Source organism: Microbacterium tenebrionis (assembly GCF_020682665.1).
Lineage (GTDB): Bacteria > Actinomycetota > Actinomycetes > Actinomycetales > Microbacteriaceae > Microbacterium > Microbacterium tenebrionis.
The window spans coordinates 562354-618922 of the sequence record NZ_JAGTTM010000001.1 but is presented as its reverse complement, the minus strand read 5'-3'; the positions used below and the strand labels follow the sequence as shown (position 1 = coordinate 618922).

Below are 56569 nucleotides of genomic sequence, written 5' to 3'. Positions count from 1 at the left end.
CGGGAACGGACGAGAGCGGGAAGTACCAGTTGCCCTCGATGGAGATGAGATCGGCGTCGTCGGCTTCGGCGATGACGGTTCCTGCGAGTACAGCCTTCATGGTCGTGTCTCCTCGGATCAGGTTTCGAGCGTAGGGGATGCCGCGGACAACCGAGGCAGATTCAGCGGGTGTTGACAGCTCAGCGTGTTCGGAGCGGAGCCGTGAACGGATGGGTCACGCGGACTCCCGACCATACGCCTCCAGCAGCCGCAGCCAGATCTCGTTCATCGTCGGGTACGCGGGGACCGCGTGCCACAGCCGGGGGATCGGCACCTCGCCGACGATCGCGATGGTGGCGGCCTGGAGCATCTCGGAGACGTCGGGGCCGACGAATGTCACTCCGAGGATGACGTCCCGGTCGGTGTCCACGACCATTCGCGCCGTACCGGTGTAGCCGTCCTCGTGCAGGCTGGCACCGGCGACGGATCCGAGCTCGTAGTCGACGATGCGGACCGTGTGCCCGGCATCCTGCGCAGCCTGCGCGGTGAGCCCGACGGAGGCGACCTCCGGAGAAGAGAAGACGACCTGCGGCACCGACGCCTCATCAGCGGTGGCGACATGGCGGCCCCAGGCGGCGTCGTCGACGTCCTCGCCCTTCGCGCGTGCGGCGATGACATCACCCGCCGCGCGGGCTTGATACTTGCCCTGATGGGTGAGCAGCACCCGGCCGTTGACATCGCCGACCGCGTACAGCCAGTCGTGGCCGGGAACCCGCAGCGTGTCATCCGTCGCGATGTACTTCCCGGGTTCGAGGCCGATCGTGTCGAGCCCGATGTCGTCGGAGCGCGGCTGCCGGCCGGTGGCGGCGAGCACCTCGGCGGCGCGGATCTCGGTGCCGTCGTCGAGCGTGATCGTCACGCCGTCATCGTCACGAGCGACGGATGCTGTGCCGGTGTCGATGCGGACATCGACGCCATCCGCGCGCAGCCCCTTCTCGACGAGTTCGCCGGCGAACGGCTCCATCTTTGCGAGCAGCGCACCGCGTGAGATCACTGTGACCTTCGCGCCCAGCGACGCGTACGCGGTCGCCATCTCGACCGCGACCACGCCGCCGCCGATGATGGCCAGGGATGCCGGGACCTCGGCCGCGCTCGTCGCCTCGCGGCTCGTCCAGGGCTCTGCCTCGGCGAGGCCGGGGATCGGGGCGATCGCGGCATCCGTTCCGGTGGCGACCGCGACCGCATGGCGTGCGTGCAGGACCCGTGTCGACCCGTCATCTGCCGTGACGGTGACCTCGCGCTCGCCACTGATGCGGCCGTGTCCGCGGGCGAGATCGATGCCCGCAGACCGGAGCCACGACACCTGCCCGTCGTCGGACCAGTCGCTCGTGAAGGAGTTGCGCCGGGCGAGGACGCCAGCGGGCTCCAGGGCACCGCCGGTCACGCCCTGCACGTGCTGGGCGGCGCGCAGCGCCTGGCCGGAGCGCAGCAGCGCCTTCGAGGGCATGCACGCCCAGTACGAGCATTCGCCGCCGACGAGCTCGCTTTCGACGACGATGGCGGTCAGCCCGCCCTGGACGGCTCGGTCGGCGACGTTCTCGCCGACCGGTCCTGCTCCGATCACGATGAGGTCGTACTCATTCTGCGTCATCACTCCGCCCTCCTGCGGCCGCGCTCGAACAGCACCGCCCAGTCTTGCTGATCTGCAACGCCGTGTCACCGGGGTCTTGTTCCCAGCCGCGTCCCGTCTACCCTGTGCACAGCTTCGGAGCCCGGGACGGACACGCCGACGGCGAGGCGGATGCGGCGGCGTGTCGCCCGCCAGGTCCGAAGTTGTGCCCAGGAGGAGGGGCGAGAGGGACAGAGAGGGGTCAGCGGGCGAGCAGGATGCTGCTGGGCGCCGGAGCCGCGGTGCGGTGACGGATGCCACGGGGCGCACCGGTGCGCTCGTCGAGGTCGAGGATGCCGATCTCGTCCGACCGCTGTCCCGCGACGAGCAGCGCCCCGTCGTGCACCAGGTGGTGGCGTGGCCAGTCGACGCCGGAGTCCGCCAGTGCGAGCGGCTCGACGACCTCGCCGGCGCCGCGCACCCGTAGCGCCGCGATCGTGTTGCTGCCACGAACGCCGGCGTAGAGCGTCTCGCCGTCTCGCGAGCGCGAGATCTCGGACGGGTAGTCGACGCCCACCTGCGCCGTCGGGCTGACCGCGGTCGCCGCGACGAGCCCCCACCGTCCATTCGCACCGGCGGCGAGTGTGAACACCTCGCACGAGTACTCGGTGACGACGTGCAGGTGGCCGCTGGGATGCACGACCATGTGCCGCGGGCCGACACCGTGCGGCAGCACGATCTGGTGGTCGACGACGAGCCCGGCGGAGGTCGCCCGCCAGATGCGCACGAGATCGAACCCGATGTCGGTCGTGGCGATGCGCCCGTCGGTCAGGAACGCGGCGGCATGCGCTCGCGAGGTGCGATCCGGCACCTCGCCTGCGGATGCCGGAGCGAGAGCCGCGGCGAACACCGCAGCGGCCGGTGAAACGTTTTCCGCAGCCCCCGGCGTCAGCCCCAGCTCCTCATCGAACAGCAGCAGCCCGGATCGCGCCGGCGCGGATGCCGCGGGCGCCAGCGATGCGAGCACGTCGTTGAGGTCGGGACCGGGCACCGCGGGCGCCCCCTGCGCCGCCGGGACGGCGTTCGTGCCGTACGGGTCGGTCGCGGCATCCGCCACCGACGCCTCGCCCAGCAGCCCCGAGGCGTCGAGCCCCACCCGCACGACCCGGCCGTCGCCGTAGCAACTGGCCACGAGGTACCCGCCGTGCGGCGCGACGGCGAGGTGACAGACGCCGTCGCCGACCTCGACGGGAGCGCCGAGGGCAGTCAGCGACCGCTCACCGCTGCGGGCGAACGCCTGCACCGTGCCCGAGCCCTCGAGCCCGGCGTAGACGACATCGAGCGTCGGGTGCGCGGCGAGCCACGACGGCGAGGCCGCGGCTGTCACGGCTCCCCGGTACGCCAGAGTCGTCGGCGCGCGGCCCTCGTCGCCCTCGAGCAGGCCGATGCCGGTGGCATCCCCGTCCATGTCGGGGCCGTAGCCGCCGACCCAGAACCGCGTCACACGTGCATCCTCACGCTCGAGCCCTCCGACAGGGGACGCAAGTGGTCGTATCCCCGTCGCTCAGGCGACAATTCACGACCCCTCGCTCGCCGCGCGGTTCGGGAGGGGGCGCATCTGGTCGCCTCTCCGTCGCTGAGGCGACGATTCGCGACCCCTCACGCCCTCGCCCATCACGTCAGACGAGGTCGTGGCGGACGATCACCTGGTCGCGCTCGGGGCCGACGCCGATGACCGAGATGCGGGTCTTGCTCATCTTCTCGAGCGCGAGCACGTAGTCCTGCGCCGTCCGCGGCAGGTCGTCGAACGTGCGCGCGGTGGAGATGTCTTCCTTCCAGCCCGGGAAGTACTCCAGGATCGGCTTCGCGTGGTGGAAGTCAGTCTGGTTCACGGGAACATCGTCGAAGCGCTCGCCGTCGACGTCGTACGCGACGCACACCGGGATCTGCTCGAGGCCGGTGAGGATGTCGAGCTTGGTGAGCACGAGGTCGGTGATGCCGTTGATGCGCGTGGCGTAGCGGGTGATCGGGGCGTCGTACCAGCCGACGCGGCGGGGGCGGCCCGTCGTCGTGCCGAACTCGAAGCCGGCCGAGCGCAGCCAGTCGCCCTGCTCATCGAACAGCTCGGTCGGGAACGGGCCCGAGCCGACGCGGGTCGTATACGCCTTGACGATGCCGACGATGCGGTCGAGACGCCCAGGTCCCACCCCGGAGCCGGATGCCGCGCCCGCCGCTGTCGCGGTGGACGAGGTGACGAACGGATAGGTGCCGTGGTCGATGTCGAGCATGGTCGCCTGGCCGCCCTCGAACACGACGACGTCGCCGCGGTCGAGCGCCTCGTCGATGAGGTGTCCGGTATCGGCGACCATCGGACGCAGCCGCTCGGCGTAAGACAGCAGGTCCTCGATGATCTCGTCGCACGTGACGGCGCGGCGGTTGAAGACCTTCACGAGCAGGTGGTTCTTCTGCTCGAGGGCGCCCTCGATCTTCTGGCGCAGGATGTTCTCGTCGAAGAGGTCCTGGACGCGGATGCCGACGCGGTTGATCTTGTCGGCGTACGCCGGTCCGATGCCGCGGCCCGTCGTGCCGATGTTGCGCTTGCCGAGGAAACGCTCGGTGACCTTGTCGAGCGTGCGGTGGTATTGCGTGATGATGTGCGCGTTCGCGCTCACCTTCAGCTTCGAGACGTCGATGCCGCGTGCCGACAGCGCGGTGAGCTCGTCGAAGAGAACCTCGAGGTCGATGACGACGCCGTTGCCGATCACCGGTGTGACGCCGGGAGAGAGGATGCCGCTGGGCAGCAGGTGCAGCGCGTACTTCTCGTTGCCGACGACGACGGTGTGACCGGCGTTGTTGCCCCCGTTGAACTTCACGACCCAGTCGGTGCGGTCGCCGAGCAGATCGGTCGCCTTGCCCTTGCCTTCGTCGCCCCACTGGACGCCGACGATAACGATTCCTGGCATGGGTTGTCCCCCTTGCTTTCGCCGGGTTTGCACCGGCCGATGAGCTGGCCCTCTTCGGGCGGATCCATCCTATCGGAGGGGGTCCGACGCACCGCGGGCGGTGACCGCTGCACTGACCGCAGGTCAGGATCCGTGACGACCTGGTGGCCCTCCTTCCGACTCGCCGCGGCCGACGGGAACTCCTACCCATCCCCAGCCCCGCCGCCACGGGCGCGCCCCGATTACGCTGGCAGGATGAGCGAGTCGAACGCCGCACGGACCGGAGTGCCCGCAGCCCCTCCCCCTCCGCCGCGCCCGCCCGCACCACGGGTCGCCGCACCCGCGACCCCCTCGACCGCCGCAGGAGCCGGGAGCGCCGCGACATCGACCGGGAGCGCCGCGACAGCGACCGGGAACGCCGCGACAGCGACCGGGAACGCCGGCACAGCGACCAGCGCCGGCCCCGCCGTCGCGACGGCCCCGACCGACACCGAGATGCGCCGGGCATCCGGCATCCTCGATGTCATCTCGAAGGCGTACTCGGCGAAGATGGTCGGCCAGGAGCGGCTGCGCACGAGCCTGCTCATCTCGCTCATCGCCGGCGGTCACATCCTCCTCGAGTCCGTCCCGGGCCTTGCGAAGACGACCGCAGCATCCACCCTCGCCGACACGGTCAAGGCGAGCTTCAAGCGCATCCAGTGCACCCCGGACCTCCTGCCCAGCGACATCACCGGCAACCAGATCTACGACGCGGCGACCGGCTCGTTCCGCACCGTCCTGGGTCCCGTGCACGCGAACTTCGTCCTGCTCGACGAGATCAACCGCTCAAGCGCCAAGACGCAGTCCGCCATGCTCGAGGCGATGCAGGAGCACCAGACCACGATCGGCGGCGAGGTGCACCCCCTCCCCAAGCCGTTCCTCGTGATCGCGACGCAGAACCCGATCGAGCAGGAGGGCACGTACGAGCTGCCCGAGGCGCAGATGGACCGGTTCCTCCTCAAGGAGATCGTCGAGTATCCGAGCCCCGCCGACGAGGTCGAGATCCTCGGCCGCATCGACTCCGGCGTGCTCGACCCCGACCGGCACGTCGCCGGCGCCGTCTCGCTCGCGGACGTCCAGGCCCTGCAGGCGACGGCGTCCAAGATCTACGTGGATGCCGCGATCCGCAACTACATCGTCGGCATCGCCTATGTCACCCGCAACCCCGCCCCGTACATCGGCGAGGAGCGCGCGCGGTTCATCAAGTACGGCGCCAGCCCCCGCGCGAGCATCGCGTTCCTGCAGGCGTCGCGCGCCCTCGCGCTGCTGAACGGACGATCGCACGTGCTGCCCGAGGACATCCGCACCCTGCGACACCTCGTCCTCCGCCACCGCGTGCTGCTGACCTTCGAGGCCGACGCCGAGGGCGTGCGCAGCGAGGAGATCATCGACGAGATCTTCTCCGTCGTCCCCACCCCGTAACCTCAGGCAGGCTCAGGGATCGTGTCAAGTCTGATCACCCAGGTGAAGAGCAAGCTCTTCATCCACTCGTCGCAGAAGTCGATGCACGCCCTCGACGGCGCGTACGCGTCGCTCCTGCACGGCCGCAGCCTCGATTTCGAGGATCTGCGCCAGTACGAGTACGGCGATCAGATCCGCGACATCGACTGGCGTGCGACGGCCCGCCAGGGCGAACCGCTCGTCAAGCGCCACCGCGCGAACCGGATGCACACGATCTTGTTCGTCGTCGACACCGGGCTGTCGATGACCGCTCTCGCGCACGACGAGAAGCCCAAGAAGGACCTCGCGATCCTCGCCACCGGCGCCCTCGGCATCCTGGCGCTGCGCCACGGGAATGATTTCAGCGTCGTGCACGGCGACGCCGAGCGCATCCGCCGTCGTGCACCCGGACGCAGCGAAGGGGCCCTCGAGCATGCGCTGCGCACGCTCGACGACGCGATCACGACGGCATCCGCCCCCAGCGATCGCGACGCCCTGCTCGCCTTCGTCGCGCGCACGATCGCGCGCCGGTGCATCGTCGTGATCGTGACCGACGACGCACCCGTGACCGACGAGACCGAGCGGATGCTGCGCCGCCTGCGCGTGCAGCACGACGTGCTCTGGATCACCCTTCACGACGCCGATCCCGTCCTGGCAGGGCGGTCTCACGCGGCCAGGGCCGACGTCGATTCGCACTGGACGATCCCCGACTTCGTGCACGGAGACGCGGCCGTCCTCGACGAGGTCGCCGCCCACGCGCAGGCGGATGCCGCGCGGCGTGACGCCCTCCTCGACCGGCTGGAGATCAGCAGGGCCGCGCTCGACACGCAGGATGCCGCCGTGGGCGCACTGCTGCGCATGCTGAATCGGAGGGCGCATGTCCGCCCCTGACGAGCTCTACCCTCCCGTCCAGTACGGCTGGGGCTGGATCCTGCTCGCCGTCGGGATCATCGCGGTGCTGATCCTCGCCGGATGGCTCGTCGTGCTCCTGACCCGCCCGAGGCGCAGCATCACCGTCGTCGGAGCACCGCCGGTCACCCCGCCGACGAGCGACATGCTGTCTATGCTCCGAACGGAATACGCCACGGCGATCGACCGGATCGAGGCGGCCTTCCAGGCCGGAGTGATCGACGCCCGCGCGGCGAATCTCGAACTCAGCCGCTCCGTGCGCTCGTTCGTCAACGAGTACAGCGGCCTGGAGGCACCTGTTCTCGCCCTCGACGACCTCGTGCGGATGGGCGTCCGACCCGAGCTCGTCGATGCAATCGGCCGGCACTACTACCCGAGCATCTTCCAACGGGGCGCCGCCATCGATCCGCACGCCGGTGCCGAGGCCGCGCGGAAGGTGGTCTCGACATGGCACTAGCGAACGGGTGGGTGATCCTCATCGCGGCCGCGCTCGTCGTCGCGGCCATCGTGATCGGGCTGCTGATCGGTATCCGCCGCAGCGCACGGCACCGCGCGCAGGCAAGCGCACCGATCGCGCGGGCCGAGCGACTGCGCACACTGCCGTCGTTCCGACGGGCGGTGAACCGGCGAACGGCCGCTCTCGCCGGGATCCTGTCGCTGAGCGTCATCGCGGCGATCGTGGCCGGCGTCGTGGCGGCGCGCCCCCTGTCGTCGCAGACCATCCAGCCCGTGAACACCAGCCGCGACATCATGCTGTGCCTGGACGTCTCCGGTTCCATGAGCGACGTCGACGTCGAAGTGCTCAGCGTCTTCGAGGAGCTGCTGGACGGCTTCGAGGGCGAGCGGATCGGACTGACGATCTTCAACAGCTCCCCCGTGCAGGTGTTCCCGCTGACCGACGATTACGAGTTCATCCGCACGCATCTGCAGAGCATCCGAGAGAGCTTCGACTTCGTCGACGAGATCCCCGAGCACTGGGTCGGCACGCTCAACGGCCCCGGCGCGTCGCTCATCGGCGATGGCCTCGCCGCATGCGCCATGCGGTTCGACCATCAGGACGACGAGCGCAGCCGGTCGATCATCCTCGCCACCGACAACGAGCTCGCCGGAGCATCCATCGTCACCCTGCAGGAGGCGGCCGACTACGCGGCATCCACCGGCATCCGCGTGTTCGCGCTCAATCCCGTGCAGGGCGTGAACACGCAGCTCAGCGACGAGCTCGTCGCCGCGGTGCAGTCGACCGGCGGCGAGGCATACGGCCTGCGCGACACCACCACCGTCGCCGACATCATCGACGACGTACAGGAGCAGGACGCCACCGAACTGCGCGGTCAGGCGCAGGTGGTGCGGACCGACACCCCGAATGCGTGGATCGCCGTGCTGCTCGCGTTCGCGCTCGGCTTCGTCGTGCTGATGTGGAGGGTCAGACTGTGATCTTCCAACCCGTGCTCAACGTGTTCCTGCTGGTGCTGCTGTTCGCGCCGGCGTGGGCGCTCGCGGTGTGGATGCTGGTGCGCGGGGCGCGCGCATCCGGCGCTGGAGCGGGCTCCACGTCGTCGGCCGCCCCCTCGACGGGCGCCGGCGCAGGCTGGTGGGCGCTGCGCCTGGTCATGCTCCTCGCCTGCTTCCTGATGCTGCTGCGGCCGGGCATCCCCGGCGGCACGTCAGAGACCCTCGCGACGGACACCGACATCGTCATCGTGCTCGACACCACGGCGAGCATCGTGGCGGAGGACTGGGACGGCGATCGGCCGCGCCTCGAGGGGGTGCGCGCCGACGTCCAGTCGATCGTCGACGAGTACCCGGGGGCGCGCTTCGCGCTGATCACGTTCGACGCGACGGCCGAGCAGCGACTGCCGCTGACCACGGATGCCACGGCCCTCATGTCGTCGCTCGAGATCCTCCGCCCCGAGGTCACCTCGCAGTCGCGGGGCAGCTCGATCGGCATCGCCGCGGCCATGGCGCAGGAGACCCTCGCCGGAGCCGCGGAGCAGTCCCCGGAGCGTTCGCGGATGGTGTTCTACCTCGGCGACGGCGAGCAGACCGTCTCGAGCGACCCCGAGTCGTTCTCCGGCAGCGCCGCCTACGTCGACGGAGGATCCGTGCTCGGATACGGCACGACGGACGGCGGCCCGATGAAGGTCACCTCGGGCTCGTTCAGCGGGGATCAGGGCTACATCGAGTACCAGGGCGAACCGGCCATGTCGGTCATCGACGAGGCGAACCTGCAGACGGTCGCCGAGGAGCTGGGCGTGCCGCTGCAGGTGCGGGATGCCGCCACAGCGATCGACCTGCCGGCGGCCCCAGCGACCACGACGAACCACGCCGAGAGCGGTTCGGTCGGCAACGTCATCGAGCTGTACTGGGTGTTCGCGGGGCTGATCGCCCTGCTGCTGTGCGTCGAGATCGCGCGCGCCGCGATGCTCGTCGTGCAGTTGCGCGGCCTCGCGATCCGCGGGGGTGACGCATGACGATCACGACCACGCAGGCGCAGCAGGATGCCGCGGCGGCACTGCTGGCGGCGAACAGGCGGCGGCGCAGCATCCGCCGCTGGATCGCGCTCGGCTCCCTCCCGATGACGCTCGCGGCGATCCTGCTCGTCGGCAAGCTGCTGAGCATGTACGGGTTCGCGCATCAGGCGATCTCGACCTACGTCGCCGGCGACTACGCCGGATCGACCGCAGCGGCCCGGGGTCAGGAGCTGCTGAACTGGTTCGAGCCGTACAAGGCCCCGTACAACGTCGGCACGGCGCTCGCCGGTGCGGACGAACTGGACGCGGCCAGGGCGAAACTCGAAGAGGCTCTGCCCCTGGCATCCGGGCTGGAGGTCTGCGCCGTCCGGGTGAACCTAGCGCTCGTGATCGAAAGACAGGGCGATGCCGCGCGCGCGGACGGTGACGGCGAGGCGGCGGCGCAGCTGTACGGCGAAGCCCTCACGGTCACGGCCGAGACGCCCGCGGAGTGCAGCAGCGACGAGGCGGATGAGCAGTCTCCCGATCCGCAGCGCGACATGAGCGACACGCTCGACGACCTGGAGGACAGGCTGCAGGAGAAGCAGCAGGACCAGAACGGGCAGCCCGCTCCGCCCGAGGACGAGGGCGAGCAGGAGCAGCCGACCGGCCCGGATCAGGACAAGCTCGACGAGCTGCAGGACAAGCTCGAGCAGGGCGCCGAGGAGCGTCAGCAGAACGAGGACGGCGAGGACGGCCCCGGCGGCGGGACGGACAGGCCATGGTAGATCCGAAGCGCGCGCGCTACCTCACGGGTGCCGAAGGTGCACCGCCGGTTCCCCCGCCCGGCGGGTATCACGGCGCCCGGCGCACGGCGGCCGCAGCCCCCGCACCGATCGTCGGCACGGTCACGGAGACGACCGAGAAGCAGTCCGCCAACGCGATCGGCTGGATCGCCCTGGTCGCCGCGATCCTCTTCGCCCTCGTGCTGCTCGGCGCGCTGCTGGCCGGCGGCACCGACCTGCTGTACGGCGTGACGATGCTGACGCTGCAGCTGGTGGTGCTCGGGGTCGTCGTCGCGGCGCTGTGCACCTCGCGCGGCCGAGTGCTCGGCGCATCCGCCCTGGTCATCGTCCTGCTGCTCAACGTCGCGACCGTGGGAGCGGCGAGCGCGCTGCAGACCTCGGCATCCGGCAGCTACGGCGGCGAGAAGACCGCCGAGCAGAAGCACGAGGAGGCCTACCCCGGCGTCAAGGACCGATCGGCGGATGAGATCCTCCTGCAGCCGTCGCTCGAGGAGGTCAGGGAGCAGAGCGACGCGATGCTCGCCGAGATCCGTCGCCGCCTGAGCGACCGGTTCGGGTACACGTGGTCCGAGATCGGCCAGGAGGATCTGCGCCCCGAGCGCAACGGCTACGGAGGCGAGTCGATGCTCGTGCAGTACACCTCGGTGCCGTGGGCGACGAACGAGCCCATCCAGGACTACGACCGCAAGCTCGAGGTGATGGGCGTGATCGAAGAGGTGGTCACGCAGTACGACATGTACGGGCTGTACTGGTTCAACGATCCCTCCTCCAGCCTCGACGACACGATCCTGCAGAAGTTCTACGGGTCGAGCGACCCGCGCACCCAGCACACCTGGGAGTGGTACTCCGACAACTACCCCGACCCGCTGCGGTTCTACGCCGTCATCCACGACCTCTCGAACGATCCGGCGGACGAGTTGCGCGCCGAGCGTGAGGCCGAGAGCGCCGGGTCCGGCGAACCGCTCGAGGGACTGCAGATCTACTTCCTCGCCCCCGAGCTGCTCAGCGACGCCGACCGGGCCGAGTTCCAGGAGCGGATGCAGGAGTACCCGGGGTTCTGACAGCGGAGCCATTCGCGTCGGGCGCGACCGGTCAGGAAGCGAGCGACAGCCCCGCGGCGAGCGCGAAGCCGAGGACTGTGGCGAGCCCGGTCGACTCCTTCGCCTTGGACTGGGCGTCGGGCACCATCGAGTCCACGAGCATGACGAGAAGCGCACCGGCGGCGAAGCCGCTGGCTCCGGCGCGGAAGTCGGGGCCGACGGCATCCGCCAGGGCCGCACCCGCGACGGTCGCGAGCGCGCAGACCACGGCGACACCCGCCCACAGCCAGAACACCCGCGCACGCTTCATCCCGCCGTCCAGGAGATCGGCGGCCGAGCCGATCGACTCGGGCAGGTTCGAGACGACGATCGCGATGACGAGGGCGACGCTGACGCCCTCTCCGGATGCCAGGCCGATGCCGAGGACGAGCTGCTCCGGGATGCCGTCGAGCAGTGCGCCCACCGCGAGCGGGCCGCCCGCGCTCTTCTGTCCGGATGCCTGGCGCTCGACGATCCGGTCGGCGACGTAGTACGTCAGCGCGCCGGCCGCGACCCCGATGACGAGGGGGATGGGGCCGCCGAGGTCCAGGCCCTCCTCCCACAGCTCGAACGCGATGGACGCCATGAGGGCCCCTGCGCCGAAGCCCAGGACGATGCCGACCAGACGCTGCGGCCACGTCCGCAGCATCGCGAGCACGGCCCCGACGAGCAGGGGCGCAGCCGCGACGGCTCCCCACAGGATCGCCTCTCCCATGCACTCACCCTAGCCCCGGCATCCGTCCGCCGGCATCGGGCCTACGGCAGCAGCCCCGCGATCGCCGGTTTGAATCCGAGCCGCGGGTTCGCGCAGCATCCGCCTCGGCAGACGTCGAACCACGGTCCGAGCTCCGTCTCGTTGAGGCGCCGTTCGACCGGGATTCCGGCGATCCGTTCGCGGACGAGGTCGACCAGGGCGCTGACGAAGGCGGGATGGGTGCCGGGCGTCGGCGTCCGCACGAACCACAGATCGTGCTCGTCGGCGGTCTCGCGCGCCTCGGTGTCGAGGTCCCACATGACCTCCATGTGGTCGCTCACAAACCCCAGCGGCACGACGATCACGGCGGTGCGCGCGTCCAGAGCCTCGATCGCGTCGTTGATGTCGGGCTCGAGCCACGGCTGCGTGGGCGGGCCGGATCGCGACTGGAACACGAGCTGCCACGAGATCCCTGGGGCCGCCTTGGCGATCACCTCGCGCGCGACGGCCAGATGCTGCGCGACGTAGCCGCCGCCGTCGACGCCCGCGAACGTCTCGCCGCCGGAGAGCGCGGCATCCTCGGTCGGGATGCTGTGCGTCGAGAACAGCACCTCGATCGCGTCGTCCGCGTGACCGGCCTCTCGCGCCCCGGCGAGCGCATCGCGCAGCCCGTCGACGAACGGGCGGATGAAGCCGGGATGCGAGAAGTACTGGCGCACCTTGTCGATCTGCAGGCTCTGCTGCAGGCCCGCGGCCTCCAGCGCATCGGCCCAGTCCTCTCGGTACTGCCGGCACGACGAGTACGACGAGTACGCGCTCGTCGGAATGGCGATCATCGTGCGGATGCCGTCGGCGGCGGCCTCGGTCAGCGCCTCGTCCAGGTACGGCGCCCAGTTGCGGTTGCCCCAGTACACGGGCAGGTCGATGCCCTCGTCTGCGAGCGCCGCGCGCAGCGCCTGCAGCAGCTCGCGGTTCTGCTGGTTGATCGGGCTCACGCCGTCGAAGTGCCGGTAGTGGTGGGCGACCTGCTCGAGCCGCTCGTCCGGGATGCCGCGGCCCCGGGTGACGTTGCGCAGGAACGGCAGCACGTCGTCCTGACCCTCAGGTCCCCCGAACCCCGACAACAGGATGGCGTCGTAGGGCATCGGGACCGCGGTGTGCTCGGGACCCGCGCTGGTGGCCCTCGTGGCGGAGGGGACGAGCGCCCCCTCCGCCCGATATGCCCCAGTGGCGGCGGCGGGTTTGGTCTCCCGCCGCTGGCTCGTGCTCTCGTCGCGCTGGTTCATCGTGCTCGCTCCTTCTCGCCCGTACCGGCATCCGCGGCGGGGCCCGCCTGGTCCGCCTTCTCCGTCTGCTCCGCCTCGCGCAGGATGCTCGCGGCCATGCCGTTGAAGATGATCCCGTGGAACGGCAGCAGCACCAGCCAGTACAGCCGGCCGCTGAGCCCCTTGGGGAAGTACACGGCCCGTTGGCGGTAGGTGCTCCCGCCCTCGGCGGGCTCCACCCCGAGCTCCAGCCAGCCGCGCCCCGGCATCCGCATCTCGGCACGCAGCCGCAGCATCCGCCCGCGCTCGATGGACTCCACGCGCCACACGTCGATGACGTCTCCGCTGTTCACCCGCGAGGGATTGCGCCGGCCGCGGCGCATCCCCACCCCGCCGACGAGCCGGTCGATCCATCCGCGAGCAGCCCACGCGAGCGGGAACGAGTGCCAGCCCTTCTCGCCGCCGATCGCCTCGATGACGTTCCACACCGCTCCCGGTGACGCGACGCTGCGGCGCTCCCGCAGATCGGTGAAGACCGTGTGCCCGGCCCAGTCGGGGTCGCTGGGCAGCGGGTCGCTCGGAGCGCCGGGAACCGTCGCGCTCTGCCAGCTCGTCTCGACCTCGCCGTCGGCTTCGCGGCGCAGCGCGAGGCGCACGGCCGTGCGATACGGCAGCAGCCCCTCCTTCGGCGGCGGGATCACCTGGTCGATGTCGTGCTCGCGCACGACGCAGTCGTTCTGCAGCGACGCGATGATGGGCACCGCGATCTGGCGCGGGATGGGGCTCACCAGGCTCACCCACTGGGAGGCGAGCCAGGGCGTGAGGACGGGGAGGGCTGCGATGTGCCGCTGCGGCAGGCCCGCCTCGACCGCGTAGCCGTTCATCATCTGCCCGTAGCGGAGCACGTCGGGCCCGCCGATGTCGAAGGTCCGGTTGAGGTCGCCATCCACGCCGACTGCGTGCACCAGGTACCGCAGCACGTCGCGGACGGCGATGGGCTGCACCCGATTGCGCACCCAGCGGGGAGCCGGCATGTACGGCAGCACCTCGGTGAGGTGGCGGATCATCTCGAAGGATGCCGAGCCGGAACCGATCACGATCCCGGCCTGGAACACGATCGCAGGCACCGGGCTGGCGAGCAGCACGCGGCCGACGTCGGCCCGCGACGCCAGGTGCTCGGACAGGTCGTCGGTGTCGGGGTGCAGCCCGCCCAGATAGACCAGGCGGCGGACACCGGCCGCTGCGGCGGCATCCGCGAAGGTCTCGGCGGTCTGCTTCTCGGCCTTCCGGAAGCCCCGCCCTGCGCTCATCGCGTGCACGAGGTAGAAGGCGACGTCGACGCCGTTCATCGCCCGCCGGGTCGCGACGGGGTCGGCCAGGTCGCCCGAGAACACCTTCACGCGGCTGCGCCATGGCACGTCCCGCAGCTTCCACGCCGACCTCACGTACACGCTGACGTCGTACCCGGCATCCAGCAGCTGCGGCACGAGGCGGCCGCCGATGTATCCGGTGGCTCCGGTGACGAGTACGCGGGTCATGCGAAGAGTCCTTCCGTCCAGCACAGGATCAGCAGCATCGTGATGCCGAATCCCACGGCGTAGTTGATGACGAGGAAGCGGCGCCAGGCACGATTGGCCGACGCCGACCGACCGTCGTCGATGTTCAGATACGGCGCGACGATCGCGATGTACGGCAGCACGGCGAGCGCCGCCAGGTTCGCCGGCCACGGCGCGAACAGCATGAGCAGGCCTGCGACGAGCCAGAGCCCGACGGCGATCCGCACCGTCGCAGCGGCGCCGAGCGCGGTCGCGATGGAACCGATCCCGGCATCTCGATCGGGGACGATGTCCTGGACTGCGCCGAACGCGTGACTGGCCATGCCCCAGCAGAAGAACGCGATCAGCGTGAGGATGAGCGCAGGCGTGAGCGTCGTGCCGGCGAGCGCTGCGGCGTAGAGCGCCGGGGAGACGAAGTGCGTGCTCGAGGTGATCGAGTCGACGACGGGGATCTCCTTGAAGCGGAGGCCGGGTACCGAGTAGGCGAGCACGGCGAACAGGCTCACGGCGAGGACGACCCACGACACCGGCCGGCCGGCTCCGAGGACGACGAGCGCGACCACGAACGCCCCGCCCAGGACGGCCGACGCCCACAGCGTCGCCCGGTGCAGGGAGGGAGGGAGCTTCGCCCCCTCGGCTCCGCCCTTGCGGGGATTGGCGAGATCGGATTCGTAGTCGAACACGTCGTTGACGCCGTACATCGCGAGGTTGTACGGCACGAGGAAGAACAGCGTGCCGACGACGAAGGCGGCGTCGATGGTGCCGGTCGTCAGCAGGTAGACGGCGGCGAAGGGGTAGGCCGTGTTGATCCAGCTCAGCGGCCGCGACGCGACGAGCAGGGTCCGGACCGCGTTCTCAGGCATCCGCCCTCCTCTGCGGTTCGCGCTCGCCGCCGAGCAACCGCCAGACACCGGCGAGCAGGAGGGAGCCGGCGATCGGGTAGAGGAAGTCCTCGACGGGCATGAGAGCGAGGCGGATGCCGGAGATGCCGTCCTCGCGATAGTCGAAGAAGCCGGCGGCGATCATGATGTTGTCGAACACCGCGGTCAGGACGACGAGCACGACCGTCGCCGCAGCCCAGGACGAGAAGTACGCCCGGACAGCACCGGTGCGATGCGCGGCGGCTGCCCCGATGAGGAACACGACGATGCCGACGGCGAGGAACGGCAGCGACAGCAGGAGGTACGTCATCGTGAACCCTCCCTGGTGCGCAGGCGCTGCCAGCCGCTCAGCAGGATCAGCGTGAGGTAGCTGAGGAAGACGAGGAACAGCAGCTCCTCCACGGGGAACTCCGGCGCCAGGAGCAGGCCGGTCGCCCAGTGCGAGTCGACGTGGCGGAAGACGCCGAGGGAGATGCCTGCGGCATCCCACGCGATGAAGAAGAGCAGTCCGATGACGAGGGCGGCAACGCCCGCGAGCGGACGCCGCCGGAAGACCAGCGCGTAGCGCAGGTCGAGCAGCACGAGACACGCCGTGCTGACCACCAGCGCGGCCCCGTAGACGAGGTTCATCGCACCTCCGCGCCCGATGTCCCAGGCTCCGCGGGCGTCGCCAGCGGGCCGGGGCCATGGTCGCCCCGCACATGCTTGAGCACGAGTTCGGCGCTGATCAGGCACATCGGCAGGCCGACCCCCGGGACCGTCGTCGCACCGGTGTAGAAGAGCCCGTCCACGCGACGCGAACGGGTCACGCCGCGGAAGAACGCGCTCTGCGCGAGCGTGTGCGCCGGCCCCAGCGCGCTGCCCCGGAAGCTGTTGAACTGCGCCGCGAAGTCGGCGGGTCCGACGGTGCGGCGCACGACGATGCGTGAGGCGAGATCGGGGATGCCCGCCCACTCGGCGATCTGCGCGATCGCGGCATCCGCGACGGCGTTCACGGCGGTATCGCCCTCCGTGCCGATCCCACCGTGCCCGATACCCACGTCCGGCGGCAGCGGGACGAGCACGAACAGGTTCTCCGCGCCGGCGGGCGCGACGTCGTCGTCGGTGGCGCTCGGCCGGCAGACGTAGATCGAGGGCGTCTGCGGCACCCGCGGGGACGCCCCGAAGATCGCGTCGAAGTTGTCGTGCCAGTCGTCGGAGAAGAACAGCGTGTGGTGCAGGAGTTCGGGCAGCGGCCCGTCGATGCCGAGCATGACGAGCACGGCGCCCGGTCCCGAGACCTGGGCGTCCCAGCGGCCTGCGGGATACGAGCGGTCGGAGGGAGCCAGCAGCACGGTCTCGGTGTGGTGCTCGTCGATCGCCGAGACGATGATGTCGGCCTCCAGCCGCTGCGTCCGGCCGCACCGCTCGACCTCGACGGCTCGTGCCCGCCCGTCCTCGCTGATGATCGCCGTGACGTCGTTGCCGGTGAGGATCTCGACGCCGTTCTCGCGGGCGAGCGCGGTGAGCGAGGCGACGAAGGCGCGGAACCCGCCGCGCGGATGCTGCACCCCGTCGACGAGGTCCATGTGGCTCATCAGGTGGTACAGCGCCGGAGCGTCGAACGGCGAGGTGCCGAGGAACACCGCGGGGTAGCCGAGGATCTTCCGCAGCATCGGGTCGCGGAACCGCCGCGCGACGAACGACCACAGCGACCGGGACAGCAGCGGGACGACGGCGGGGACGGAGGCGAGCACCGCAGGAGATGCGAAGTCGCGCCATGAGGAGAACGGGTTGTAGAGGAAGGAGCGCACCGCCGCCCGGTACGTCTTCGACGCGGAGGCGAGATAGCGGCGGGCACGGATGCCGGCGCCGCGCTCGCGGCTCTCGAACAGTGCGCCGGTGGCGTCGACCCCCGTGCTCACGTCGACGGGTGCCTGGGGGTCGTTGTGCCGGGGCTCGCCGTAGACGCGGTAGCCGGGCTGCAGCGGAACGAGGTCGAGCTGCTCGGCCGTCGTCGTGCCGAGCATCCGGTAGAAGTGCTCGAACACCTCGGGCATGAGGTACCACGACGGTCCGGTGTCGAAGGTGAAGCCGTCCTGCTCCCAGGCCCCCGCCCGCCCGCCGAGATCGGGGTTCTTCTCGAGCACGGTGACACGGTGACCGTCGCGCGCGAGCAGACAGGCGGTGGCGAGGCCGCTCACGCCGCCACCGATGACGATGACGCGGGATGCCGGTCGCGCCGCTCGCCTGCCGCGAGCGCCCCTTCCCGTCCTCACGCTCCAGCCGCCTTCATGGCCAGGGCGCGCGCCAGGATGCGGGCCTTGACGGATGTCGGAACGCTCACCCGCGTGCGCATGAGGGTCGCCGCCGGGGCCGAGTCGATGCGGTCGGCGAGTTCGCCGAACATCGTCTTCGCGGCCCAGACCGCGGGCCGGCATCCCGCCGTCAGTAGAGGGATCGCCTCGTCGGCGGCCTGCAGATCAGCACGGATGGAACGGATGATCTCTCCCTTCGCCTCGTCGGTGAGCGCTGTCGATGTGCCGGGGAAGTAGGTGCGACCGAGCTGATCGTGATCCTCGGCGAAGTCGCGCAGGAAGTTGACCTTCTGGAACGCCGCACCCAGGCGACGGGCGCCGGAGGCGAGCTGCTCGCGCGCGGCCGCCTCGCGGGTCGCGCCCGCCTCGAACACGGCCAGGCACATGAGTCCGACGACCTCGGCCGAGCCGTGGATGTACTCATCCAGTCCTGCAGCATCGAGAGCCGAGGTGTCGAGGTCCCGGCGCATGGAGGCGAAGAACGGTCGGCACAGGTCCATGCCGATGCCGTGCGCGCGGGCGGTCAGCGCGAACGCGTGCACGACGAGATTGGTGCTGAAGCCGAGAGACAGGGCGCGCTCGGTGTCGGCCTCGAGTTCGTCGAGCAGGATGCCCCGGGTCGCGGCATCCACCCCGACGCTCTCGGCCGGGCCGTCGACGAGCTCGTCCGCGAGCCGGACCAGCGCGTAGACGTGGGCGATGTCGTCGCGCATGGCCGCGGGCAGGAGCCTGCTCGACCATCCGAACGAGGTCGAGTAGCGCCGGATGACCGTCGCGGCGCTGACGTCCGCGGTCGCGTTGTAGAGGTCGATGCCCGCGGCTCTCATGCGTCCCTCGAACCGCACGCCCGGGTGATCGCGGCGAGTCGCTCGCGGAGGGCGTCGGGCAGCTCCGCCTCCGCGATCAGTCGATGGACCTCGTCGCAGCGCCCGGCGATGACGGATTCCACGATCGCGAGTGCGCCGGATTCCCTGACCACCTGCCGCAGGCGCTCCCCGCCCGCCTCGTCCAGCTGCGCGTCGCCGAACAGCGGCTCGACCTCGGACCAGCGGGGGGCGGAGCGCGCATACGCGATCAGCAGCGTCTCCTTGCCCTCGCGCAGATCGCTCACCGTCGACTTGCCCGTGCGCCCTTCGTCTCCGAAGAGGCCGAGCACGTCATCGCGCAGCTGATAGACCACGCCGATCCGCCGGGCGATCCCGGTGAGTTCGGCGATGACGGACGGCGCTGCGCCGGCGAGGATCGCCGCGAGCACGAGCGGCGCCTGGAACGAGTACGCGGCGGTCTTCTGCTCCATCATCGACAGCACCTCGTCGGGGCCGGCGGGCTCGAGGTGCATGCTCAGCCACACGTCGCGGTGCTCTCCGGCTGCGCTCTCGTGCACGGCGTCCTCGAACGCGTCCAGCAGCGCGTGCCGGCGCTCGGCATCGACATCGATGCGGGCGAGGAGCGAGTGGGCCCTCGTGAGCATGAGGTCGCCGGCGAGGATCGAGGATGCTTCGCCCCAGGCGCGCGCGTCGTCGTGGCTCGCGCCGAGCATCACGGCATCCATTGCGAACGCCCCCGTGATGTTCAGCTCGCCACGTCGGGTCAGATCACGATCGATCACGTCGTCGTGGATGACGAACGCCAGGTGGAGGAGCTCGACCGCGCACGCGGCATCCATCGCCGCCCGCTCATCGGACCCGCCCAGGGCCGCGTAGGCGTCCAGCAGGAGGCGGGGACGGAGCTTCTTCCCGCCCGCCGTCATGGCCGCGAGCGTGCTCCACAGGCGTTCGAACGCAACCGAGGACGACGGGGCACGGCGCGTCGCGGCAGTCAGCGCCTCGCGCAGTCGCTCGTTCAACGCGGTCTCGTCGGACGTGTTCTCATCGAACGCGGTGCGCTCGATCGTGCGCTCAGACATGGGCGCCCGCCGTGGTCGTCGCCGTCAGGTGCGGCGCGAGATCCGCGAGGTGCGCCACGAGCCAAGGGCTGAAGGCCCAGGGAGCGGCGCCCACCGCCGCCACGAGATCCGCCGGATCCACCCAGCGGAACTCGGCCACCTCGTCGGGATTCGGTTCCACGGCGGAGACCGCTCGGGCGACGAAGACGGGGCAGAACTCGTTCTCCTGGATGCCGGACGCATCCCGCGCCGAGTAGCCGAAGTCCGGCAGAGCGCAGACGATTCCTGCAACCCCGAGCCCCAGTTCGAAAGCGGCGCGGCGACGGACGGCGTCCTCCATGCTCTCCCCCGGCGCCGGATGACCGCACACGGAGTTCGTCCACACGCCCGGCCAGGTGCGCTTGCTCAGCGCCCTGCGCGTGACGAGCAGACGCCCTTCCGCATCGATGACGTGGCACGAGAAGGCCAGGTGGCGCGGGGTGGACTCGCCGTGCACGGTCTGCTTGTCGTGCATCCCGATCGGTGCACCGGCGTCATCGACGAGAACGACCATCTCCACCTCGACACCGCCTTCCTCGACTCCCATTTTTTTAGCCAAGCGAGAAGTATGCCAAGCGTAACAGTTATGATGGGATCGCGCACCGTCGACAGAGAGAAGTCGATGAGAGGCAGCAGCGCAGAAGGGGGCGGCGATGCAGTACTTCTCGCGCGACTCCGACCTCGGCCACCGCTCCGACCTCACGGCTCAGGATATCGAGCAGTGCTATCGCGTGCTCGAGGCGCTGCGCGAATGGCAGGTCGCATCCCGAGCGCTCGCCGAAGCGTCCAAGCGGTACATGAAGCTCAACGAGAGCGACATGCGCGCCATCCGCATGATCATCCGCGCCACCGAGAGCGGCGAGATCGTCACGCCCAAGGACGTCGCGCACGAGGTCGGCATCTCCAGCGCCTCGACGACCAAGCTCGTCGACCGGCTCGTCGCCGGCGGGCATCTCGTGCGCGTCCCGCATCCCCACGACCGCCGCACCACATGCCTCGAGGTCACCGAGAGCACCCGGCTCTCCGCCCATGAAACGATCGGCCGGCAGCACGCCAGACGCTTCTCGGCGGCGGCATCCCTCAGCGCGGACGACCGCGAGGCCGTGATCCGCTTCCTCGAGGCGCTCACCGACGCCGACACCCCTCAGGGCGAGCTCGCCTCGGGATGACGCGACCGCGTCGCGGCATCCCGACGCCGGACCCGCGCGCACGGCGCCCGACCCCGCGTCATCCCACCAAGTCGCCGTGCCGCGCGCCGATAGACTGGAGGGCATGTCCAAGGTCCTGCAGTCCCTCCCCGTCGGCGAGCGCGTCGGCATCGCATTCTCCGGAGGTCTCGACACCTCTGTGGCGGTCGCGTGGATGCGCGACAAGGGCGCTGTCCCCTATACCTACACCGGCGACCTCGGGCAGTACGACGAGGACGACATCGCCTCGATCCCGGGCCGCGCGCTCGAATACGGCGCCGAGGCCTCGCGCCTGATCGACGCGAAGACCGCGCTGGTCGAAGAGGGCTTCGTCGCACTGCAGTGCGGTGCGTTCCATATCCGTTCCGGCGGCAAGACCTACTTCAACACCACGCCGCTCGGCCGCGCCGTCACCGGCACGATGCTCGTGCGCGCCATGAAGGAGGACGGCGTCGACATCTGGGGCGACGGCTCCACGTACAAGGGCAATGACATCGAGCGGTTCTACCGCTACGGGCTGCTCGCCAACCCGCGCCTGCGCGTGTACAAGCCGTGGCTCGACGCCGACTTCGTCACCGAGCTCGGCGGTCGCCAGGAGATGAGCGAGTGGCTCGTCGCACACGGCTTCCCATACCGCGACTCGGCCGAGAAGGCGTACTCGACGGATGCCAACATCTGGGGCGCCACGCACGAGGCGAAGACCCTCGAGCACCTGAACGTCTCGCTCGAGACCGTCGACCCGATCATGGGCGTGAAGTTCTGGGACCCGTCCGTCGCCATCGAGACCGAGGACGTCACGGTCACATTCGAGGCTGGCCGCCCCGTCGCCATCAACGGCGTCGAGTACTCCGACCCTGTGGCCCTGGTCATGGAGGCCAACACGATCGGCGGACGCCACGGCCTGGGCATGAGCGACCAGATCGAGAACCGCATCATCGAGGCGAAGTCCCGCGGCATCTACGAGGCCCCGGCCATGGCGCTGCTGTTCATCGCGTACGAGCGCCTGGTCAACGGCATCCTGAACGAAGACACCCTCGCGACCTATCACGAGCAGGGCCGGCGCCTGGGCCGCCTGATGTACGAGGGACGCTGGCTCGAGCCGCAGTCGCTCATGCTGCGCGAGTCGATCCAGCGCTGGGTCGGGTCGACGATCTCGGGCTCGGTCACGATCCGCCTGCGCCGCGGCGACGACTGGACGATCCTCGACACGGTCTCCCCCAACCTGTCGTACGGCCCCGAGAAGCTCTCGATGGAGCGTGTGGGCGACGCCGCCTTCGGTCCCGTCGACCGCATCGGGCAGCTCACGATGCGCAACCTCGACATCGCGGACTCGCGCGCCCGTCTCGAGCAGTACGCGGGCCTCGGGCTCGTGGGCGGCGCGACGGGCGAACTCGTCGGACGCGTGACGGCGGGCGAGGCATCCGAGATCACGGGTGCGGTGGAGGAGAACGACGAGGCCCTCGCCGAGGCCGTGGATGCCGCATCCGAGGGTGCGGCGTTCGATTCCGGCACCGACTGACCCCCACGGTACGAGGAGGGCGGGTGCTTCGGCATCCGCCCTCTTCTGTGTGATCGTCAGCCCGCTTCGGCTTCCCCTTCCCTCGCTGAGAATTCACCGAACTATGTTGCACATCACTGTGCAACATAGTTATCCTTGAACCATGACCCGTTCGCTTCGTTCCGACGCGCTCGCGAATCGCGCCGGCATCCTCGATGCCGCGCGCAGCACCCTCGCACTCGACCCGCACGCGAGCGTGGACGTCATCGCCCGCAGCGCGGGACTGAGCCGGCGCACCCTCTACGGCCACTTCGGCGACCGCGACGCCCTGATCCGCGAGCTGATCAGCACGGGAGCGCAGCGGTTCAACGCGATCGCCGAGTCGGTCGCAGACGCCGACGCCTGCATCGCCCTCGCCCGGCTCACCGCGCGCCTGTGGCAGGAAGCCGCGCACGTGCAGTTCGCCGCCGCGCTCGCCCTCGACGAGGCCCACGTCGAGCACACCGCCGCCGCTCTCGCGCCCCTGCGCAGAGCCGTCGCGCAGCTCGTGCAGCGCGGCCAGGACGATGGCAGCTTCCGCACCGACATGGCGGCGCCCACACTCTCGCGCCTCATCGAGGAGGTCGCGCGCACTGTCGTCGCCCGCACCGACGCTTCCAGCGTGCGTGCAGCGAGCCTCGCTGTCCGCACGGTGCTGAGCATCGCCGGACTGTCGTGGCGCGAGACCGACAGTCTTCTCACCGCCCACCCCGACGTCACGGAGACACCCGCGTGAGCGACCCGACCATCGACGCCAAGCCGAATGCCTGGAGCGTCTACCGCCGCGACCTCGGCCGGCTGGCCCGCGTCAGCAAGGCCTGGATCATCATCATCGGCGTCATCGTCACCCCGTCGCTGTATGCGTGGTTCAACATCGTCGCTTTCTGGGACCCGTACTCGAACACGCAGCAGGTGAGCGTCGCCATCGTCAACCAGGATGCGGGTGCATCCTCCGACCTCACGGGTCACATCGACGTCGGCGGCGAGCTCGTCGACCAGCTGAAGCGTAACGACCAGCTCGGCTGGCAGTTCGTCGACGAGGACGATGCGATGGATGCCGTGCGCAGCGGTCGCAGCTACGCCGCGATCATCATCCCGCCCGACTTCAGCCGGGACTTCCTGAGCATCACCACCGGCGAGTTCACCCGCCCAGAGCTGAAGTACTTCGTCAACGAGAAGGCGAACGCGATCGCGCCGAAGATCACCGACGTCGGCGCCTCGACACTCGACCGCCAGATCAACAGCACGTTCGTGTCGACGGTCGCAGAGGCGATCAGCGAGCAGCTGAAGGATGCGGGTCTGAGCGCAGAAGACCGCCTCAGCGACGCTCGAGACTCGACGGTCAGCGCACTCGACGACGCGACCGGGAAGGTCTCGTCGGCGCGCGACCGGCTCGTGGAGCTGCAGGCGGGCCTCGACGATGCCGCAAACGGCATAGACCGGGCATCCGGGACGCTCGGCAAGGTCGACCGCACACTCGGCGAGGTGCAGACCGCCGTCGGCCAGGCGCAGAAGATCGCCGCCGAGGCGCAGCAGGAGCTGCTCACCGTGACCGACAGCGTGACCTCGGCCTACGTCTCGGGCTCGACGCTGATCGCCGAGGCCGCCGCGAAGATGAACGGCTCGATCGCCACCCTCGCCGCGGGCCTGCAGCAGGCGAACGTGGCCGTCGGCACGACCGTCGACGACCTGACCGCCGTGATCGAGTCCAACGCCACGGCTCTCGACGAGCTGCAGGCCGTGCTCGACGGCACAGAGCCCGGCTCGCCCGCCGCAGAGCGCCTGGGCGCTGCGATCGACGCGCTGAGAGAGCGCAACGCCGCCGACCAGCAGGTGCTGAGCCAGCTCGAGCAGCTCAACACCGACGTCTCGAACACCATCACCTCTGTCACGAAGGCGGCAGACAGCGTGAACGGCGCGGTCGGTCAGGCAGCCAGCTCGGCGACGGCCATCCGCGACGCGCTCACGCACAGCGTGCCGCAGCTGAACCGCGCGATGTCGCAGCTCTCGTCGAGCGCTGACGCCTTCTCGTCGGCGCTCGGCGCGCAGCGCACCCAGGTCGAGCAGGCGCGGAGCCTGCTCGACGGCCTCAGGACCCAGCTCGCCGGCACCTCCGACGCGCTCACCGCTCTCGACGGCGACCTCGCCGCGGCGGAGGGTGGGCTCGGCACCGTGCGCACCGACGTGCTCGCCCTCGGCTCGGCCGAGATCTGGAACAAGCTCAGCACCATCACCGGGCTCGAACCCGATGCGATCGCCCGATTCATGGCCTCGCCCGTCGAGGTGGACACGAACGTGATGTTCCCGACGGCCGCCTACGGCTCGGCGATGGCCGCGCTCTTCACCAACCTCTCGCTCTGGATCGGCGCGTTCGTGCTCATGGTGATCATGCGCGTCGAGGTCGACACCGAGGGCGTCGAGGGCATCACCGTGCGACAGGCGTACATCGGCCGCTGGCTCCTGTTCGCGACGATCGTGATCTTCCAGGCCGCGCTGGTCACCATCGGCAACCTCGTGATCGGCGTGCAGACGGCGAATGCGCTCGCATATGTCGGCACAGGCATACTCATCGGACTGGCGTACCTCAGCATCATCTACGCACTGTCGGTGTGCTTCGGGATCGTCGGCAAGGGCCTGTGCATCCTGCTGGTGATCTTCCAGATCCCCGGCGCCTCGGGTCTGTATCCGATCGAGATGATGCCCGACTTCTTCCGCGGGCTGTACCCGTTCCTTCCGTTCACGTACGGCATCGACGCGATGCGCGAGACGATCAGCGGCTTCTACGGCCTGCACTGGTGGCGCTTCATGGGCGCGCTGTCGATCTTCGTCGCCCTGGCCTGGATCCTCGGGATCTTCCTGCGTGGCCGCCTGAGCAACTTCGCCCTGCTCTTCAACCGCCGTCTCGCCGAGAGCCAGCTCATGGTCAGCGAGGAGGTGCAGGTCACAGGTCGCCGTCGCACCCCGGAGATCATCCGCGCCCTCACGGACGGCGACGGCTTCCGCGCTGACGTCGCCGGGCGGGCGCAGCGCTTCGGCGAGCACTATCCCACGCGGCTGCGCCTGACGCTGCTCATCGGCGCCGCCGGTCTCGTGGTGCTCGCGCTGTGCGGCTGGCTGATCCCGGATGCCAAGGCGGTCGTGCTGGGCCTCGCCGCCCTCTGGTGCCTGCTGCTCATCGGCTTCGTCGTCACGCTGGAGTACATCAGGCAGAGCATCGAGCAGGCCGCCGAGATCGGCGCGATGCCGGATGCGGAGCTGCGCCGTGCCCTGTCGATGGATGACTCTGCGAAGGGCAAGGTGCTCACGGATGGCGATGGGACCGCGCCCGTGGGGGCCGCGACCTCGGCGTCGGCCGCGGCAGCCGGTGTCTCCGCCACCGATCCGGTCGACGCCACCGATCCGGACGACGCCACCGATCCGGGCGACGCCGCCGATCCGGACGACGCTGCCGTCGCCTTCGACGAGCTGTTCGCGCACGAGGAGGCGACGCCGGAAACCGAGGACCCGGCTGCAGAAGACCCTGCCTCCGAGGCGGTGGACGCCGCTCCCAGGCATCCGGAACCCGAACCGGAGCCGACTACCGCCACCGACACGCCGCACGAGAAGGAGGGCGACAAGTGAGCCACGTCATCGCCGTCATGCGCCACGATATCCGCCGCGCGACCAGCAGCGTCATGGCCATCATCGTGCTGTTCGGGCTCGTCGTCATCCCATCGCTGTTCACCTGGTTCAACGTCATCGCCAGCTGGAACCCGTTCGACAACGCCCGCAACCTGACCGTGGCCGTCGCGAACACGGACGACGGATATCAGAGCGATCTCGTGCCGATCCGGCTCAACGTCGGCGAGCAGGTCGTGTCGGCGCTGCGCGCCAACGACGATCTGAACTGGGTCATCACCACCGAAGAGGACGCTGTCGACGGCACCCGCTCGGGCGAGTACTACGCCGCGATCGTGCTTCCGCCGACCTTCAGCGCCGACATGATGACCTTCTACACGAGTGGCGCCGACCGAACGCGCATCGACTACTACCTCAACGAGAAGAAGAACGCCCTCGCGCCGAAGGTCACCGACCGGGGCGCGAGCGAGGTGTCGACGAGCATCAACGAGGTGTTCACCGAGACTCTCGGCGAGGCGGGCATGAACATCCTCACCTCTCTCTCCGACTACCTCGACGACGCCGACACCCAGGCCGCGCTGTCGAAACTGCAGGCGCGTGTCGACTCGGTCGCGGCTCAGCTGCGCGCAGGGGCGTCGACCGCAGACATGTTCGGCTCGCTGATCGCATCGAGCAGGCCGCTGGTCGACAGCGCCTCGGGTCTCATCACCGGATCCGGCGACGCTCTGCGAGACGCAGGAGGGGCGCTCGGCGGCGGGAAGGACGCGGCCGCGTCACTGAAGAAGGTGCTCTCGTCGTCGACCTCTGCGCTCGGCGACGCCCTGGCCCAGACCTCCGCCGGCTACCAGGGCGTGTCAGACAGCATCGACGAGGTCTACGCCGCGATGGACTCGCAGTCGGCGAGCGCCGCCGGCACCATCGGCTCCCTCGCCGACCGGGTGCAGGTGCAGATCGACCAGCAGCAGGAATTGCGCGACGGACTCGTGAACGATGTGCGTCCGCAGCTGCCCGAGAGCCTGCTCGACGCCTTCGATGCCTCGGTGTCGCGCATCGACGCCGCCATCGCCCGTCAGCAGGCGCTGCAGGATCGCCTGGACGAGGCCGCCTCCCAGGTGATGGATTCGAGCGAGTCGAGCCAGGCGACCCGCGACGAGATCAAGAAGCTCACCGCTCAGGCGAAGGCCGCCGTCGACGATGCGCGGATCTCATACACCGACGGTCTGCAGCCTAAGCTCGACGCGCTCGCGTCGACGCTCTCGAGCATCGGCGGCGGAATCGACTCGATCTCAGGCGACCTGACATCGGCCGCGAACTCGCTCACCGGCTCGTCGTCGACCGGTTCGGCCCTGGCGGATGCCCAGAAGCTGACCACCGGCATCTCGGATTCGCTCACCGACACGGCCGACCGCTTCGCGCAGCTCAGCGCGGCGCTGACCACCGCGATCGACACGGGCGATCTCAGTGAGCTGACCGACGTGATCGGCGCAGACCCGCGAGCGCTCGCGATGCACCTCGCCGAGCCGGTCGAGCTGACCCGCATACCGGTGTACTCGGTCGTGAGCTTCGGCGCCGCCATGACGCCGCTCTACACCGTGCTCGCCCTCTGGGTCGGAGCGCTGCTCACCTCGGTCGCGATTCGCGTCGACCCGCCCCGGGACGGATCAACCGGACTTCCCGACCTCTCCCCCGCCGAGACCTATCTCGGACGGTTCGGTATCTTCGCGCTCGTCGCCTTCCTGCAGAGCACGCTCGTGTGCCTCGGCAGCGTGTTCTTCACGCAGGTGCAGCCGGAGCATCCGTTCCTGCTCATCCTCGCCGGATGGGTTGCTGGTCTGGTGTTCACCCTGATCATCTACACGCTGGTGGTGACCTTCGGCAACGCCGGGAAGGCACTCGCGGTGCTGCTGCTGGTGATGCAGATCTCCAGCTCCGGCGGCGCCTACCCGCTGCAGGTGCTGCCGCAATGGTTCCAGAACGTCAGTCCGTTCCTGCCTGCCACTCACGCTGTGAGCGCGATGCGCTCCGCCATCGCGGGCATCTACCAGAACGACTACTGGGTCTCGCTGGGCTGGTTGGCTGCATTCGCCGTGCCCGCGCTTCTGCTCGGTCTGGTGCTGCGTCTGCCGCTCATAGGCTTCAACCGGAAGCTGCTGAGCGCTCTGGAATCCACCAAGCTCATGTGAGCGCTCCGCACGACGCACACGCATTCGGATAGGCTTCCAACGCGCGTCCCCGAAGCGCGCCGGGGGTTCGGCAGGTTCGAATCCCGCGATCGATCTTGAAAGCTGTGCGATGACGACTGAATCCGCCGAGCCCGCCCCCCGTCATCTCGGTGCGAAGATCGGGAGGATCGCGTTCCTCGTCGTCGCCGCCCTCCTCGTCGCCGCGGTCGCGGCCGCGTTCTTCGTGGTCTGGACGATCCAGCGCTCCTTCCCCCAGACCGCGGGCGAGCTGCAGGTCGACGGGCTGCAGTCCGAGGTCGTCGTGCAGCGCGACGCGCTCGGCGTGCCCACCATCACGGCCGACTCCTCGCACGACCTGTTCTACGCGCAGGGCTACGTGCACGCGCAGGACCGCTTCTTCGAGATGGACTTCCGCCGCCACGTCACCAGCGGGCGCGTCGCCGAGATGTTCGGGGAGTCGCAGGCCGCCACCGACATGTTCCTGCGCACCCTCGGCTGGCGCGACGTCGCCGAGCAGGAGGTCGAGGCCCTCGACGACACGACCCGCGCCTATTACCAGGCATACGCGGACGGTGTGAACGCCTACCTCGCCGAGCACGACGGCGCCGAGGCATCCCTTGAATATGCCGTCCTCGGCATGCAGAACCCCGAGTACGAGATCGAGCCGTGGGAGCCCGCCGACTCCGTCGCATGGTTGAAGGCGATGGCCTGGGACCTCCGCACCAACATCGAGGACGAGACCGAGCGGGCGCTGCTCGTCGCCGAGACAGGAGACCCCGAGGCACCGGCCGACAGCATGGCGATGCTCGAACAGCTTTATCCGTCGTATCCGTTCGATGAGAACCCGGTCATCGTGCCGAAGATCTCGACCGTTCCGCAGGTCGTGAGCGGGACGGATGCCGATGCTGCTTCCTACGACGACGGAGGCGACGACGCGGGTGGCCAGAGCGCCATCACCACCGTCGAATGGCAGCAGGCCGACAACGTCATCGAGGCGGCCGGCATGCTCCTCGGTGATGCCGGTGAGGGGATCGGCTCGAACTCGTGGGTCGTATCGGGTGCACTGACCGCGACGGGGATGCCGCTGCTCGCCAACGACCCGCATCTCGGGGCCGCACTGCCCAGCGTCTGGTACCAGGTGCAGCTGCGGTGCTCGACCGTCAGTGACGAGTGCCCGTTCGACGTCAGCGGATTCTCGTTCTCGGGCCTGCCCGGCATCGTGATCGGCCACAACGAGCAGGTCGCCTGGGGCTTCACGAACCTGACCACCGACGTCGCCGATCTGTATGTCGAGAAGATCGACGGCGACCAGTACTGGCGCGACGGTGAGCTGGTGCCGCTCGATGTGCGCGAAGAGACCGTGAAGGTCGCAGGCGGCGACGACATCCCACTGACGATCCGCTCGACCGTGCACGGTCCGATCGTGTCGGGCCTCACCGACGACTTCACCTCGGTCGCCGACGGCCTCGTCGCGGCCGACGGGTCGGGCCTCAGCCAGGGCGAGACGGATGCCGCGAGCGGCATGAGCGGCGAGTACGCCGTGAGCCTGCGCTGGACGGCACTCGACACCGGGACGACGGCACAAGCGCTGTTCGCGCTGAACACCGCGAAGGACTTCGACGACTTCCGCCATGCGGCATCCCTGTTCGACGTCCCGGCGCAGAACCTGATCTATGCCGACGTCGAGGGCAACATCGGGTACCAGGCGCCGGGGCGTCTGCCGATCCGCGGTGCCGGCGACGGCTGGCTACCGCAGCCGGGCTGGGACAGCGCGTACGACTGGACGGGGTTCATCCCGTTCGAGGAGCTGCCCGTGTCGTACAACCCGAGCTCGGGATACATCGTCACGGCGAACAATGCGATCGTCACCGACGACTACGACCACTTCCTCTCCCGGGACTGGGACTACGGGTACCGGGCCGCGCGCATCGCCCACCTCATCGAGCGCAAGGCGGCCGCAGCTCCCCTCACGAGCGCGGACATGCGCGCGATCCAGAACGACAACGAGATGTGGATCGGCAAGAAGCTCGCCACCGTCATGGGCGACGTCGCCGTCGACGGCGAGGGCCCCCAGGAGGCGGTCGACCTGCTGCGCACCTGGGATGCGCAGAACAACGCCGATTCGGCGGCGGCCGCCTATGCGAATGTGCTCTGGTCGCACCTCGTGACGAACCTGTTCGCCGAGCGCGAGGAGCCGCTGCCCATCGGCGGTCAGGGCCGCCTGTTCACCGTCGTCGACGGCATGCTCGACGACCCGTCCGATCCGCTCTGGTCCAACGACGCGATCGGCGCGAGCGGCATGGACGAGATGCTCGCGCTGTCGGCCGAGGAGGCCTACGACGAGCTGGTCGCCCTGCAGGGCGACGTCACCTCGCGGTGGAACTGGGGGAGCCTGCACGCCATCACCCTGCGCAGCGACACCCTGGGCTCCTCGGGCATCGCGCCGATCGAGGCGCTGTTCAACCGCGGCCCCTACCCCGTCGGCGGAGGCGCGTCGGTGGTCAACGCGACGGGATGGGACATCGGCCAGTCGTACGAGACGACGACCGTGCCGTCGATGCGCATGGTCATCGATCTGTCCGACTTCGATGCCTCGTCGTGGAATCATCTGACCGGAGCATCCGGGCACGCGTTCCACGCGCACTACACGGATCAGACCGAGAACTGGTCGCGCGGCCTCCAGACGGTGTGGGCCTACACGCCGGATGCCGTCGACGAGGCGACCGTCGACACGCTGGTGCTGGCGCCGAAGGGCTGATCAGCCCTCGTCGTCGACGACCTCGATCGGGGTGATCACCGCGATCGCCTCGGTCACCGGAGTCTCGACGGTGTCGACGTCGCCGGCCTGACCGGTGTGCCGTGCGACGGCTTCGGCGAACTGGCGTTCGAGAGCCGTGAAGGCCGCGAACGCGTCACCGGCGGCGAGCGCGTCGAGCAGCTGACGATAGGTCTCCGAGACCGAGCGGCGTGCGGTGTAGCCGTCGCCGTCGCCACTGAGTCCGGCGATGCGGGTCTCGATGACGAGAGTCGACATGTACAGCCCGAGACGGTCGCTGCCCGCCACGTCGACGAGCAGCCGGTGGAATTCGAGGTCGGCGTCGCTGATGGCGAGCGCATCCGTTCCCTGACTCACCTCGACGAGCGCCGCGTAGGCGGCTTCGAGCCGGTCCAGGACGGACTCGGCGCCGGCCTTGATGATGAGCCTGGCCGCCTGAGCCTCGATGGCGAGGCGTGCGTCATAGACATCGGCGATGCGATCGGGCCCGATCTCGCTGACCCTCATGCCGCGACCGGGGGATGCCGTCAGCAGCCGCTCCTGCACCAGCCGCTGCATCGACTCGCGCAGGGGACTCCGGCTCACTCCGAGCTGGGACGCCATCTCGACCTCGCCGATCGGGCTGCCCACAGGGAGGGCACCGGAGAAGATGGCGCTGCGGAGCTCTGCGGTGATCAGGTCGACCGTCGACGGGCGCGGCACGCGGACCATCGGCGTCGCAGCACGCGGAGGCTGTACGGCCATCGGCATCCTTCCCGTTCTCGGTGCGCCGCTTATCGTGCACGACGCCAGACAACCATTGTCCACGACGACGCCGTCCGATGCCTGACCGCGCTGGATTATGCTCGAACGGTGCCAGAACGTCTGCTTGCTCCCGAAGGCACCCCTGCATCCGTCGTCGAGTTCGAGCACGGCGGCGCGACCCTGATCGCCGAGGATTTCGGCAGCGGCCCCAGACCCTACGTGCTGATCCACGGCATCGGCATGGGACGCAGCGTCTACCTCGACTTCGTCGAGCGCCTGCCGGGCCGCATCATCGCCCTCGATCTGCCCGGTTTCGGCGAAGCACCGGAGCCGGCCAGGACGCTCACCATGGCACGGCACGCCGATCTCATCGCGGCGTTCCTGCGCAGCATCGATGTCTCCGACGCCGTCGTCATCGGCCACTCGATGGGCAGCCAGATCGGCGCGGAGCTCGCGTCGCGGCATTCATCCCTCGTCGACGGACTGGTGCTCGCCGGTCCCACCGTGAACAGTGCATCGCGCAGCGTCAGGGAGCAGGCGACGTACCTCATGCGCGATCTGATCGGCGAGCGTCCGATCGTGCTGTGGCGCGGCGCGCGCGAGTATCTGCGCGGCGGACCGCACCTGATCAGGAAGATCCGCGCGACCGTGGTGCACGAGCCCGAGAAGGCGTACGCGAAGGTGAAGTGCCCCGTGCTCGTGCTGCGCGGCGAGCGCGACCCGCTCGCCCCTGTCGACTGGTGCCGCGAGATCGTCTCCCTCGTACCGGGGCGCGCCGAGCTGCGTGAGATCCCCGACCACGGGCACGGGACGCTGCTCAGCGACGCCGAGCTCGCCGCCGACCTGATCACGGAGTTCGCCGCGTCGCTGTGAGCCGCGCCGGATCTTTCCCGCGCAGCAGGCGCCGCGGGCGGGAGGCGCCGCGCAGGAGGCACCGCGGGCCTCAGCCCGCGGCGGGCGGGGTCTGTTTCGACTGAGCGAGCTCGTCGATGACGAGCGTGCGCTGCTCCTCGGTGCCGTTGCGATAGGCCTGCCGCCCGACGATGTGCGCCGACAGCGGGGCGGTCGCGAACTGCATCAGCACGATCGGCGCGACCAGCGCGAGGCCGAGCAGGATGCCTCCGACCGACCGCTGCGACAGCGCCACGGCCAGGCAGATCAGCAAGAGGCCGAGCACCTGCGGCTTGGTCGCCGCATGCAGCCGCGAGGGCACCGCGCGGAAGCGCAGCAGTCCGACCGCGGCCGACAAGCACAGCAGCGCGCCGAGCAGGATCAGCACGAGCACCGTCGTGTCGATCACGGCATCCGGGATCTCCAATCCGAGCACGTTCATGAGGTCGTGTTGTCCCTCCGTGCGACGTAGCGGGCGACCGCGATCGATCCGAAGACGCCGACCGCGGCGATGATCAGCAGCACGGGGATGCTGCGCGTATGGCCGCCTATCGCCATCTCCGCACCGATCACGCACATCACCTCGGTCAGCAGCACGTCCGACGCGACGGCGCGGTCGAGGATAGACGGCCCGCGGATGATGCGGACGACGGTCAGCACGGCGGCGATGCCGAAGATGACGATGATCGCGATCATGAGTCCGTTCATCGGGCGCCTCCCATCCGCTCGTCCTCTTTCAGCGCACGATACTGCGCCGGGCTTCCGAGCGCCCGCACGATCCGGCGCTCCCACTTCAGCACGCCCTGGCGCTGATGCTCGACGTCATCCATGTTCCGCACCCCGATGATGTGCAGGTAGAGGATGCCCCGGTCGCGATCGGCCTCGACGACGAGCGACCCGGGGATGAGCGACGAGGTCACCGACACGTGCGTCATGATGAGGTCGTCGGCATAGCGCAGCGGCACGCCGATGATCGCGGCCCCCGGCTGACGGCGGAAGTCGAACACCTGGATCGTCACGGCCACGGCACCGCGGACGATCGCCCCCAGGAACTGCACGGCGAACAGCGCCGCGTACCAGAGGTTGACCCGCCCCGACAGCTCGATGGTCGGCAGCCGGAACACTCGGGTGACGAAGATCGCGACGACGAGGCCGGTGACGAACGAGAGCACGGTGAACTGGTTCCATACGAGCATCCACAGCACGATGAGCCAGGCGAGGAACGGCAGCTGCAGCGCGACGTCGCGCAGCACGCTCCGCGAGGATTCGGGCCTCATGGGTTCACCTCCTCCTCGAGCTGGACGAGGTTGACCGGCTGCAGCAGCGATTCGCCGATGCTCGTGCACAGGGCGTAGAGAGGACCCGCGAACACGGTCAGGGCGATGGTGACGCCGACCATGCCGCCGGTCGCGATCGTCATGATCTTCGGGATGCGCCGCCGCTCCTGCTGCTCGTCGGCGGCGGGTGCACCGGCGAGGTACGCGGTGCGCGCCTCGGTCTCGGTCGAGTCCTCCTCCTCGCGCCAGAACGCGAGGTTCCACGCGCGCATGAGCGCGTAGAGGGTCAGGAGAGAGGTCAGGATGCCGCCGAAGATCAGCACGATCATGATCGGCGTGCCGACGGATGCCGCGGCCTCGAACAGCGCGAACTTGCCGATGAAGCCGGAGAACGGCGGAAGGCCGCCGAGGTTGATCGCCGGGATGAAGTACAGCACCGCCAGGAGAGGCGCGACCTTCATCAGCCCCTTGACGCGCAGGATCGACGTGCTGCCGGCCCTGCGCTCGATGAGTCCGACGGCGAGGAACAGCGTCGTCTGCACGATGATGTGGTGCACGATGTAGTACACCGTCGCGCCGATCGCCTCGGGCGTCGCGATCGCGAGGCCGAAGATCATGTAGCCGACGTGACTGACAAGCGTGAACGAGAGGATCCTCTTGAGCTCTGCCTGCGCGACGGCGCCGAGCACGCCGACGATCATGGTCGCCAGCGCGATAATCAGCAGCACGAAATTGATGTCGTTGCCGGGGAAGAGCTGCGTCTCGGTGCGGATCAGGGCGTACACGCCGACCTTGGTCAGCAGACCGGCGAAGACGGCGGTCACGGGTGCGGGAGCGGTCGGGTAGGAGTCGGGCAGCCAGAACGACACGGGGAAGATGGCGGCCTTGATGCCGAACGCCGCGAGCAGCAGCAGGTGCAGCACGAGCTGGGTGTCCTGCGGGAGCTCGCTCATCCGCTCGGCGATCTGCGCCATGTTGACGGTGCCGAGCGCGCCGTAGATCACCGCGATCGCGGCCAGGAACAGGATCGACGACACGAGTGAGACGACGATGTACACGGCGCCGGTGCGGATGCGCGACTCGGTGCTGCCCAGCGTGATGAGCACATACGAGGCGACGAGCAGGATCTCGAATCCGACGTAGAGGTTGAACAGGTCGCCGGCGATGAAGGCGTTGAAGATGCCGGCCGCGAGGATCAGGTACGAGGGGTTGAAGATCGAGATCGGGGTCTCATCCATGCCGTCGGCGGCGCCCTGTCCGATCGAGAACAGGAGGACGGCGACGAGCACGATGCTCGAGATCATCACGAGGAGGGCGGCGAGCCGGTCGACGTAGAGGACGATGCCGAACGGCACCGGCCACCCGCCTACGGAGACGGCGAGCGGGGTGCCCTGATCGACGGCGACGAGCAGGACCGCGGCGATGATCGCGACCGCTGCAAGGGTGGCCACGGTGACGAACACCTGCAGGCGCGGGCTGCGCCCGAAGACGAGCGTGATGGCGGCGCCGAGAAGCGGAAGGGCGACGAGCAGGGGGACGAGCGCGCTCATGGGCGGTCCCCCTCGTCGTTCTCATCGGCTGCCGTCGTCGACGGCGAGTCCGTCGAAGCATCCGGAGCCCACGCCCGGTCGACCGGGGCGTCGTCGTGGATCGACGGGTGGTCGCGCATGTGCAGGACGGTGATCGGCGCCGTCTGCACGCCGACGAAGTCGGTCGTGGCGTCGTCGTCGCCGGCGTCGTCCTCGTCATCCAGGACGTCTTCGTCGGCATCCGTGCGCTCACGCAGGGCGATATCGGCGTCGTCGTCCTCGACCGTGTCGGCCTGGCCGAGCTGCCACGACCGATAGATGAGCGCGAGCAGGAACGCCGTCACCGCGAACGTGATGACGATCGCGGTCAGAGTCAGCGCCTGAGGCAGCGGATCGCTGAGGTCGCTGTAACCGAAGAACGGCGCGTTGCCCGGTACCCCCATGACGATGAGCAGCAGCAGGTTCGTCGCATTGCCGAGGAGCATGAAGCCGATGAGCACGCGGGTGAGGCTGCGCTCGAGCATGGCGTAGACGCCGGCGGCGAACAGCACGGCCATGACGATGATCAGGGTGAGCGAGACATCCATCAGATCGTCACCCCCCGCGTGCGCATCGCCTGCGTCTGGCGGTCGACCTCGGCGCCGAGGCTGCGCAGCACGTCGAGCACGAGGCCGATGACGACGAGGTAGACGCCGATGTCGAAGATGGTCGAGGTGACGAACTCCATGTGTCCGATGCCGGGGATCTCCCACTCCCAGAACGTGCTGGTCAGAGGCGCGAGCCCGAAGAACAGGGGTACGACGGCGGTGCCGACCGCCAGGATGAGACCGGCGCCCAGCAGGCGCCCGGCATCCGCGGGGGCTGCGGCACCGAGCTCCCAGCGTCCCCCGGCGATGTAGCGCATCACGAGCGCCATGCCTGCGACGAGGCCACCCGCGAATCCGCCACCCGGCTGGTTGTGCCCGGCGAAGAGCAGGTAGATCGACACGACGATGATCGTGTGGAACAGGATCCGCACGATCACCTCGAGCAGGATCGAGCGGTTCTCGGGCTTCATCTGCTGCCCGCCCACGAGCCAGGCGCGCGGGCTGCTGCGGTTCTCGGCGGTCTGGAAGCGGACGCCCTCGGTGGTCTCGACCAGCGGCGCGATGCGGGCTTTCCGGCGGACGCGCTTGGGCAGGGCCGGACGCTGCGCGAGCATGTCGGCGCGGTGGGTGACGAAGACGAGGGATGCGACGCCGGTCGCGGCGAGCACGAGCACGGACAGCTCACCCATGGTGTCCCACCCGCGGAGGTCGACGAGGGCGACGTTGACGACGTTCTTGCCGTGACCGAGTTCGTACGCGAGTTCGGGGAACGTGATCGAGATCGGGTCGGCGATGCGGGACTGCGTGGCGACGATGACGACGAACGCCATCGTCAGCCCGGTACCGATCGCGAGGAGGGCACGCGGGATGCGCGAGACCGAGGCGTTGTGCTCACCCATGCGCGCCGGCAGCCGCCGCAGCACGAGCGCGAAGGTCACCATCGTCACGGTCTCGACGAGGATCTGCGTGAGGGCGAGGTCGGGAGCGCCGCTGGTGGCGAACAGCGCGACCATGCCGAGGCCGGTGACTGAAACCAGCACGACGCCGGTGTAGCGCTTGCGGGCCTGCACCGCGAACACTGCCGCGATCGCCATGATCGGCGCCACGGCGATCTGGGTCGGCGTGTGCCAGGCCGAGAGGTTCAGCCGGTCGATGTCGCTGGCGAGCAGCGCGGTGACCTCGGCGGCGACGACCACCACGAAGATCGTGCCGACGTAGACCGGCAGCGAGCCGCGCTGGGTGAGCGTGGTCGTGACCACCGAGAGCCGGTCGACGCCGCGCATCACGAACGCGTACGCGTCGGCGGCGGTGAAGGGCAGCAGCCGTCGCCTGCGGTCCCACCGGGTGCGGACGGCGAGCAGGAAGAGGCCTGTGCCGACGAGGATCGACAGGATCGAGATGCCGAGCGCCGGCTCGAACCCGTGCCACAGCGCGAGGTGGCCGGGGCCCTCGGTCGCGGCACCCTCGGCGTCGAGGCCGGGCAGGGCCGTGACGGCGTAGGGATGCAGGGCGATGTCGATGGCCGGGGCGGCGAGGCCCGCGGCAAGGGTGACACCGGCGAGGATGATCGGCGCGGACAGGAAGCCCACGGGCGGGTCGGGCCAGACGGTGTCCGGCATCCGCTCGCCCTGCTCGTCGCGCTTGCGCCAGAACGCTCCCCACAGGAAGCGGATGCCATATGCCGTTGTGAGCATGGATCCGAGGATGACGCCGATCAGGGCGATCAGACCCCAGACCGAGCCGCCCATCGCGTCGTCGAGCAGGGATGTCAGCGCGGACTCCTTGGCGACGAACCCGATGGTCGGCGGGATCCCCACCATGGATGCCACCGAGATGAATGCCGCAACGGCCATGACCGGGGCCTGGCGTCCCACGCCCGACAGCTCGGTGATGTCACGGGTGGAGAGCTGACGGTCGATGATGCCGACGATGAGGAACAGCGCCGATTTGAACAGCGCGTGTGCGATGACCAGGGCGAGACCGGCGAGCGCCGTCGCCTGCGTTCCATACCCGGTCATGATGGTGAAGAAGCCGAGTTGGCTCACCGTGCCGAAAGCCAGGACGCGCTTGAGGTCGGTCTCGCGCAGCGCCTGGATGCCGCCGAGCAGCATCGTGAACACTCCTAGGGAGATGACGATCGGACGCCACGGCTCGGAGAGCGCGAACACGGGGGCGAAGCGCGCAATGAGATAGATGCCCGCCTTCACCATGGCGGCGGCGTGCAGATAGGCGCTGACCGGGGTGGGCGCTGCCATGGCGCCGGGCAGCCAGAAGTGGAACGGGAAGATCGCCGACTTGCTGATGGCCCCGACCAGAAGCATGACGATAGCGGCATCCACCACCGGCCCCGAGGGCGCGAGCTCGAGGATCGCGGCGATGCTCGTGGTGCCGGCATCCACCGCGAGGAGCACGACGCCGACGAACATGACCAGACCGCCGAGGGTCGTGACCAGCAGAGCCTGCAGGGCCGCACGACGGCTGGCCGCGCGGCGCCGGTAGTGCCCGATGAGCAGGTACGAGAGGATGCTCGTGACCTCCCAGAACATCACGAGCATGATGATGTCGTCGGTGAGGACGAGGCCGTACATGGCGCCGGCGAAGCCGAGCAGGACGCCTGCGAACTGGCCGAGCTCGGTGGTGTCGTCGAAGAAGTACCAGCGGCAGTACAGCAGCACGAGCGCGCCGACGCCGCTGACGATCAGGGTGAGGATCCACCCGAGCACATCCATGTGCATCGAGAGGTTCAGTCCGAGCTGCGGGATCCACGTGACGGACTCGAAGGGCGCCGGGTCGGCCTCCAGCACCTGCGGCGTCAGCATGAGCGCGTGGACGAATGCCGCTGCGGGAATGAGTGCAGCGGCGGCGAATGCCTGTGCTCCCAGCCAGCGCACCAACGCGGGGAGAACGAGAGCCCCGACGAGGAACACAGCAAGGAGCACGATCATCGGCGGCTCCTCAATGGCTCGTCGGCCCCGAGGGGCGCAGGCGGGCAGGTTTTTCCCAGTTTACCCGCCGGAGCCGATGCATTCGCCCGGATCGTGAAGCTCGTGCGGGGAGATGGGAGAGTGGGAGCGTGCGCGGAGATCAGATCCGGGAGCTCGGCGGGTGGCTGGGCGCGCTGCTGCTCGCGACGGCGACGGCGGCCCAGGTCGCGTCGACCGAGCGTGCCGAGCTGCTGTTCCGAGACGGCGATTCGCTGGTCGTCGCGCTGCTGGTCAGGTCGATCACCGAGGGCCAGCCGTTCGACTGGGCGATGTCCAGCGTGCTGTTCATTCCCGAGACCCTCGCGTTCGGGATGCTGTGGATGCTCAGCCGTCCGTTCGATCCGGGCGTCGACATCGTGCTGGCCGCGGCGGGTGCGCTGAACCTCGTGGGCCTGTACGGCGGCATCCGCCTGGCGGCTGGACGCCGGCGAGACGGGGCCGCTCCGGTGGCCTGGTCCCTCGTGGCCCTGGCCGCATTCTGCCTGCTCGCGGCGACGGAGACGTCTTCCTCCCGGGATGCGCTGGAACTGGCCTCGCTGCAGCTGACGACGACCTACTACGCGGCGACGGCCGTGGCGGTCGTGGTGAGCGTGGGCATCGTCCGGCGAGCCTTCGATCGATCCGGCATCGGGCGATCGCTGCCCGTGTGGCTGGCGGCGGTCGCATCCGCATCGGTGCTGTCGAACCCGCTGTTCGTCGCATGGGCCACTGTGCCGCTCGCTGCGATTCTCGGCGTCGCAGCGGTCTATCCGACGTCACGGCGGAAAGCCGTGCTGCTGCTCGCCTGGCTGCTGGGCGGCACGGTCGTCGGACTCCTGGCGCGCATCCCCCTCTCGCCCTGGATCGCGAACAGCGGGACCGGGTATGCGCAACCCGGCCAGTGGCCCGAGTCCGCTCGCTACTACGGCGACCTGCTCGCTCAACGGCTGTCGAACCCGCTGGGCGTCACCGCCGCATTCCTCGCCGCGGCTCTGCTCGTGCTCGCGATCCGTCAAGCCCTGCGGGCCCAGGACGCCGGCGCCCGCGTGGTCGCCGCATCGGCGTTCGTGCTGCCGCTGCTCGTGACGATCGGGGCGATCGCCCTGGGCACGCATGCGACCCGTTACCTCGAGCCCGCCCTGTTCGCCCCCGTGCTTGCGCTGGTCGCATCTCCCCGGATCATGCGGGTGTCGCGACGGGCAGCGACTGTGCTGACGGCGACGGTCGCCGGCGTGCTCGTGGTCGGCGGCGCGCTCAGCGTGCCCCGCATCCTCGCCGCGGCGCAGCATCCGGATCCCGACCTCACCTGCGTCACCGACTGGGTGACGGAGTCGGGCCGGACGGGAGGAGGGCAGTTCTGGACCGCTCGCCTGCCGAAGCTGCACCTGGACGACCCGTCGCAACTCGTGCAGGTCGATCACCGGCTGAGTGCCTACGCGTGGCTGGTGAACCGCTCGGACTTCGCCGCCGGCGAGGTGACGTTCCTCATCGAGGACGCGCATAGCACGCCCTGGCAGCTGGGATCGAACGCGGTGCCGACCGACACGGTGTCGTGCGGTCGCTACACGATCCACGATTTCGCACCGGCGACCCTGCCGCTCGGACCACAGCACTTCTGACGGCGTTCGGGATCGCTGACCGACGTTCGGGACGGCGGAATCAGGGCCGCCGCGGTGCGGTCGTCGTCCCGGCCCGGAACAGGCACGTGAAGTGGAGCGATGCGGCCGGTTCTCCGCGCAGCATCCGGGCCACCTGCTCCCCTGCGGCTCTTCCCTTCTCGACGGCGGGCTGCACCATGGTCGTCAGCACGTGATCGCCGATGCCGTCGACGCGCACGCCGTCGAATCCGGCCACGCTGAGGTCCTGCGGCACGCGGAGTCCGAACTCTTCGGCAGCGCGGATGACGCCGACCGCGAGCAGGTCGCTCTGCGCGAGCACGGCGGTGGGTCGGGATGCCGGGGCGCCGAGCAGTGCGCGACCGGCGATGAGGCCCTCGTCGATCGAGCTGGTCGCGGCGGAGATCGCCGGCGCGTCGGGGTAGACGTCGCGCACGCCGCCCAGGCGATCGACGGTCACGTCCACGGTGGCCCTGGCAAGGCGATCCGGCGAGATCCCGCCGCGCTCTCGGCGGCTGTCGGTCGCAAGCGTCACGGCGACGACATCGGTGTGCCCGAGGTGCCGCACGTGCCGGGCGATCTCGGCGGCCGCCTCGCGGTTGTCGAGGGTGATGCGCGGGATCCCCTCCCCCGCATCACCCTCGATGACGACGACCGGCAGCCCGCGGCTGCGCAGCACGTCGAGCGACGAACGGGTGCGGGTGGAGCATCCGATCAGGACGGCGGCGTCGACCGGGGCCGTGGTCAGCGCCGACGCGCCGTCCTCGGTCGGGTCGTCGCGCAGCAGCAGGATGCCGGCGCCGAGCGAGGCGACCCCGTCGGCGAGGCCGTCCATCATGGGGATCGTCACGGGGTCGAGGAATGCCTCGCGCAGCTGTCCCTCCAGTACGACGGCGACGATGCCGCTGCGGCCGCGGCGGAGCGAGGCGGCCATCGGATCAGGGCCCGTGTAGCCGAGCGCGGTCGCGGCGGCGAGCACGCGATCGCGCGTGGCATCCGACACCTTGGTCTTGCCGCTGAAGACCACCGAGGCCGTCGACATCGACACCCCGGCCTCCTGGGCGACGTCCGACAGCGTCGCTCTGCGCGGTGCGATCTCAGCGGCCATGATCCGAGGATAGCCGCTCCCGGTTCCGGGCATCGAATCGATTCGATACACTCGAGGCATGGACCAGACGCTCACCGGGGCCCAGTACGTCCGCTGGCGCAATGCGATCTTCGCGATCTTCCTCGCCAGCGGCATGTCGATCGCGACGTGGGCGTCGCGCGTTCCCGACATCAAGCTCGCGCTCGACATTCACAACGCGCAGATCGGCCTGCTCCTGCTCGGCATGGGCGTCGCCTCGATCATCGGCATCTCGACGGGGCCGGCCGTCATGGCGCGCACCGGCGCGCGGCGCGGGATGCTGACCACAATGATCATGGTCGCGATCGGGCTCGCCCTCATCGGCCTCGGCACGACCGTTCTCGCATCGTTCCCGATCGTGATCGCCGGGCTCGTGCTCTTCGGCCTCGGCAACGGAGCCCTCGACGTCATGATGAACGTCGAGGCGACCGCGATCGAGCAGGAGGCCGGCAAGACGATCCTGCCCCTGTTCCACGCCTTCTTCAGCTTCGGCACCGTCATCGGCGCGGGCATCGGCTGGCTCGCGACGAACTTCCACGCCTCGGTCGTCATGCACGCGACCGCCGTCGGTGCGGCCATCGTCATCGCCGCATTCGTGTGCTTCGCGAACGTGCCATCGCGAGACGCGGTGCTCGACCCCCAGGAGCCCGGCGAGAAGCCGCACTGGCGTGAGCGCATGCACGTCGCCCTGTCGGCCTGGCGCGAGCCGCGCACCTACGCGCTCGGCGTCGTGATGCTCGGCATGTCGTTCGCCGAGGGCGGCGCCAACGACTGGCTGGCGCTCGGGACGGCCGAGGACCACGGCGGCGGGACGGCCATGGGCGCCGCCGCGCTCACCGTGTTCTCGGTCTGCATGACGGCCGTCCGGATCTTCGGCGGACCGCTCGTGGACCGCTTCGGACGCGTGCTCGTGCTCCGCGTGCTGTCGGTCGCTGCGGCCGGCGGCATCCTGCTGTTCATCCTCGCGCCGTCGCTGCCGCTCGTGTTCGTCGGCGCCGCGCTGTGGGGCATCGGTGCATCGCTCGGCTTCCCGCTCGGCATGTCCGCAGCGGCGGACGACCCGGCGAAGGCGGCGGCGCGCGTGAGCGCTGCGGCGACCATCGGCTACATCGCCTTCCTCGGCGGCCCGCCCGTGCTCGGCGTCATCAGCGAGCACATCGGACTGCTGAACACGCTGTTCATCCTCGTGGCGCTGGTCGTGCTCTCCGGCTTGTTCTCGGGTGCGGCCAAGCCCCTGAAGGAGACGGCGGCCGCCGCCGCGACGAAGTAGGCTCGTCGGGTGCGTCTCGTCATCGCCCGCTGCTCCGTGGACTACACGGGCCGCCTCAACGCTCATCTGCCCCTCGCCACCCGCCTGCTCGTGCACAAGGGGGACGGGTCGCTGCTGGTGCACTCCGACGGCGGCAGCTACAAGCCGTTGAACTGGATGAGCCCGCCGTGCACCCTCGCGACCGAGGAACCCGGTGAGGAGGAGGCGAGCGCCGGCGTCATCGACGTTTGGCGCGTGACCCACAAGAAGACCGGCGACGCGCTGCGCGTGCAGATCTACGAGGTGCTGCACGACTCGGCGCACGAGCTCGGCGTCGACCCCGGACTGCAGAAGGACGGCGTCGAGGCCGACCTGCAGCGCCTTCTCGCCGAGCAGGTCGAGCTCGTCGGCGCGGGCACCACCCTGGTGCGTCGCGAGTACCCGACCGCGATCGGGCCCGTGGATCTGATGGTCCGCGATGCCGACGGCCGGGCGATCGCCATCGAGGTCAAGCGCCGCGGCGACATCGACGGCGTCGAGCAGCTCACCCGCTACCTCGACCTGCTCGGCCGCGATCCGCACCTCTCCCCCATCACCGGCATCTTCGCCGCTCAGGAGATCAAGCCCCAGGCGCGCGTTCTCGCCGAGGACCGCGGCATCCGCTGCCTCGTGCTCGACTACGACGAGATGAAGGGCATCGAGTCGGGCATCCCCCGCCTGTTCTGAGACGTGCGGGGCGGCGGCGTCCGCGCCCATAGGCTGAATGCATGCCTCTCTCCCCCTTCTCCTGCGTGCTGTGGGACGTCGACGGCACGATCGCCGATGCGACGCCTGGAATCTTCCCGCGGCTCCGCGAGGTGTTCGCCCAGTTCGGGCTCCCCGAACCCGACCAGTCCGTCCTGCACCGGTGGGTGGGCCCGCCGATGTACGAGTCGTTCCAGGAGCTTGCGGGCCTGAGCCCCGAGAAGGCGTCCGAGGCGCTCACCGCGTACCGGGCGCTCGCCGCCCGCGACGGGTACGCGGCATCCGTCGACATCTACCCCGGTGTGCCCGACGTCATCCGCGCGGTCGCGGCCGCCGGCGTGCCGCAGTCCACGGCGAGCACGAAGCCCGAGAACCAGGTGCGCGCGATCCTCGAGCACAACGAGCTGCTCGAGCTGTTCACGGCCGTCTCGGGAGCGCGCGCCGGTGAGGTCGGCCGCAGCGACAGCAAGAAGGAGGTCATCGGCTGGGCGCTCGAGCGACTGGAGGCTGCCGGTGCCGACGTCACGCGTCCGGTGCTCATCGGCGACCGGCATCATGACGTCGAGGGCGCCGCGGAGTTCGGCATCCCCGTCATCTTCGACGAGTGGGGTTTCGGCGACCCGTCAGAGGGGGATGCCGCGGCCTTCCGCGTCGCCGACGCATCGGCGTTGCGGGCGATCCTCCTGCCGGAGCAGGCCTCCTGAAACACAGCACTCCCCGCCCAGGCACGCGGATGGCGTGCTCCCGGACGAGGAGTGCGGGTGAAGATCTGCCTCAGAGAGGGCGGATGTTCTCGGCCTGCAGGCCCTTGGGGCCCTGCGCCACATCGAACTCGACGCGCTGGTTCTCGTCGAGCGAGCGGTAGCCGGTTGCTTCGATGGCGGAGTAGTGCGCGAAGACGTCGGCGCCGCCGTCATCGGGGGAGATGAAGCCGAAGCCCTTCTCCGAGTTGAACCACTTGACCGTGCCTTGGGTGCTCATGTACTGCCGTTCTGCTGGAATGTCGCCGGGGTGCCCCGACGATGCCCAGATTATCTGCGCGTGCTCCGAGCGGAACAGCTGTGACCAGATGGTGATCCAAATGTTGCACAGCCCGAGAACGGATGCGGCCCTCACCGCGGGGGGGAGCGGTGAGGGCCAAAGACGACCGGAGGGTGCGTCAGAGACAGCCTATATCCAAACGCAAGTGTTTGTCCCCCATATGGGGGACAAACTCAGAAACCTCATAACCGAGGCGCTTCGATGTTCCTCGGCCACCAGATCCGATCGCCGAGAACGCCGAACAATGCAGGCACGATGACGGTGCGAACGACGAGCGTGTCGACCACGACGCCCACGCCGACGATGAGCCCGAGTTGGCCGAGCGTGACCAGCGGCAGCACGCCGAGCGCGGCGAACACCGCGGCCAGGACGATGCCCGCGCTCGTGATGACGGCACCCGTGTGCGACACCGTCTCGACCATGCCTCCGCGGGTGCCGCGCGCCTGCGCCTCGGAGCGCGCACGGTGCACGAGGAAGATCGTGTAATCGATCCCCAGCGCCACGAGGAACAGGAACGCCAGCAGCGGCACCTGCAGATCCAGCGCCGGCTGATCGAACAGCACGCGACTCAGCCACGCCCCGGCGCCGATCGCCGCCGCGGCGCTCGCGAGATTCACGAGCAGGAGGACGACCGGGGCGAGGAGCGAGCGCAGCAGCACGAGCAGAACGATGAAGCTCACCGCGAGCACGAGCGGGGCGATCAGCAGAAGATCCTGCTGATTGCCCGCGCGGGCGTCGAGATCGGTCGCGATCGCGCCGCCGACGAGCGCATCGGCATCCGGCACGGCGTGCGCGACCTCGCGCAGCTCGGTGACGAGGTCGAGGCTCTCCGGGGTGCCGGGGGCGAACTCGCCGGTCACCATGATCCGGGTGAGCTCGCCGTCGTCGGTCTCACCGGTCGGATGCGCGCGGACCACGCCGTCGACATCGGAGACGGCATCCACGACCTCGTCCGCCTGATCGGATGCGGCCACGATGAGGATCGGCTGCGCTTCTCCCGGCGGGAAGTGATCCGCGAGCACCTCGAGCCCCGCCGCGGACTCGGATTGGACCCGGAACTTGTCGATCTGGTCGAGACCGATCGACGTGCCCAGGAGCCCTGTGGCCATGACGGCGAGCAGCGCGAGGCCGCCGACGAGGCTGACGGCGGGTCGCTTCATGACGCGCGTCGCGATGCCGCGCCACACTCGTCCCTGCTTCACCGCGCTGCCCGGTTTCGGCACGAACGGCCAGAACACCTTCCGCCCGCACACTGCGAGCACCGGCGGCAGCGCGAACAGCACGGCGGCGAGCGCGATGAGCAGCCCCGCCGCCGACGAGATACCCAGGCCGCGCGTGCCCGGGATCACGGCGAGCGTGAGCGTCAGCAGGGCGAGGACGACCGTGACGTTGGACGCAACGATCGCCGGCACCGTCTTGCGCCATGCCGTGCTCAGGGCCACCCGGTGGTCGTCGTTCACCGCGAGCTCCTCACGGTAGCGGGAGATGAGCAGAAGGGCGTAGTTCGTGCCCGCGCCGAACACGAGCACGCTGATGATGCCGGCGTCGAACTGCAGGTCGAGCCAGGCACCGAGCGCCGCGGTCGCCTTCGATGCGAGCTGGTCGGCGAACGCGACCACGACGAGCGGCAGCAGCCACAGGATCGGGGAGCGATAGGTGACGATGAGCAGCAGCGCGACGATGAGGATCGTCACGCTGAGCAGCGTGAAGTCCGCGCCGTCGAAGGATGAGGTGATGTCGGCGCCGAAGGCCGGCCCGCCGGTGATCTGCAGGGTCAGTCCGTCGATGCCCGGGAGCGCCTCACGCAGATCCTTCACGATCTCCGCGGTCGCGGCGTTGTCCTCGCCGACCGTGATCGGCGCGACGATCACCGCGGCCTCGCCGTCGTCGCTCACGCTCGGCGGCGAGGACTCCAGTCCGGTGTGCTCTTCCAGGACGGGCACCAAGTCGGTCAGAGCATCGAGATCGGATGCCGTGAGCTCGCCGGCATCCTCGCGTGAGGCGACGACGATCACGGACTGCTCGTCCGCATCGGGAAAGTCGTCGAGCAGCGCACTCACCCGGCTCGACTCCGAATCCGCCGGGGCGGTCTCGTTCGAGGACGGCGCCTCGATCCTGCTGAACAGGCCGAACAGGGCCACGAAGACGATGAGGACGATACCGAGGGAGACCCATGCTCCCCGCCGGGACGTGAGCCGGTCGGGAAGGCGCGTGCGCGTTGCTGTCATGATCTCCAGCCCACCAGCGCACGCGCATGCGGACATCGCTCGAAAGATGGAGACCCGCGCATCGCGCGCGCGGATGCCGCCGCATAGGCTGACCGCATGTCGTTCGAAACCCTGTTGCAGCGGCTCGATCGCGTCGCCGGCGGCCGCGCCGCGGGCGTCGCGATCCCGGACGAGGCGCGCACCCACCCGAAGACGAAGCGGGCGTTCACCTGGATCATGTGGCTGCTCGCCGTCGAACTGATCCTCGGCGTCGGCGCCGTGGTGATCGCGCTCGTGCTGGCGATGGGCGGCGAGCCGGTCTCGTTCGCGGTGTGGATGCGGACGGTCGTCGTCCTCGCAATGACGGCGACACTGTTCTACTTCGCCTGGCGGGCAAAGCTCGGCTGGCGCTGGGGATATCAGCGGCTGCGGCTGTTCGCGCAGATCTTCCCGGTGATCACCCTGGTGATGGCCGCGATCCCCGGGCTCTACCCGGCGTGGATGGTCACCGAGCAGATCGTCTTCAGCCTGATCATGATCGGGATCGCGGACTTCCTCACGAGCGACCACATGCGCGACGCATACCGGAAACCCGCGCCTGAGAATCCCGCGTAACGTGCCAGGACGCCCGCGTCAACCCCTTGGCACGGCGGCTCTGCCGTGACAGCCTGGAGGGAACGGATCACCTGATCCCCGACGAAAGGAACGCATCGATGGGTATCGGAGACAAGGCCAAGCACGCCGCTGAGGACATCGCCGGGCACGCGAAGGAAGCCGCCGGCAAGGTGACCGGCAACGAGAAGCTCGAGGCCGAGGGCAAGGCCGATCAGGCCAAGGCCGAGGCGAAGAAGATCGGCGACGACATCAAGGACGCGTTCGACAAGTAGTCCGCGTCATCGAGACGGGGTCTGCCGCACGAAACAGGTGCTGGCAGGCCCCGTCTCGTGCAGCAGACCCCGTCTCGCGGATCCCTGCGGGTGGCGTGCCGCGGGTCGCGGCCGCACCGGTCAGACCGCGAAGTGCTCGATCCCCGTCACGAGCAGCGCCAGCGCGGTCGTCCAGCCGACGATCGCGACGGCCTGCCAGATGAGGATCCGGCCGCGGCCGATGCCGATCGCTGCGAGCATGGTCGCGGTGAAGTGGGTCGGCAGCAGCAGCGGGCCGAGCAGGCACACCCCGGGGACGCCGTAGCGCGTCAGCGCCCGCTGGAACTTCTGCTTGCGGGCGGCCTTCCGCTCGCTGTCGCCGGTTTCGACCTGGATGCCTGTGTCCGCGGCATCCGCGACGACACGGCCCTCGACGTCGACCAGCACCTTGGCACGCTGGCGGTTCACCACAGCGTCTCGCGCCTTGGCGCTGAGCAGCACGAGGAGGGCGACGCAGACGAAGTTGCCGACGATGGCGGCGATCGCGGCGATGACGGGCGGGATGCCGCCGAGAATGCCGATGGTCGCGGCGCCCTCGCCCTCGATGAAGGGCACGGCCCCGGCGAGCGCCACGATGAGCGGCTGGACGAGCTCTGGCACGTGGGCGACGAGGTTCTGGAAGGTGTCGATGAGGTTCATGCCTACAGTCCACCGTGCGCCGCGGCATCCGGTAAGTGCCTGCCTGTCACCTCTGTGCGGGCACTGTGCACGTCCGATGGGTGACATCTGTCACGCCCCTAAGCTGAGGGCATGACGGATGCGATCGGCGCCCGCCGCTTGAACCGCGGCATCACCGCGACGTGGTGGTACACGGTCTCGGGCGTGCTTGTGTTCCAGGTGATGATCCTGTTCATCTGGCTGAGCATCTTCGCCCGGATGCGGGTCGACCCGGTGGCGCTCACGCTGATCGGAGTGGGCGGACTCATCTGGTGCGCGGCGAGTGTTCCGCTGCTGCTGCAGTATCGGCATCGCGACGACTCGGCAGGGCCCGTCGCCGGGTGGCGCGGCATCCTCATCCCGCTCGCGATCGCCACCGCGTTCGGTGTGCTCTCGGGCCTTGCCAGCGGCCTGTGGCTCGTGGGTGCGATCCCTCTCATCCAGTCGCTGACGCTGCTGAACTGGCCGCGCGGGGTGCGGCTGCGATTCGTGATCGCGTGCGTCGCCGTCATCGCCGCGCTGTGGTTCATCGACTTGAAGATGACGTTCGACGGTGCGGATGCCGAGGTCACGAGCGCCTGGTTCCTGTTCGGCTTCTTCGCGGCGACGCTGCCGCTCATGACCGTGACGTCGCTGTGGTGGTGGGACGTGCTCGTCACGCTCGATCGTGCGCGGGCGGCGGAGGCACGGCTCGGCGCGACGCAGGAGCGTCTGCGAGTCGCGACCGACGTGCACGATCTGCAGGGGCACCATCTGCAGGTGATCGCGCTGCAGCTCGAGCTCGCCGAGAGGCTGCTCTCTCCTGGCGGTGAGAAGCAGCGCGATCCGGATGCCGCGCTCGAGCAGCTTCGGCTGGCCAGGGCGAGCGTCGCGGAAGCGCGCCAGGGAACGCGCGACCTCGCGATGCGGTTCCGCGGTGTGCCGCTGCCGGACGAGATCGCCAACGCCGTCGATCTGCTGCGCGCGGCGGGGACGACGGCGGATGCCACAGTGTCGCCCGACGCGGTGGCCGCGCCGGCATCCGTCCTGGGCCCGGTGATTCGCGAGACGACGACGAACGTTCTCCGGCACGGCGGAGGGAACCGTGCCCGGCTGACCCTCGGTCGTACGGACGGCATGTGGCGGTACGAGATCGTCAACGATGCGGCATCCGCGAACGGCGACGGCGCCTCGGGCAGTGGTTCCGGTCTTGACGGCATCGCGCGCCGCGTGGCGGAGGCCGGCGGCGAGGTGCGGGTCGAGCGCGAGCGCGGCGAGTTCCGGGTGATCGCGACGGTTCCGGATGCCGCGGGTGCAGTCCCGATGCAGGATGCCGCCTTCGGGGATGCAGCGGCCGAGCCGGGGTCCGCGCGGTGATCCGGGTGCTGCTTGCCGACGACGAGGCGATGATCCGCTCGGCGCTCGCGGCGCTGCTGCGGCTCGAGGATGACATCGACGTCGTCGCGGAGTGCGCCGACGGGCTCCAGGCCGTCGCGATGGCCGAGAAGCTGCAGCCCGACATCTGCCTGCTCGACCTCGAGATGCCGGGACTCGACGGCGTCGAGGTGGCGGAGCGGCTGAGCCGGACGATCACCGCGCGCTGCGTCGTGGTGACCCGGCATGCCCGCCCCGGCGTACTGCGGCGGGCACTGGCGTCCGGTGTGGCCGGGTTCCTGCCCAAGTCGCGGGGCGCGGGCGAGGTGGCCGAGGTCATCCGCCGCGTCGCGGCAGGCGCCCGCTACGTCGACCCCGAGGTCGCGGCCGACGCGCTGAGCGACGAACGCTGCCCGCTGACCGACCGCGAGCTCGACGTGCTGCGTGCCGGGCGCCGCGGCGAGACGACGGGGCAGATCGCGAAGAAGCTCCTGCTCGCGCCGGGGACCGTGCGCAACCACGTCTCGGCCATCCTGTCGAAGCTGCAGATCACCACGCGTCAGCAGGCCGTTCTCATGGCGGAGGAGCGCGGCTGGATCTGAGCGCCGCCTCGCCGAGACGGGGTTTGCAGCATGAGACCCGGGCCATGCGCCCCCGTCTCGTGCGGCAAACCCCGTTTCGCCGTTCCGCGCGCGGGGCGAGCGGGCGCGAACGTATCCGCTACAGCGGCGGCTCCTCGAGGTGCTCGCGCGGCCGGCGGCGGCCGCTGAGTCCGAGCAGCACGAGGGCGGCGACGATCGGTGCGTAGACGAAGGCATCCGCGCCCGTGAGGATCTCGCCGAGCAGCAGGGATGCCCCGAGCACGAGGACCGGCTCGAGATACGACAGCAGCCCGAACAGCGACAGCGGCAGCAGGCGTGAGGCGAGGATGTAGAGGATCATCGCCGCCGCGCTCAGGCTCGCCATGAGAAGGAGGGACGGCCAGGATGCCGCAGCGCCCGCCGGCGACACGAGATGCCCGCCGGCGATCACGGCGGAGGGGATGACGAGCAGGAGGATCTCGATGAGGAACACCTGCATCGAGTCGATGCCCGCCCAGCGGCGCAGGGCGAAGTAGACCGGGTAGAGGCCGGCGATGATGAGCACCGGCCAGTTGATGCCCCCGGCGATGAGGGCCTGCGCGAGCACGCCGACGGCGGCGGCCGCGACGGCCGCCCACTGCAGCACGCTGAGATGGTCGCGGAAGAACACCCGGCCGACGACGACCATGACCAGAGGCAGCAGGAAGTATCCGAACGCGATGTCCTGCGTGTGCCCGTTCGCCGGCCCCCACATGAAGACCCAGAGCTGCACCCACATGATCACCGTGTTGACCACGACGATGACGACGAGCTTCGGGCTGCGGATGATGCGCCGCGTCACCGACACGAACGCCGCGCGACGGGTCCCCGTGGCGTGCAGCACGCCAAGGGCAGCGGCGATGAACAGTACCCGCCAGGCGGTGGTCTCTTCGGACGTGAAGCCGTCGAGATGGCCGCCGAGCAGGCTGATCGCGCCGAACAGGACGGATGCGAGAACGGATGCGGCGACCCCGCGCGATGCGGTGGAGGCGAGGTGGTGGCGGCGGATGAGAGACTCCAGGAGATGACGGGGCGGGATGTCGTCCACCCTGACGAGCCGCATCCAGCCTAGCGGCGGCGGATCCGACTGCATCCGTTGTGCATCCGTTGCTGTAGTGAGTACGGCGCGGAGATGCTGGGACGGCACTCTTGCAGCACGGCAGATATTCGCTCTCTGGCCGTTGCTTCCATCGATTTCGTTTCGTGCGCCTATCTCAAGCCGTAAAGGTGATAACCATGCGTCATCTACGTTAGAAAATCGCGGGGGTCGCCATACTGCTGGCGGTCTTTCTTCCTGCTAGCGCCGCCTACTACTTCAACAGTTCGTTGACAGTGGTGCCCCATAAAGTGGTGTAGGGCGTGGTGGTCCGGCTCGTCGTTCACGACGTAAGCGCGGTCACCGTGTGATCCTTCGAGAAAGCTCTCTACTTCTCACTCGAATGGAGTCATCACTTGCGCGGGTCCAGAACGCCGCGGCGGTCTCCTTGCGCTCGTCGGCCAGCTGCTCGGAGTAGGCCAGTCGGGTGCAGTCATCGACCGCGTGGTGCAAGAACGCGTAACCCAGCCCCTGCTTCTTGCTGTTGCACTTGCCGGCCTGCAGACCGAGCATGCGCCAGCCGCCGCCGTCCGGCGAACAGCCCCTGACCTGCGGAAACGCAGGGCAGGGGCTGTTCGGTTCTGGTGGTCGCGCGATCCGCTGGCCTCACGGCTCTGCCCGACACCGACGTCGCTCTCCTCTGCGACGGACCCCTCGCCGGCTGAGCGCTCGCGGCCGGCATCCTGTCCGTGTGCCGATAGGCCTCGCACCGCTCGGCAACGCAGCGTGGCGTTGCGTCGCGACCTGGCGACGGCTCGGCGGGGCGCGATCGTCTCGTGCGTTGGCGGACTACGGGAGCTTGGACGCGAGGACGTCGGCCGCCAGGATCTCGGGTGCTGCGCCGAGGAGGTGCTGGTTGGCCGTCAGGGCTGCGACGATGGCGCCGTTGGCGTGGGCGTCGCGAGCGGCCTCGTCGGGGAATGCATCGAAGATCCAGAAGGTGTCGGCGTCGGTCCTGACCGCGAACCAGACAATCGTTCCTACTTCTTCGTTGGCGAGTGCGACAGCGCCGGCGAGCAGATCGGCGAGCGCGTCGTGCTGTCCATCGGCCGCGACGATCTTGGCGACGAAGGCATACGGAAGTGATGCGGGTGTGGACATGAGGGACTCTCCTTGAAGTCGGGTTTTTCGTGGGACGAAGTCAGCGTATGACGAGCGAGGGCCGGTAGGTAGTGGCGTATACGGCAGTTTTGCTATTATTCACGTCATGCGTATCGGACTGATCGCGATCGACGGCTGCTTCGGTTCGGCCATCGCGTCGATCATCGACATCGTGCGGGTGGCCGACGGAGCCCGCGGCGATGTCGACCCCCAGATCGAGCCGATCGAACTCGCCATCCTCGGACCGAGACGGCGAGTGACCACGACGGCGTCGATGACCCTGTCGGTGGACCACCCGCTGTCGGAGTCCGGAGACTTCGACGTTGTCGTCGTCCCTGCGCTTGGAACCCTCACGGCCGCCGCTACCAACGACGCCCTGCAGAGCCGAGATGCTCGTTCAGTCATTGCCTCGCTCGGGCGCCTCGACGAGGCGACCACCCGGATCGCCGCGGCGTGCACCGGCGTGTTCGCCGTCGCCGAGACCGGACGGATGCATCATCGGCGGGCGACGACCAGCTGGTTCCTGGGGCCGGAGTTCCTGAAGCGCTATCCGACCGTCGCCCTCGATCTCGACACCATGGTCGTGGTCGACGGGAACCTCGTCACCGCAGGCGCCGCATTCGCCCACATCGACCTCGCGCTCTCACTCGTGCGATCGATCAGCCCCGACCTGGCCCAACATGTCGCCAAGCTCCTCCTCATCGACGAGCGCCCGTCGCAGGCGGCCTTCGTCGCCTATGAACATCTCCGGTACGAGGACCCGATCGTCGTCGAGTTCGAACGCTTCGTGCGCGCCCGCCTGGACGAACCGTTCAACGTCGCCTTCGTCGCGCAGTCGCTCGGCACCAGCCGGCGCACCCTCGAACGACGAGTCCGTGCGGCGCTCAACCTCACTCCGCTCGGCTTCGTCCAACGGCTTCGCATCGAACGAGCTCGGCACCTCTCAGCAACCACGGACCTCACCTCCGCCGAGATCGCGCTACGGGTCGGCTACGCGAACGCCGAGACTCTGCGCTCCCTCCTGCGCAGGGAGCGACGCCGTTCCTGACCTATCGCATCATCAGCGACACTGGCCTTCCCGCGATGTTGCCACCCGGTGCGGAGATGCGGCGCGTGATTCAAGGATCTCCCTGAAATGTGATTGCCCGCAACGTTCTCTTCACCAGTTCGGACGGCCGTCAATGGATACGGAAAGTCGACGAACAGCGGTACGCCAATGCGTTTGCCCTGCTGCTCTGTTTCGAACGCGGGATGGAGCGAGCTCTCGTCGCCGTCGTCAGCGCGCGAAGCGCGGGAACCCGGCACCCCCCCTTCCGGTGAGTGATAGAACGCCTTGAGACGGTGCCGACACCCAGGGTGACGTCGTCGGCGACCGGATGGTTGGACGATGTCAATCGCGATATTCAGCCTTGATGGGTCGTCAAGCGGAACCGAGAAGTGGCCTCAGGGGTACTCATGTCACGACGCTACCTCCACCGCCGTGGGACGAGCGCCTCACTTCGAAGAACGCGAGCACCGCGGCACAGATGGCGCCAACACTGAAGGGCACGTACGTGTAGTCCGGAATGAAAACCGGACTCAACAGCGGGGGCATCATGGAGCCCAGCGACCCAAGCAGAAGCGGCACCGTTGCGCTACCCGCCGATAGCGCGCCATGCACGAAGTATGCAATCGCCGCCGACAGGTAGGCGAGTGCCGCGATGGCGGCCCAGATCCAGAACGGAACGGGGAACACCAGCCCTGCATGCCAGGCCCACGACCAACCCACGAGCCAGGTCGCGGATCCCGCGATCATGAACGCTCGCCCCAGAGATGAGCTGCGCGACGCGGCAAGGGTGGTTCCAGTCACGACAAGGGCGAACCCGACGAAGTCTCCGAGGTTTGTCAGGATGAATATCGGCAACGTCATGTGATCGACGGAGCGGACCATGCTTGCCAAGATGACGCCACCGATCCCCAGCAGAAGAGCACCGATTGTTCCCGCTCGGCTCTGCCTTCTCACTGCCGTGGACGTCATAACTGCACGTTGACCTTTGCTGTACACACAGGGCCACCATAGAGACAAACGAGGGTGTAGAAATCGTGCGTGGAGTACGAGATCTTGTACTCCGAGAGCTGCGGTCCCCACATGAACTGGTGCACGGGCATGAGATCGTGCTTACCGGTCAACGTCCACGCGCGTGGAGTGAGCTTCACCGTCATCTCACCGTTGATCGCCGGTGAAAACGCCTGCAGAGGATTCGTCGTGTCGACGTTGTACCGGATCGTCGTTGTACTGCCCGAGATCGTTGAAGATGCGCTCAACTCTGAGACCGGTGCAGTTGCCGTCGCATAAAGAACACATGATGTGGTCGAGCAGTGGTAGCGACGAGTCTGACCGATGTGCTTCGTGAACGTAACGCTTGAGGCACCAACTATGGCTCGGATGTCGAACTTGTTGTCGCCGGTGACACTACGCCGTCCGCTCGACGCACGAACTCCGCAAGGGTCGGCAGGTGCGCTTCCGCCATCTGCTGGTAAAACTGCGTCGGCGGCGCCACGAAGCTCCACCAGCCTCCCCTCGCGGCGATGAACTGTCCTGCCGCCCGGAGGTAGAGAGCGACGAGCGCGAGGGCGTCGACCGGTGCGGCGACCTGGCAGTTCCCGCGCTGCAACAGCCGGGTGTTGAGGAGCGACGCCCGTTCCGTGATGAGTAGATCGGCACCGACTTCCTGGGCCACGGTGATGAGCAAGGCATCACGCTCATCGCCCATGGCTTGCTCCTGCTCGAGCACCATGCGCGCGGCGAAGACTTGGTCAGCGAAGAGGGCCTCCCCAGAGACTGACTCCTCAGTAGCGGTAGTGATCTTGTACGGAACCATCAGGTCGTCGTTCATCGTGACCACGGTCCAGCCGATAGCCTCACCGCCGCCGAACGGTGAATCGTCCGGGCAACGCTCAACGTCAGGCGGTGGGCCATCGTCTCCGTAAAGAGACATGGATATCCGCTCACCCTGAAGCAGCGCCCGGAGCAAGAGGAATGCATGGCCTTCGCTCTCGCGAAGCATGTCCCAGACCGGTACATCGACGAGCACCTTCAAATCTCGCACCGCACGACCGTCTTGAAGCAGCGGGTGCTTGACGAGGTGATGTGCTCGAAGTTGAAATGGCAGGTTCACCGTGATCGCATGCCTTTCGCTCGACGTAAGCATGGCACGGCGAAACAGAAAGAGCCGGTCAGATTATGCACCTGACCGGCTCTTTCAATTTACGAATACATCGGGCTGAATTTACGAATACAGCACAGCGTGCGCGAGGGGGGACTTGAACCCCCACGTCCATAAGGACACTGGCACCTGAAGCCAGCGCGTCTACCATTCCGCCACTCGCGCGAGCGTCTCGTTCCGAAGAACTCAACTTCACGAGGATATCACGCACTTCAGCCCCTCTCGTACGCTCCCCCCGTGTCACCGAAGCGGCGTACTTTCAGGACACCTGGCTACGATGTTGCTACCACCGCCATGCCAGAGGAGCCCCGTGGGACTACTTGACAGCTTTGAGAAGGGTCTTGAGCGCGCCGTCAACGGCGCTTTCGCCAAGACCTTCCGCAGCGGCATCCAGCCGGTGGAGATCGCTTCGGCCCTGCGCCGCGAGGCCGACATCAACGCGGCCGTGGTCAGTCGCGACCGCAT

General features: G+C 69.0%; 54 protein-coding genes, 1 tRNA gene and 1 pseudogene (2 of these 56 running past the window's edge). 25 read left to right on the top strand and 31 right to left on the bottom strand.

Annotated elements, in window-relative coordinates; translation table 11 throughout:
• The 4 genes from KEC56_RS03080 to KEC56_RS03065 all read right to left on the bottom strand — a co-directional run.
• Positions 1 to 100, bottom strand: partial view of a DUF427 domain-containing protein gene (locus KEC56_RS03080; protein WP_227529759.1) — the start only. 206 nt of this gene lie to the left of the window's left edge; the window shows 100 of its 306 coding nt (coding positions 1–100); the start codon lies at positions 98 to 100; its stop codon lies beyond the left edge, outside the window.
• A 114-nt stretch (positions 101 to 214) separates the two neighbouring features.
• Positions 215 to 1630, bottom strand: a complete 1416-nt coding sequence (locus tag KEC56_RS03075; RefSeq protein WP_227529758.1) for a dihydrolipoyl dehydrogenase family protein — start codon at positions 1628 to 1630, stop codon at positions 215 to 217.
• A 220-nt stretch (positions 1631 to 1850) separates the two neighbouring features.
• The gene (locus KEC56_RS03070) at positions 1851 to 3092 is read right to left on the bottom strand and encodes a lactonase family protein (RefSeq protein WP_227529757.1); all 1242 of its coding nucleotides are present in this window, start codon (positions 3090 to 3092) and stop codon (positions 1851 to 1853) included.
• A gap of 175 nt (positions 3093 to 3267) precedes the next feature.
• Positions 3268 to 4551 carry an adenylosuccinate synthase gene (locus KEC56_RS03065; protein WP_227529756.1) on the bottom strand — a complete coding sequence of 428 codons (1284 nt, stop codon included), beginning with the start codon at positions 4549 to 4551 and terminating at the stop codon, positions 3268 to 3270.
• A gap of 474 nt (positions 4552 to 5025) precedes the next feature.
• On the opposite strand from KEC56_RS03065, the gene KEC56_RS03060 reads away from it, so the two are divergent.
• The 7 genes from KEC56_RS03060 to KEC56_RS03030 are packed head-to-tail and all read left to right on the top strand — an operon-like array spanning position 5026 to position 11235.
• Entirely contained in the window at positions 5026 to 5991 is a 966-nt protein-coding gene (locus tag KEC56_RS03060; protein ID WP_227530131.1) for an AAA family ATPase, read from the top strand.
• Positions 5992 to 6012: 21 nt separating this feature from the next.
• Positions 6013 to 6900: a DUF58 domain-containing protein gene (locus tag KEC56_RS03055; protein ID WP_227529755.1), complete on the top strand. Its 888-nt coding sequence runs from the start codon at positions 6013 to 6015 to the stop codon at positions 6898 to 6900.
• Positions 6887 to 7375 (top strand): hypothetical protein, encoded by a 489-nt coding sequence (locus KEC56_RS03050; RefSeq protein ID WP_227529754.1) that lies wholly within the window; start codon positions 6887 to 6889, stop codon positions 7373 to 7375. Before KEC56_RS03055 ends, KEC56_RS03050 begins: the two co-directional genes overlap by 14 nt.
• The gene (locus KEC56_RS03045; RefSeq protein ID WP_227529753.1) at positions 7366 to 8352 is read left to right on the top strand and encodes a VWA domain-containing protein; all 987 of its coding nucleotides are present in this window, start codon (positions 7366 to 7368) and stop codon (positions 8350 to 8352) included. Before KEC56_RS03050 ends, KEC56_RS03045 begins: the two co-directional genes overlap by 10 nt.
• Positions 8349 to 9389, top strand: coding sequence for a vWA domain-containing protein (locus KEC56_RS03040; protein ID WP_227529752.1), 1041 nt, complete (start codon positions 8349 to 8351; stop codon positions 9387 to 9389). The genes KEC56_RS03045 and KEC56_RS03040 overlap by 4 nt, the downstream gene beginning before the upstream one ends.
• The gene (locus tag KEC56_RS03035) at positions 9386 to 10156 is read left to right on the top strand and encodes a hypothetical protein (RefSeq protein WP_175988932.1); all 771 of its coding nucleotides are present in this window, start codon (positions 9386 to 9388) and stop codon (positions 10154 to 10156) included. Before KEC56_RS03040 ends, KEC56_RS03035 begins: the two co-directional genes overlap by 4 nt.
• Complete coding sequence (locus tag KEC56_RS03030) at positions 10150 to 11235, top strand: LppA family lipoprotein (protein WP_227529751.1); 1086 nt, start codon at positions 10150 to 10152, stop codon at positions 11233 to 11235. The genes KEC56_RS03035 and KEC56_RS03030 overlap by 7 nt, the downstream gene beginning before the upstream one ends.
• Positions 11236 to 11266: 31 nt before the next feature.
• Here the strand turns inward: KEC56_RS03030 and KEC56_RS03025 are convergent, their stop codons facing one another.
• From KEC56_RS03025 to idi, 10 genes are read right to left on the bottom strand one after another with little or no spacing between them, the layout of a single operon-like run.
• Positions 11267 to 11968, bottom strand: a complete 702-nt coding sequence (locus tag KEC56_RS03025) for a ZIP family metal transporter (RefSeq protein WP_227529750.1) — start codon at positions 11966 to 11968, stop codon at positions 11267 to 11269.
• Between the two features lie 41 nt (positions 11969 to 12009).
• Positions 12010 to 13233 (bottom strand): ferrochelatase, encoded by a 1224-nt coding sequence (locus tag KEC56_RS03020; RefSeq protein WP_227529749.1) that lies wholly within the window; start codon positions 13231 to 13233, stop codon positions 12010 to 12012.
• Positions 13230 to 14750, bottom strand: a complete 1521-nt coding sequence (locus tag KEC56_RS03015; protein ID WP_227529748.1) for an SDR family oxidoreductase — start codon at positions 14748 to 14750, stop codon at positions 13230 to 13232. The genes KEC56_RS03020 and KEC56_RS03015 overlap by 4 nt, the downstream gene beginning before the upstream one ends.
• Positions 14747 to 15631, bottom strand: a complete 885-nt coding sequence (locus KEC56_RS03010; RefSeq protein ID WP_175988946.1) for a prenyltransferase — start codon at positions 15629 to 15631, stop codon at positions 14747 to 14749. Before KEC56_RS03010 ends, KEC56_RS03015 begins: the two co-directional genes overlap by 4 nt.
• On the bottom strand, positions 15624 to 15959 hold the full coding sequence (locus KEC56_RS03005) for a lycopene cyclase domain-containing protein (protein ID WP_227529747.1): 336 nt from the start codon (positions 15957 to 15959) through the stop codon (positions 15624 to 15626). Before KEC56_RS03005 ends, KEC56_RS03010 begins: the two co-directional genes overlap by 8 nt.
• On the bottom strand, positions 15956 to 16279 hold the full coding sequence (locus tag KEC56_RS03000) for a lycopene cyclase domain-containing protein (protein ID WP_227529746.1): 324 nt from the start codon (positions 16277 to 16279) through the stop codon (positions 15956 to 15958). The genes KEC56_RS03005 and KEC56_RS03000 overlap by 4 nt, the downstream gene beginning before the upstream one ends.
• Positions 16276 to 17907: a phytoene desaturase family protein gene (gene crtI, locus KEC56_RS02995; RefSeq protein ID WP_227529745.1), complete on the bottom strand. Its 1632-nt coding sequence runs from the start codon at positions 17905 to 17907 to the stop codon at positions 16276 to 16278. Before crtI ends, KEC56_RS03000 begins: the two co-directional genes overlap by 4 nt.
• Positions 17904 to 18773, bottom strand: a complete 870-nt coding sequence (locus tag KEC56_RS02990; protein WP_227529744.1) for a phytoene/squalene synthase family protein — start codon at positions 18771 to 18773, stop codon at positions 17904 to 17906. The genes crtI and KEC56_RS02990 overlap by 4 nt, the downstream gene beginning before the upstream one ends.
• Positions 18770 to 19852, bottom strand: coding sequence for a polyprenyl synthetase family protein (locus KEC56_RS02985; protein WP_227529743.1), 1083 nt, complete (start codon positions 19850 to 19852; stop codon positions 18770 to 18772). The genes KEC56_RS02990 and KEC56_RS02985 overlap by 4 nt, the downstream gene beginning before the upstream one ends.
• Positions 19845 to 20417 (bottom strand): isopentenyl-diphosphate Delta-isomerase, encoded by a 573-nt coding sequence (idi, locus tag KEC56_RS02980; protein WP_227529742.1) that lies wholly within the window; start codon positions 20415 to 20417, stop codon positions 19845 to 19847. The genes KEC56_RS02985 and idi overlap by 8 nt, the downstream gene beginning before the upstream one ends.
• Positions 20418 to 20523: 106 nt before the next feature.
• On the opposite strand from idi, the gene KEC56_RS02975 reads away from it, so the two are divergent.
• The 6 genes from KEC56_RS02975 (at position 20524) to KEC56_RS02950 (ending at position 31153) form a co-directional block, all read left to right on the top strand.
• Positions 20524 to 21039: a MarR family winged helix-turn-helix transcriptional regulator gene (locus KEC56_RS02975; protein WP_227529741.1), complete on the top strand. Its 516-nt coding sequence runs from the start codon at positions 20524 to 20526 to the stop codon at positions 21037 to 21039.
• Between the two features lie 103 nt (positions 21040 to 21142).
• A complete protein-coding gene (gene argG / locus KEC56_RS02970; RefSeq protein WP_227529740.1) occupies positions 21143 to 22576 on the top strand; it encodes an argininosuccinate synthase in 1434 nt (477 codons plus the stop codon).
• A gap of 142 nt (positions 22577 to 22718) precedes the next feature.
• Positions 22719 to 23330, top strand: a complete 612-nt coding sequence (locus tag KEC56_RS02965) for a TetR/AcrR family transcriptional regulator (RefSeq protein WP_227529739.1) — start codon at positions 22719 to 22721, stop codon at positions 23328 to 23330.
• Positions 23327 to 26215 (top strand): YhgE/Pip domain-containing protein, encoded by a 2889-nt coding sequence (locus KEC56_RS02960; RefSeq protein WP_227529738.1) that lies wholly within the window; start codon positions 23327 to 23329, stop codon positions 26213 to 26215. The genes KEC56_RS02965 and KEC56_RS02960 overlap by 4 nt, the downstream gene beginning before the upstream one ends.
• On the top strand, positions 26212 to 28395 hold the full coding sequence (locus KEC56_RS02955) for a YhgE/Pip domain-containing protein (RefSeq protein ID WP_227529737.1): 2184 nt from the start codon (positions 26212 to 26214) through the stop codon (positions 28393 to 28395). Before KEC56_RS02960 ends, KEC56_RS02955 begins: the two co-directional genes overlap by 4 nt.
• Positions 28396 to 28504: 109 nt before the next feature.
• On the top strand, positions 28505 to 31153 hold the full coding sequence (locus KEC56_RS02950) for a penicillin acylase family protein (protein ID WP_227529736.1): 2649 nt from the start codon (positions 28505 to 28507) through the stop codon (positions 31151 to 31153).
• Here KEC56_RS02950 and KEC56_RS02945 read toward each other — a convergent pair whose 3' ends face one another.
• Positions 31154 to 31915 (bottom strand): GntR family transcriptional regulator, encoded by a 762-nt coding sequence (locus KEC56_RS02945; RefSeq protein ID WP_227529735.1) that lies wholly within the window; start codon positions 31913 to 31915, stop codon positions 31154 to 31156.
• 108 nt (positions 31916 to 32023) lie between these two features.
• On the opposite strand from KEC56_RS02945, the gene KEC56_RS02940 reads away from it, so the two are divergent.
• Positions 32024 to 32788, top strand: a complete 765-nt coding sequence (locus tag KEC56_RS02940; RefSeq protein ID WP_227529734.1) for an alpha/beta fold hydrolase — start codon at positions 32024 to 32026, stop codon at positions 32786 to 32788.
• A gap of 70 nt (positions 32789 to 32858) precedes the next feature.
• Here the strand turns inward: KEC56_RS02940 and mnhG are convergent, their stop codons facing one another.
• The 6 genes from mnhG to KEC56_RS02910 are packed head-to-tail and all read right to left on the bottom strand — an operon-like array spanning position 32859 to position 39144.
• Positions 32859 to 33248 (bottom strand): monovalent cation/H(+) antiporter subunit G, encoded by a 390-nt coding sequence (gene mnhG / locus KEC56_RS02935; RefSeq protein WP_227529733.1) that lies wholly within the window; start codon positions 33246 to 33248, stop codon positions 32859 to 32861.
• Positions 33245 to 33514 carry an MrpF/PhaF family protein gene (locus KEC56_RS02930; RefSeq protein ID WP_175987936.1) on the bottom strand — a complete coding sequence of 90 codons (270 nt, stop codon included), beginning with the start codon at positions 33512 to 33514 and terminating at the stop codon, positions 33245 to 33247. The genes mnhG and KEC56_RS02930 overlap by 4 nt, the downstream gene beginning before the upstream one ends.
• Positions 33511 to 34083 (bottom strand): Na+/H+ antiporter subunit E, encoded by a 573-nt coding sequence (locus tag KEC56_RS02925; protein WP_175987934.1) that lies wholly within the window; start codon positions 34081 to 34083, stop codon positions 33511 to 33513. The genes KEC56_RS02930 and KEC56_RS02925 overlap by 4 nt, the downstream gene beginning before the upstream one ends.
• Entirely contained in the window at positions 34080 to 35633 is a 1554-nt protein-coding gene (locus KEC56_RS02920; protein WP_227529732.1) for a Na+/H+ antiporter subunit D, read from the bottom strand. Before KEC56_RS02920 ends, KEC56_RS02925 begins: the two co-directional genes overlap by 4 nt.
• Positions 35630 to 36199, bottom strand: coding sequence for a Na(+)/H(+) antiporter subunit C (locus KEC56_RS02915; RefSeq protein ID WP_227529731.1), 570 nt, complete (start codon positions 36197 to 36199; stop codon positions 35630 to 35632). Before KEC56_RS02915 ends, KEC56_RS02920 begins: the two co-directional genes overlap by 4 nt.
• A complete protein-coding gene (locus tag KEC56_RS02910) occupies positions 36199 to 39144 on the bottom strand; it encodes a Na+/H+ antiporter subunit A (protein WP_227529730.1) in 2946 nt (981 codons plus the stop codon). The genes KEC56_RS02915 and KEC56_RS02910 overlap by 1 nt, the downstream gene beginning before the upstream one ends.
• 128 nt (positions 39145 to 39272) lie before the next feature.
• On the opposite strand from KEC56_RS02910, the gene KEC56_RS02905 reads away from it, so the two are divergent.
• Positions 39273 to 40781: a hypothetical protein gene (locus KEC56_RS02905; protein ID WP_227529729.1), complete on the top strand. Its 1509-nt coding sequence runs from the start codon at positions 39273 to 39275 to the stop codon at positions 40779 to 40781.
• Between the two features lie 40 nt (positions 40782 to 40821).
• On the opposite strand, the gene KEC56_RS02900 is transcribed toward KEC56_RS02905, so the two are convergent.
• Complete coding sequence (locus KEC56_RS02900; RefSeq protein ID WP_227529728.1) at positions 40822 to 41886, bottom strand: LacI family DNA-binding transcriptional regulator; 1065 nt, start codon at positions 41884 to 41886, stop codon at positions 40822 to 40824.
• 58 nt (positions 41887 to 41944) lie between these two features.
• Between KEC56_RS02900 and KEC56_RS02895 the strand changes: the two genes are divergently transcribed.
• Genes KEC56_RS02895 through KEC56_RS02885 form a run of 3 tightly spaced genes read left to right on the top strand, consistent with a single transcriptional unit; the run spans position 41945 to position 44601 of the window.
• Positions 41945 to 43174: an MFS transporter gene (locus KEC56_RS02895; RefSeq protein ID WP_227529727.1), complete on the top strand. Its 1230-nt coding sequence runs from the start codon at positions 41945 to 41947 to the stop codon at positions 43172 to 43174.
• Between the two features lie 9 nt (positions 43175 to 43183).
• The gene (nucS, locus tag KEC56_RS02890) at positions 43184 to 43879 is read left to right on the top strand and encodes an endonuclease NucS (RefSeq protein WP_227529726.1); all 696 of its coding nucleotides are present in this window, start codon (positions 43184 to 43186) and stop codon (positions 43877 to 43879) included.
• Between the two features lie 41 nt (positions 43880 to 43920).
• Complete coding sequence (locus tag KEC56_RS02885; RefSeq protein WP_227529725.1) at positions 43921 to 44601, top strand: HAD hydrolase-like protein; 681 nt, start codon at positions 43921 to 43923, stop codon at positions 44599 to 44601.
• A 70-nt stretch (positions 44602 to 44671) separates the two neighbouring features.
• Here KEC56_RS02885 and KEC56_RS02880 read toward each other — a convergent pair whose 3' ends face one another.
• Together KEC56_RS02880 and KEC56_RS02875 are read right to left on the bottom strand one after the other, a co-directional pair.
• The gene (locus tag KEC56_RS02880; RefSeq protein WP_175987918.1) at positions 44672 to 44878 is read right to left on the bottom strand and encodes a cold-shock protein; all 207 of its coding nucleotides are present in this window, start codon (positions 44876 to 44878) and stop codon (positions 44672 to 44674) included.
• A 242-nt stretch (positions 44879 to 45120) separates the two neighbouring features.
• Positions 45121 to 47166: an MMPL family transporter gene (locus KEC56_RS02875; protein ID WP_227529724.1), complete on the bottom strand. Its 2046-nt coding sequence runs from the start codon at positions 47164 to 47166 to the stop codon at positions 45121 to 45123.
• A gap of 96 nt (positions 47167 to 47262) precedes the next feature.
• On the opposite strand from KEC56_RS02875, the gene KEC56_RS02870 reads away from it, so the two are divergent.
• On the top strand, positions 47263 to 47760 hold the full coding sequence (locus KEC56_RS02870; RefSeq protein ID WP_227529723.1) for a hypothetical protein: 498 nt from the start codon (positions 47263 to 47265) through the stop codon (positions 47758 to 47760).
• 98 nt (positions 47761 to 47858) lie between these two features.
• Entirely contained in the window at positions 47859 to 48032 is a 174-nt protein-coding gene (locus KEC56_RS02865; protein ID WP_175987912.1) for a CsbD family protein, read from the top strand.
• Between the two features lie 120 nt (positions 48033 to 48152).
• Here the strand turns inward: KEC56_RS02865 and KEC56_RS02860 are convergent, their stop codons facing one another.
• A complete protein-coding gene (locus KEC56_RS02860; protein ID WP_227529722.1) occupies positions 48153 to 48710 on the bottom strand; it encodes a small multidrug efflux protein in 558 nt (185 codons plus the stop codon).
• A 111-nt stretch (positions 48711 to 48821) separates the two neighbouring features.
• On the opposite strand from KEC56_RS02860, the gene KEC56_RS02855 reads away from it, so the two are divergent.
• Together KEC56_RS02855 and KEC56_RS02850 are read left to right on the top strand one after the other, a co-directional pair.
• Positions 48822 to 50084, top strand: coding sequence for a sensor histidine kinase (locus tag KEC56_RS02855; RefSeq protein WP_227529721.1), 1263 nt, complete (start codon positions 48822 to 48824; stop codon positions 50082 to 50084).
• Complete coding sequence (locus KEC56_RS02850; protein ID WP_175987905.1) at positions 50081 to 50683, top strand: response regulator transcription factor; 603 nt, start codon at positions 50081 to 50083, stop codon at positions 50681 to 50683. Before KEC56_RS02855 ends, KEC56_RS02850 begins: the two co-directional genes overlap by 4 nt.
• A 118-nt stretch (positions 50684 to 50801) precedes the next feature.
• On the opposite strand, the gene rarD is transcribed toward KEC56_RS02850, so the two are convergent.
• From rarD to KEC56_RS02835, 3 genes and pseudogenes are all read right to left on the bottom strand, one after another.
• Positions 50802 to 51764 carry an EamA family transporter RarD gene (gene rarD / locus KEC56_RS02845; protein ID WP_227529720.1) on the bottom strand — a complete coding sequence of 321 codons (963 nt, stop codon included), beginning with the start codon at positions 51762 to 51764 and terminating at the stop codon, positions 50802 to 50804.
• A 387-nt stretch (positions 51765 to 52151) separates the two neighbouring features.
• A pseudogene (locus KEC56_RS02840) lies at positions 52152 to 52340 on the bottom strand (IS481 family transposase); the annotation flags it as partial.
• 246 nt (positions 52341 to 52586) lie between these two features.
• A complete protein-coding gene (locus tag KEC56_RS02835; protein WP_227529719.1) occupies positions 52587 to 52898 on the bottom strand; it encodes a putative quinol monooxygenase in 312 nt (103 codons plus the stop codon).
• 106 nt (positions 52899 to 53004) lie between these two features.
• On the opposite strand from KEC56_RS02835, the gene KEC56_RS02830 reads away from it, so the two are divergent.
• Positions 53005 to 53946 (top strand): GlxA family transcriptional regulator, encoded by a 942-nt coding sequence (locus KEC56_RS02830; RefSeq protein ID WP_227529718.1) that lies wholly within the window; start codon positions 53005 to 53007, stop codon positions 53944 to 53946.
• 405 nt (positions 53947 to 54351) lie between these two features.
• On the opposite strand, the gene KEC56_RS02825 is transcribed toward KEC56_RS02830, so the two are convergent.
• Positions 54352 to 54828: a hypothetical protein gene (locus KEC56_RS02825; protein WP_227529717.1), complete on the bottom strand. Its 477-nt coding sequence runs from the start codon at positions 54826 to 54828 to the stop codon at positions 54352 to 54354.
• A 156-nt stretch (positions 54829 to 54984) separates the two neighbouring features.
• Between KEC56_RS02825 and KEC56_RS02820 the strand changes: the two genes are divergently transcribed.
• Positions 54985 to 55233: a hypothetical protein gene (locus KEC56_RS02820; protein WP_175987895.1), complete on the top strand. Its 249-nt coding sequence runs from the start codon at positions 54985 to 54987 to the stop codon at positions 55231 to 55233.
• Between the two features lie 79 nt (positions 55234 to 55312).
• Here the strand turns inward: KEC56_RS02820 and KEC56_RS02815 are convergent, their stop codons facing one another.
• Entirely contained in the window at positions 55313 to 56089 is a 777-nt protein-coding gene (locus KEC56_RS02815) for a hypothetical protein (RefSeq protein ID WP_175987893.1), read from the bottom strand.
• Between the two features lie 97 nt (positions 56090 to 56186).
• Positions 56187 to 56269: transfer RNA gene (locus KEC56_RS02810), tRNA-Leu, on the bottom strand.
• 145 nt (positions 56270 to 56414) lie between these two features.
• Here KEC56_RS02810 and KEC56_RS02805 point away from each other — a divergent pair.
• Positions 56415 to 56569, top strand: partial view of an FHA domain-containing protein gene (locus KEC56_RS02805; protein WP_175987891.1) — the 5' portion only. The gene runs 568 nt beyond the window's last position; the window shows 155 of its 723 coding nt (coding positions 1–155); it begins with the start codon at positions 56415 to 56417; its stop codon lies off the right edge, out of view.

Bases quoted from the DNA above. Each gene is read 5' to 3' on its own strand.
- KEC56_RS02920 (WP_227529732.1), bottom strand. From the start codon at position 35,633: ATGAGCGCGCTCGTCCCCCTGCTCGTCGCCCTTCCGCTTCTCGGCGCC.
- KEC56_RS02950 (WP_227529736.1), top strand. From the start codon at position 28,505: ATGACGACTGAATCCGCCGAGCCCGCCCCCCGTCATCTCGGTGCGAAG.
- KEC56_RS03005 (WP_227529747.1), bottom strand. From the start codon at position 15,959: ATGACGTACCTCCTGCTGTCGCTGCCGTTCCTCGCCGTCGGCATCGTC.
- KEC56_RS02925 (WP_175987934.1), bottom strand. From the start codon at position 34,083: ATGAGGCCCGAATCCTCGCGGAGCGTGCTGCGCGACGTCGCGCTGCAG.
- KEC56_RS02945 (WP_227529735.1), bottom strand. From the start codon at position 31,915: ATGGCCGTACAGCCTCCGCGTGCTGCGACGCCGATGGTCCGCGTGCCG.
- KEC56_RS02830 (WP_227529718.1), top strand. From the start codon at position 53,005: ATGCGTATCGGACTGATCGCGATCGACGGCTGCTTCGGTTCGGCCATC.
- argG (WP_227529740.1), top strand. From the start codon at position 21,143: ATGTCCAAGGTCCTGCAGTCCCTCCCCGTCGGCGAGCGCGTCGGCATC.
- KEC56_RS03060 (WP_227530131.1), top strand. From the start codon at position 5,026: ATGCGCCGGGCATCCGGCATCCTCGATGTCATCTCGAAGGCGTACTCG.
- KEC56_RS02815 (WP_175987893.1), bottom strand. From the start codon at position 56,089: ATGCTTACGTCGAGCGAAAGGCATGCGATCACGGTGAACCTGCCATTT.
- KEC56_RS02975 (WP_227529741.1), top strand. From the start codon at position 20,524: ATGCAGTACTTCTCGCGCGACTCCGACCTCGGCCACCGCTCCGACCTC.
- KEC56_RS02835 (WP_227529719.1), bottom strand. From the start codon at position 52,898: ATGTCCACACCCGCATCACTTCCGTATGCCTTCGTCGCCAAGATCGTC.
- KEC56_RS02915 (WP_227529731.1), bottom strand. From the start codon at position 36,199: ATGGATGTCTCGCTCACCCTGATCATCGTCATGGCCGTGCTGTTCGCC.
- KEC56_RS02865 (WP_175987912.1), top strand. From the start codon at position 47,859: ATGGGTATCGGAGACAAGGCCAAGCACGCCGCTGAGGACATCGCCGGG.
- KEC56_RS02900 (WP_227529728.1), bottom strand. From the start codon at position 41,886: ATGGCCGCTGAGATCGCACCGCGCAGAGCGACGCTGTCGGACGTCGCC.
- KEC56_RS03030 (WP_227529751.1), top strand. From the start codon at position 10,150: ATGGTAGATCCGAAGCGCGCGCGCTACCTCACGGGTGCCGAAGGTGCA.
- KEC56_RS02965 (WP_227529739.1), top strand. From the start codon at position 22,719: ATGACCCGTTCGCTTCGTTCCGACGCGCTCGCGAATCGCGCCGGCATC.
- KEC56_RS03045 (WP_227529753.1), top strand. From the start codon at position 7,366: ATGGCACTAGCGAACGGGTGGGTGATCCTCATCGCGGCCGCGCTCGTC.
- KEC56_RS02895 (WP_227529727.1), top strand. From the start codon at position 41,945: ATGGACCAGACGCTCACCGGGGCCCAGTACGTCCGCTGGCGCAATGCG.
- KEC56_RS02825 (WP_227529717.1), bottom strand. From the start codon at position 54,828: ATGGTCCGCTCCGTCGATCACATGACGTTGCCGATATTCATCCTGACA.
- KEC56_RS02985 (WP_227529743.1), bottom strand. From the start codon at position 19,852: ATGTCTGAGCGCACGATCGAGCGCACCGCGTTCGATGAGAACACGTCC.
- KEC56_RS02870 (WP_227529723.1), top strand. From the start codon at position 47,263: ATGTCGTTCGAAACCCTGTTGCAGCGGCTCGATCGCGTCGCCGGCGGC.
- KEC56_RS02930 (WP_175987936.1), bottom strand. From the start codon at position 33,514: ATGAACGGACTCATGATCGCGATCATCGTCATCTTCGGCATCGCCGCC.
- KEC56_RS03065 (WP_227529756.1), bottom strand. From the start codon at position 4,551: ATGCCAGGAATCGTTATCGTCGGCGTCCAGTGGGGCGACGAAGGCAAG.
- KEC56_RS03025 (WP_227529750.1), bottom strand. From the start codon at position 11,968: ATGGGAGAGGCGATCCTGTGGGGAGCCGTCGCGGCTGCGCCCCTGCTC.
- KEC56_RS03020 (WP_227529749.1), bottom strand. From the start codon at position 13,233: ATGAACCAGCGCGACGAGAGCACGAGCCAGCGGCGGGAGACCAAACCC.
- idi (WP_227529742.1), bottom strand. From the start codon at position 20,417: ATGGGAGTCGAGGAAGGCGGTGTCGAGGTGGAGATGGTCGTTCTCGTC.
- KEC56_RS02910 (WP_227529730.1), bottom strand. From the start codon at position 39,144: ATGATCGTGCTCCTTGCTGTGTTCCTCGTCGGGGCTCTCGTTCTCCCC.
- KEC56_RS03075 (WP_227529758.1), bottom strand. From the start codon at position 1,630: ATGACGCAGAATGAGTACGACCTCATCGTGATCGGAGCAGGACCGGTC.
- KEC56_RS03000 (WP_227529746.1), bottom strand. From the start codon at position 16,279: ATGAACCTCGTCTACGGGGCCGCGCTGGTGGTCAGCACGGCGTGTCTC.
- rarD (WP_227529720.1), bottom strand. From the start codon at position 51,764: ATGCGGCTCGTCAGGGTGGACGACATCCCGCCCCGTCATCTCCTGGAG.
- KEC56_RS02860 (WP_227529722.1), bottom strand. From the start codon at position 48,710: ATGAACCTCATCGACACCTTCCAGAACCTCGTCGCCCACGTGCCAGAG.
- KEC56_RS02880 (WP_175987918.1), bottom strand. From the start codon at position 44,878: ATGAGCACCCAAGGCACGGTCAAGTGGTTCAACTCGGAGAAGGGCTTC.
- KEC56_RS03010 (WP_175988946.1), bottom strand. From the start codon at position 15,631: ATGCCTGAGAACGCGGTCCGGACCCTGCTCGTCGCGTCGCGGCCGCTG.
- KEC56_RS02990 (WP_227529744.1), bottom strand. From the start codon at position 18,773: ATGAGAGCCGCGGGCATCGACCTCTACAACGCGACCGCGGACGTCAGC.
- KEC56_RS03035 (WP_175988932.1), top strand. From the start codon at position 9,386: ATGACGATCACGACCACGCAGGCGCAGCAGGATGCCGCGGCGGCACTG.
- KEC56_RS02875 (WP_227529724.1), bottom strand. From the start codon at position 47,166: ATGACAGCAACGCGCACGCGCCTTCCCGACCGGCTCACGTCCCGGCGG.
- KEC56_RS03015 (WP_227529748.1), bottom strand. From the start codon at position 14,750: ATGACCCGCGTACTCGTCACCGGAGCCACCGGATACATCGGCGGCCGC.
- KEC56_RS02885 (WP_227529725.1), top strand. From the start codon at position 43,921: ATGCCTCTCTCCCCCTTCTCCTGCGTGCTGTGGGACGTCGACGGCACG.
- KEC56_RS03050 (WP_227529754.1), top strand. From the start codon at position 6,887: ATGTCCGCCCCTGACGAGCTCTACCCTCCCGTCCAGTACGGCTGGGGC.
- KEC56_RS02855 (WP_227529721.1), top strand. From the start codon at position 48,822: ATGACGGATGCGATCGGCGCCCGCCGCTTGAACCGCGGCATCACCGCG.
- mnhG (WP_227529733.1), bottom strand. From the start codon at position 33,248: ATGAACGTGCTCGGATTGGAGATCCCGGATGCCGTGATCGACACGACG.